Raw genomic sequence first — 56,399 nt, 5'->3', positions numbered from 1 at the left:
CCGTGTATTCGGCCAGCATGTACCAATCGGCTTTCTCTACCCAGAGCTGAAGTGTTTCTTTCGACATTAATTTTGGATTAACTGATAAACCAGCCAGGTACATGGCATCACTATTCCCGGTTTCGTATAAAGCGAGCGCCAATTCTGGATCCTTTTTTACATGTTTGACGAGCTTTTTTAAATCGCCGACTTTTACTCCAAATAAAGGCCCGCGCGCACCATGATTGATAAACGTCTTCTTCGTTTGTTCCGAACCGAGCACTTTGAGAGTCTGCATAATTTCTTCTAATTTCATTTTCTGCCTCCAGCCTTTTCTTCTATTTTACCATCATTATGGAAATTTTTCTGTTATCGCATTCATTCATCCTTTTTAGAAAATATTAAGATTAGCCAATTTTAAGAGAAAAGGGGATTCGGATGGGAGAACTATTTCAATTATTAAAGCGTGGAAGTAAATCGGCGATGCTTGCAGCAATTGTTAATACAGTCATTGCTATTATCAAAGGCGTGGCCTATATGTTTACTGGAAATGTAGCGATGTTCGCCGAAACCATGCATAGTTTAGGGGACGCGGCAAACCAGTTTTTTGTGTTTATCGGTTCGGCTTTAAGTAAAAAAGCCCCGACGGAAAAATTTCCAAACGGATTCGGACGGCTTGTCAATCTAGTTTTACTTGGCGCGGTGTTGATTGTCGGGATTATGGCATTTGAAACTATTAAAGAAGGCTACCACCACATAGTTCATCCAACAGCGTCAGGCGGTTTTATCATCAATATCATTGTTTTGGGTGTGGCGACCATCCTTGAGACATTTGTTCTTTACAAAGCGATGAATGAGGTCCTCCATGAAATTGGACTGGAAGCAAGCGGTCCGGGTGTATTTGCTAAGAGCTTTGCCAATCTGGGCAGAGCCAAGCCTGCGACGAAGCTTGTATTTATGGAGGACCTTGTTGCAACCTTGGGTGGTTTGCTGGCCATTATCGCAGTAGTTATTGCCCATTTTTCCAACCTCCATTGGCTCGAAGGATTAGCTTCTATTTTGATTGGAGCCATGATGTTTTTTGTGGTCGGCAGGGTCTTTTTGGACAATGCAGCAGGGGTAATTGGCCAAGCTGACGAAGAAATGGAGAACAAAATTGGCTCGCTTGTTATTTCAGATCCAGATGTCAAGGATATTCAGGGAATTACGGTTATTAAGGAAGGAGAAGACCTTCATGTTGAATTGGAAATTGAAGTCGATCCCCAGCTTACAGTTGCGGAGGCGGATGATATTAGAGACCGCTTAGCGGAAAAAATACTGGCTGAAAACGGAGTAGTCGACGTCAAGATTGAAATAGATGAAGAAGACGAGATTATGCACTGGGAAAACAAACCCCGGCCTACTGTATAGCAGGTTTATTTTCTAACACTTTGTTCTTTATAATGAAATTGTTTTTTTATGATGCATTTTATAATTGCCCTAACCATCCCCATGTTTCACTTTGTATAAAATGGATGGATTACAGGAATTCTATTCCTAGAGTACTTTTAGGGAGGCTTACGTATGTCTGAGCGCAGCATTAGGTTGACAAGTTCGGAAATTGCCGCATTATGGGCTACGTACATACAGGAAAACATGACTGTCTGTTTGCTCACCTATTTCCTGCATCACAATAAGGATGTAGAAATTAAGCCGATCCTTGAGCTGGCATTGCAGAATTCGGAAACAAACCTTCAACAGATTACTGACATTTTTGTAAAAGAAGGTATTCCGATACCTGATGGTTTTTCAGAAAAAGATTTGAATTTGGCGGCCCCTCCTTTATTTTATGATATGTTCGGACTCAGCTTCGTTTATTCCTTAACCCGACTACTAATGGTTAATGGGAGCTTCATGACGGCTAATGTTGCAAGGAAGGATGTTTTGGATTTTTTTATCACGATGAACTACGAATCAACTGAACTTTATAGGCAAGCAACTCAGTTAATGCTGTCAAAAGGGATTTACGACCGTCCGCCATACGTTCCTTATCCTGATAAGGTGGAATATGAAGACAAACTTTCCTATATAAGTGGTTTCGGCAAAAAAAGGCCACTGAATGTAGCTGAAATAATGGAGATTTTCTTTAATATCGAGAGAAATTATTTTTCAGTATTGCTATGTATGGGCCTTCTTCAAGTGATTAAGGATAAAGAAATTCATAGCTTTATTAAAGAAGGAAAAAAAATCTCCGAACAGCAAATCAGAACGTTTAATGATATTTTAATGAAAGAAGAGCTATATGGCCTTATTACAACCAATATTGAGGTGACGGATTCAACCGTCTCACCTTTTTCTGACCGATTGGTTGTCACCCTTTTCCATGCCTTAAACGGAATAGATATCGCTCTCCTTGGTCACGCGGTATCGTTATCGATGAGATCCGATTTAGTGGCCCACTATCAAAAATATATCGCTGAAATTCTTATTTACTCTGCTAAGGGAGTGGACCTTTTAATGGACCGTGGCTGGTTCCAAAAACCACCTCATGCTCCTAGCAGAAGAGACCTTCAGAAAATAGACTAGGTTCCAGCTGTGTGCAGTGAACTTAGTCTATTTTTTTAACCTTACTTAGAGTCTATGTTATTCCCACGGTTTCTGCGTTGTAAAGTATCCCGCCAGTTCTTTACTGTGTCTTCGGTGTTCTTTCCGTTTTTCGGCCCTTTCTTTCCCTGTTTCGAATAACTTTTTTTCTTCCTCTGTCTCAGGGATGATTTTAGGGACTTTAGTTGGCTTGCCATCGTCATCCAATGCCACAAATGTTAAAAAGGCAGTGGCAGCAATTTTTCGATCGCCGGAAATCAGGTTTTCGGCAATAATTTTCACAAAAACCTCCATTGAGGATGTACCAGTCCAAGTGACAAATGATTCGAAGCAGACCGAATCCTGCGGTGTAATTGGATGAAGGAAGTCGACGGAATCGGTTGAGGCAGTCACACATTCGCTGCGTGAATGCCTTGTTGCCGAAATCGATGCGAGCATATCAACATCGCTCATCAGTTTCCCGCCAAACAAGGTATTATGGTTGTTGGCATCGTTCGGGAACACCCGGCTGGTTCTGACTACTCGAGACTCATTGCATGTTTTAGCTTCCATATAATAAAAACCTCCATTTGCTTAATTATTTCTATTTTGCCCTAATTCCGTTCAATTTTTAGTGAAAAATCAGCGATTGTGGTACATTACAATATAATAGCACTTTCTAGGAGGTTTTTAATAAATGAGCATGCAGGCACAGATTATGAAGGAGTTAAACGTCTCCTCCAGCATACAGCCGAAAGAAGAAGTCCGGAAGAGAATCGATTTCTTAAAAATGTATTTAACCAAAACGAAGGCAAAAGGCTATGTGCTTGGAATCAGCGGAGGACAGGATTCCACGTTGGCAGGACGCCTGACCCAGCTTGCAGTCGAAGAGCTGCGAAATGAAGGGACGGATGCCTTATTTATTGCAGTCCGGCTGCCATATGGAGCTCAACACGATGAGGAAGACGCAAAGCGGGCGCTTGACTTTATCCAGGCCGACCGGGAAATGGTGTTTAATATTAAAGGAGCAGTTGATGAAGTTCAGAAGGAATACGACACAGCTGCACCAACACAGCCGTTGAGCGACTATCAGAAAGGAAATGTTAAGGCGAGAATGAGAATGATTGCTCAATATGCCATTGGCGGGATGGAAGGGCTGCTTGTAATTGGGACGGACCACGCAGCTGAGGCGGTCACCGGTTTTTATACAAAATACGGTGACGGAGGGGCTGATGTTCTGCCGCTAACCGGTTTATCCAAAAGGCAGGGCAGGGCACTTCTGAAGGAACTAGGCGCAGATGAACGCCTTTATTTGAAAATCCCGACTGCTGACCTGTTAGACCAAAAGCCTGGTCAGGCAGATGAAACAGAACTGGGCATTACCTACGACGAACTTGACGATTACCTCGAAGGCAAGCAGGTTTCCCGGGAGGTTGCGGAAAAAATCGAACAGCGCTATATCTTGACAGAACATAAACGGAGACTTCCCGCCAGCATGTTTGACGAATGGTGGAAGTAATTAGCTGTAAAGAGACTGCCTTAAAGCAATAGGCAGTCTCTATGCATAAGCGTTTATCCTACTTTTTGAAGCCTTAAATGATCAGCAATTAGTGCAATAAATTCACTGTTAGTAGGCTTTCCTTTTAAAGGGCTTACAGTGTTGCCAAAGACCAGATTTAAATGCTCGATACTGCCCCGGTTCCAGCCTACTTCAATCGAATGCCGGATAGCTCTTTCAACCCGGCTTGGGGTAGTATTGTACAATTTGGCGATGGCCGGATAAATCAATTTTGTAATCCCGCCTAATAATTCTACATTCCGGAACACCATTTGGATAGCTTCCCGTAAGAAAATATACCCTTTTAGGTTTGCTGGAATTCCCATCGAGCGGAGCACATCGGTGATTCTTATTTCTAAGCTCTCGCCGTTCATATTCTCATTTGACGGCTTAGATCCTCTCGAGGTTTTTATAGAATAACTTTCGTTTGAACAAATTGTTCTAATTGTATCGGATAACTGAGATAGCTCAAACGGTTTCAAAAGAAAATAGGAGACTCCTAACTCATTTGCCTTTTTTATGATGTCCTCTTTTCCAAAGGCTGTCAGCATTAAGACTTTGGTCGAAATATGATCGGCATAAAGCTTCTCGAGTAAAGAAAATCCGTCGGTATGAGGCATGATTAAATCCAGAATGACTACATCAGGATGTTCCCGTTTGATTAATTCCATTCCCTCCATACCGTTATGGGCGATTCCGACCACCTTCATATCGCCGAGTTTTGACAGGTATTCATTTAGTATTTCCGTTAATTGAAAATTATCATCTATAATTCCAATTTTTATCATGTTTAACCAATTCCTTCCTCAAAAGATCCTACTACTAAGTATTTTTCGATAATTTTCGTTAAGAAACAAGTAATATTTTCCAACAAAATACTTAGTAGCTATATAAAATCTCTGTGGTATTTGTTCAATCTTGTCGAACATTTGGCTTTGTTGTAAAAATAAAAAGGCTATTGACCTAGATTGTACTTTTCAATTTCGGTATTAATGTCTAATTCAAAGATAGTATAGATAGACGGACCCTTTACTACCTAAGTCCTATATTGAAAGCGATTGCTAAGTATTTATAAAAATGCAAAATTACAGATGCTGTGAGGGGTATTTCCCGTTATATTAAAATTACCTTCCTCCAAACTGAACGCTATATTTTAAGAAATTTTAACCTATCAGAACCACTCTGATAGGTTTTTAATTTTTATAAAAGGGCAAAATAAACCCATCACTTTAAGGGGTAAGCATAACTGAGACTTAGGAGGTAATCATCATGAAAAAACTATCCATCATTGGTGCCTTGCTGTTGAGCTTCGTGCTTGTATTGGGAGCCTGCAACAAGGATGACAAAGCAGACAATAATAAAAAGACTGACAATAAAACGGCTGAGAAAACGGACAATGACTTATTAGCCAAGGTTAAGGATGACGGGAAAATTTTAATCGGAACAGAAGGTACATACCCTCCGTTTACCTTCCATGATACAAACGGGAAATTAACCGGATTTGATGTAGAACTCTCCGAAGAGGTGGCCAAGCGGATCGGAGTGAAGGCTGAGTTCAAAGAAACTCAGTGGGATGCCATGTTTGCCGGCCTTGATGCAAAGCGATTTGACATGATTGCCAATGAGGTCGGAATTCGTCCTGACCGTCAGGAAAAATACAACTTCTCAGACCCATATATCACTTCTGCGGCTGTTTTAGTTACCAACAAGAGCAATACAAAGGTCAAATCATTTGAAGATATCAAAGGATTAAATTCCGCGCAATCATTGACAAGCAACTACGCAGATATGGCGAAAAAGTACGGAGCAAATCTTGTGGGTGTTGATGGATTCCAGCAGGCAGTGGAGCTGCTTGCGCAAAATCGCGTCGATGTGACGATTAATGACAAAATTGCTTATTTGGATTATACAAAGCAAAAGCCAGATGCACCGATTAAAATTGTGGCTACCGGTGAAGATGCATCATCAAGCGGATTTATGTTTAGAAAGAAAAGCGATACCCTTGTTGATGCCGTGAATAAGGCCTTAAAAGACATGGTCGATGACGGCACCTACAAAAAAATCTCCGAGAAATGGTTTGGTGTAGATGTTCTTAAATAGTGTTTTTGCTGACCCGGAACGAACAGCCAGGTTAATGGATATCGCCAAAACCTCCCTCCAGCCGATGCTGGAGGGTGCAATTATGAACACTATTCCTTTAACCATTATTTCGTTTATTGTCGGGATCATTTTAGCTGTATTGACAGCCCTAGCCCGAATTTCGCAGGGAAAAGTATGGCGGGGGATTGCAAGAGTTTATGTTTCCGCCATCCGCGGGACTCCCCTGTTGGTGCAATTATTTATCATCTTTTATGGGTTGCCGAATGTCGGGATTACGCTTGATCCGTTTATATCTGCTGTCATCGGCTTTTCGTTGAGCGTTGGGGCATATGCATCAGAAATTATCCGCGCGGCGATTCTGTCAATCCCCAAAGGCCAGTGGGAGGCTGGCTATTCCATTGGAATGACTTACGCGCAAGCTTTAAAAAGAATCATTTTGCCACAGGCTGCGAGAGTATCAGTTCCGCCATTATCGAATTCATTTATTAGTCTTGTAAAAGATACTTCACTCGCATCCCTGGTGCTAGTAACAGAAATGTTCCGCCGTGCCCAGGAAATCGCCTCCCGGAACTATGAATTTCTGTTGGTCTATACCGAGGCAGCACTCATTTATTGGGTTATTTGCTTTTTCTTGTCTGTGCTCCAGCAATATATGGAAAAGAGGATGGATCGGTATGTGTGATGAAATATTTTTTTCGCAGCATAAATACAATTTTTCGCACAGAATCAATAACAAAAGGACTGAAATAACTAAATATAATTGCATAAAAATGATTTCGTATTGGATTTTTTGCAATCGATAAGATTCTATTAGCGAATTTCACGGGTCTATTGGCGAATTTGGCCATTCTATCAGCGAATCGACTTTTAATGACCCTTTTTAGAAAAAACCCGAATGAAAAAGGGAGTATTACAATGATTTCCATTAAAGGATTACACAAGCAGTTCGATCAATTAGAGGTATTAAAGGGAATAGATCTTGACGTGGGGAAAGGAAAGGTTGTGGTTGTGATCGGTCCGTCCGGATCGGGGAAAACGACGATGCTCCGCTGCTTGAACATACTTGAGATTCCCACAAAAGGTGTCATTTCCATTGAAGGCCACAGTCTTGATTTTTCAAAAAACGTTTCGAAAAAAAGCATTGCCTCGTTCCGCCGTCTGACAGGAATGGTGTTTCAAAACTATAATCTCTTCCCGCATAAAACGGCTCTTGAAAATGTCATGGAGGGACCGGTTGTGGTAAAGGGGATGGATAAATCGAAAGCGCGTGAGAAGGCGGCTGCCCTTCTTCAAAAAGTAGGCCTCGGCGATAAAATGGACTACTATCCTTCGCAGCTATCGGGCGGCCAGCAGCAGCGGGTCGGAATTGCCCGTGCCTTGGCAATGGAGCCTGAGGTAATGCTATTTGATGAACCGACATCGGCGCTCGACCCTGAGTTAGTCGGCGAGGTGTTGAGGGTCATGAAAGACCTTGCCCAAGAGGGGATGACCATGATTGTCGTTACTCACGAAATGCGATTTGCCCGTGACGCAGCAGACGAAGTCATCTTCATGGACGGCGGCGTCGTTGTCGAGCGTAACAAGCCGGAAGAAATCTTCACCAACCCTAAAGAGGAACGAACTAGGAAGTTTTTGAATATGATTCAATAAGTGCTTCAGCTGAGGGCTGGGGCATTTTTTTGTTGTGCAGTCGGATTGCCTGTTCTAACTGTCGTAAATCCGGTTAACTTCGGATAAATCGGTCTTACCTTTGTCGTGTAATCCGCTTTTACTGCCGCTTAACATCTTTGTGAAAACTTCATAAAAAATCCCCAAAAAGTGAAACTTTTCCCTTTTTTATCCGTATTATTGACTATACATATGACAGAGGGAAGGGATGGATGCCCTATGTACAAATGAAAACAACTTTCCTTTGTACTTACAACTCACTATGAAGGAAAAGGATGATGCATATGGAACTTTTCGGCTTGCCAATAGCCACGATTTATTTGTACGGTCTCATCATTTCTGGAGTATTAACTGTTTTCTATGTGTTGTTTGCTGATGTGTTTCATTTTGACACAGGAGACGGCGGCTTGCACTTTCTCAATCCGGTCCTTGTCTTTGCCTTTGTCACGGTCCTATCGGCAAGCGGTTACCTATTTGAAAGGCTGACTGACCTTCATTACTTACTGATACTGGGAATATCAGTTGTTTTCGCATTTATAGTTGTTACTTTATTAAATGTTTTTATTCTTGTACCGTTATCCTCCGCTGAGGAATCACTCGTCTATAAAGAATCTGATCTGAGAGGACGGATTGGCACCGTCATCACGCCAATTCCTGCCGACGGCTTCGGAGAGGTCATCATTGAGAATGCAAGCGGCCGGATTGCCAAGCCTGCCACAAGCTTTGAAGGGGAGTCCATACCAAACGGTGTGAAAGTGCTTATTGTTCAGGTGAAGAATGGGGTCCTTGAAGTAACCATTCACCAGGAACTTGAAAGCTTCTTATAAAAATAGAGAGAAAGAGGAGGTTCACAATATGGAACTTGGATTTGTATGGGTAATTATTGGGATTGTTGCACTTATCTTAATCGCATTAATCGGAGTATTTATTACCAAGTACCGGACGGCCGGGCCGGATGAGGCACTGATTGTAACCGGTAGTTTCCTTGGAAACAAAAATGTCCACGTCGACGAATCGGGTAACAAAATTAAAATCATTCGCGGCGGCGGTACGTTTATTTTACCAGTTTTTCAACAAGCAGAACCATTAAGCTTGTTATCTAGCAAACTAGAAGTGACCACCCCGGAGGTTTATACAGAGCAGGGCGTACCGGTTATGGCTGATGGGGTATCCATTATCAAAATCGGTGGTTCCATTACGGAAATTGCCACAGCAGCTGAACAGTTCCTCGGCAAGCCGAAGGAAGAAAGGGAAAATGAGGCGAAAGAGGTTCTTGAGGGGCATCTGCGCTCCATTCTTGGCTCGATGACAGTTGAAGAAATCTATAAGAACCGTGACAAATTCTCGCAGGAAGTGCAGCGTGTGGCTTCGCAGGACCTTGCGAAAATGGGTCTAATCATTGTTTCCTTTACGATTAAAGATGTTCGTGACAAAAACGGCTATCTTGATGCCCTTGGTAAGCCGCGGATTGCGCAGGTGAAGCGCGATGCTGATATCGCCACTGCCGAAGCTGATAAAGAAACACGCATTAAAAAAGCTGAAGCCGATAAGGAAGCGAAAAGATCTGAACTTGAGCGCGCAACAGAGATTGCCGAGGCGGAAAAGATCAATCAATTAAAAATCGCGGAATTCCGCCGCGAGCAGGATATTGCCAAAGCCCGCGCTGATATGGCTTATGATCTTGAAAGTGCTAAAGCTAAGCAGGATGTAACCGAGCAGGAAATGCAGGTTAAAATCATCGAAAGACAGAAGCAAATTGAGCTGGAGGAAAAGGAAATTCTCCGCCGCGAGCGCCAATACGATTCTGAAGTGAAAAAGAAAGCAGATGCTGACCGCTATTCGATTGAACAGTCTGCTGCTGCAGAAAAAGCAAGGCAGATGGCTGATGCGGAAGCTAACAAATACCGGATTGAGGCGATGGCACAGGCCGAGGCTGAGCGCGTGCGCTTGGACGGTATTGCCAAAGCGGAATCGCAAAAGGCCCAAGGTTTATCTGAAGCCGAAATCATCCGTATGAAAGGTCTTGCCGAAGCTGAAGCAAAACAAAAAATTGCCGAAGCGTTTGAGCAATTCGGCCAGGCTGCCATTCTCGATATGATTATCAAAATGCTTCCGGAATACGCGAAGCAGGTGGCAAGCCCACTTTCCAATATTGAGAAAATTACGGTCGTGGATACAGGCGGCGGTTCTGGTCCAAATGGCGGTGCCAATAAAATTACCGGCTATGCCACCAACCTGATGGCTAGCCTTCAGGAGTCACTAAAGGCATCAAGCGGCTTAGACCTCAAAGAGCTGATTGAGAACTATTCTGGCAAATCGAACGTGAAAAGAAGCATTGAGGAATTAACAGACGAAATCAAAAAGAAAGATTAATAGAAAGGGGCTGACCTGCTTAAATGCGGTCGCCCCTTTTCCATGCGCACAGTATGGAAGAAGACCAAGAGTCACAGCAGGATCCTACCTGAAAACCACTGCTGACTCACCTTACCTCCCTGGTTTTTCAATTAGGTTGTCATCGCACCAATCATTCCAGCATCATTTTGATATTTGCAGCCTTTCCCAAATAAAAATGGGTGCCCCGTCGTCGGGACACCCTTTTATATTTAAGAGAGGTGTTTTGAGATGAGTAAGAGCCATAAGACCTGCTGTGACTCCGAAAAGGGGATTGCTTCGACAACTTGGGGGGGCCGTCGAGAATACCTTCTTCTTAGATGTTCTTATTTTAGCGGGAAAGATTGAAGATGTTATGAAGAACTTATGATGATTTTGTGAAGTTGCAAAAATCACAGCCCCAGGATGCTATAGTTATGATATGGGGAGTGATTATAATGAAAATATTATTAGTCGACGATGAACGTAGAATCATAGAAGTTCTCGAAGCTTACCTTGAAAGAGAAGGCTATGAAATTCATAGTGCAGATAATGGAATAGTTGCTCTGAAAAAGGCCAAAACCCTTCAGCCTGATTTAATAATATTAGACTTGATGCTTCCCGACATATCAGGTGAAGAGGTTTGCCGGCTTGTCCGCAAGGAATCCGATGTACCGATTTTGATGCTGACGGCCAAGTCAGCTGAAGACGACCGAATTAACGGCATCGTCATGGGCGCTGATGATTATTTAACGAAACCGTTCAGCCCGCGCGAGGTTGTTGTCCGGGTTCAGGCCATTTTACGACGCATCAAAAAGGCCGAAAAAGTGGACCGTCTTGAATTTAACAGAAGGAAACTTGCGATAGATTTAGATAAAAAGGAAGTAACCGTTAACGGACAATATATTACGCTTACCCCTATTGAATATAAGCTGTTAACCAATATGGCCGTGAATCCCGGCCGGGTTTACAGCCGCATGGATTTACTTGAAAAAATCCAGGATGTAGGCATGTATTATGAAGGATATGAGCGCAGCGTAGATACTCATATCAAAAACCTGCGCAAAAAAATCGAGAGCGACTCACGGCAGCCGGAGTTCATCATGACTGTTTTCGGCATGGGTTACAAATTTGGAGGGGTTCCCGATGCTGCAAACGCTCCGGTCTAAAATTCTTTTTTACCTTTTAGTGATTTCGATGATCGGCATTTTGATCGTCAGCTTTTTTATCCAATACGGATTTGAAGAGAGCTTTCATAGCTATCTGGACCGAAATCGTGAAAAAAAGATTGATAGAGTGATAACTGAAATTGAAAAGGGCTTTCGGCAAAACGGCCATTTTACACGGGACCCGGTGTTTGCGATGCTGCACGAATATGCGATGGGTGACCAGCTTTATTTTCAACTTTATGATCGCTACGGACAAATTCAGATGGACTCCTCAAATATTCGCAGCATGTTGAATAGCCTCGGTCTGAATGAACCGGAGCCAAGCGGTGAGGAATGGCACTCGAAAAATTATACACTTAGGGTCGACAACAAAATGATCGGAAAACTCGTCGCGATTTATCCTGAGGGCTTAATTGATGACGAGTACAAATTTATCCAAACCATCCAATTATACATATATGCCGCTGTATGCTTAACCGTTGTACTGGCAATTGTCTTCAGTATGCTTTTTTCAAAAAAATTAACCTCTGGTTTGAAAAAGCTTTCCTTTGCGGCCGATGAGTTGCAGCAACACAACCTGAATATTCGTATTCCATTAAAGGGGCTGCCAACTGAGGTTAAGCAGCTGGCCATTTCCTTCAATAACCTGGCGGAATCACTGGCAAAGGAGGAAATGCTTCGGAAACAGTTTACGGGGGATTTGGCTCACGAACTGCGTACCCCGCTTGCTACCTTAAGAAGTCAGATCGAGGCATTTCAGGACGGTATCTGGGAGCCAACTCCGCAGCGCCTTCAGGCCAGTCACGAGGAGCTGATGCGGTTGGTTAGGCTTGTGAACGAGCTGGAGAAATTGCTCGCTGCAGAAAACCCGCAAATGAAACTCGAAAAAATCGAGCTCGATGCTGGCAGTGTGCTGTCGGCATTATGGGAAATGTTTATGCCGATTTTCCAGGAGAAAGGGGTTCACCTGCATATTGTAGAGCCCGGGCAGGAGGAGATTTTTGATGCAGACAAGGATCGCCTCATGCAAATTCTCTCTAATGTTCTAAACAATGCTTTGAAGTACACGCCGGAAGGAAAAAATGTGACCATTTCAGTGGCAACGGACCGCGATGGCTACGTGGGCTTCAGAGTACAGGATCAAGGCACCGGCATGGCGGAGGAAGACATCCCGCACATTTTCGAACGATTCTATCGCGGAGATAAGTCCCGGGACCGAAAAACAGGCGGAGCGGGAATTGGACTTTCTGTGGTGAAGGCACTTATGGACGCTCATAAAGGAATTGTAAAGGTGAAAAGTAAGCTTGGAAAAGGAACAACTATGACGTTGTGGTTTCCGAGGGAATATTAGTGTAAAGACCGGGCCGCAGCAGGTTGCAGCGACCCGGTCTTTATTTAAGTAAATCGATAATATGGTAAACCTTTCCGCTTTCAACTGTTCCACTTAAGACGAGGTCTATTAATGCTCCGGCCACTACCTCCGCTTTTAATAAGATATTTTTTTCCTTGAACTCGATGAATTTTTCGAGATCATTAAAGGCATCTTGCGATGAAGAGCGGATCGTTTCTTGCATCTTTGTATCCATAACCCCGGGGCTGAATGCGAAAATTTTATGATTGGTTCCTAGCTCCCTCTGCTCGAGAGCCGCTGTTTGCGTAAACATGTTTAACCCTGCTTTTGAGCTGCAATACACACTCCAGCCTTCGATAGGGTGGACAGCAGCACCCGATGTCACATTGATGACCTGAATGGTAGTGTTTGTATGCTGGGCTTTACTTAAAAATAGATTGGTAATCAAGATTGGCGCAATTAAATTAACTTTGATGTTCCGAACAGTAGGCGTTTGGTCCAATCTGCCAACCGTATGTATGGGCTCAATCACACCAGCGTTGTTGAAAAGAAGAATCTCTTCAGGTTCCTCTTTAAAGATACTATGGGCAACCTCCATAAAAACTTCCTGAATTTCTTTATCCAGTGAAAGATTGCAGGGAAAATGTCTATAGTTTACGCCTTTTTCTGCAGCAAGATTTTTTAAATCCTCATTGCCAGTTCGGGACACCGATATGACAGCCATGTGTTCTTGGAAAAGGCGCTTTGCAATGGCTTCGCCCAATCCTTTCGAGGCACCGGTAACAATCGCATATTTCATGGGAAAATCCCCCTTATTAATCATCCTTTCATTATTTTATGTTTGTAATAGCTTTAATTCAAGGAAGAGGCTTGGGGGAAAATACGTTTTATCAGCAGTTCTAAGGAGGCAATCGGCGATTTGAAAGGTTTTATCGGTTGGTCAAGGACTTTTTTCGGCGAATTAACCTAGTCTATCGGCGATTTTTACTTCTTCTATTGGCGATTCTAAGCATTCTATTGGCGAATTAGAGCTCTCAATTGGCGAATAATAATTTTCCCACCCGAAAAATCAGATCATTTTCCGACAAATAAAAAAGGCAGCCTCCCCATAAAGGAAAGCTGCAAAAACTTAACGTGCAATCGGATAGAACTTCTTCCACTCGTTTAAGAAGGACTGGGTGGAAGAATTGGGATGTTCAAGGACCCGAGGGGTAGGTCCGGATTGCTTTACTTCGCCGCCAACGATAATTGCCAGCCGGTTTGTCAGATAATGAATTTCCATCAAATCATGGCTCACAAACACAGCGGTTGTCCCGGTTGTGGAAATAATCTCCTTGAAATCTTCCATGAGCTTGATTTTCGTTGGAAAATCTAATGCTGAAAATGGCTCATCAAGAAACAGGATTTCCGGCTCGACAATCATCGCTCGCGCCAAATTTACTCTTTGTGCTTCGCCGCCAGATAAATAGAGGGCATTTTTTTTCGCCAAATGGCTAATCCCAAACAACTCTAGCCAGCGTGTAACTTTTTCCTTAATTTCAGTTTTAGGAACCTTTCTTAATGTTAAACCAATCGCAATATTGTAAAAAACAGTACCATCTAATAGTAACGACTGCTGCAGGGCAATCGAAAATTTCCGCCGCAACTCAAGCGGAGCGCTGCCAGAGGGAATTGTCTCACCGCGGTAGAGAATTTCACCTCCCGAAGGCTTCTCTAAAAAAGCAATCAGCTTTAGCAAAGTGCTCTTTCCCGCACCGTTCGGGCCCATAACCCCCAGGAATTCGCCGCCTTCAATCTGAAATTCAGGAAGGTTAAGAATGCTGCGGTTTCCTGCACGATATGTGATATTTTTTAATTCAATTAACGGCGTCACGAGAAACGCCTCCTTTGCTGTAAAAAGGTTAATGCCGCCGTAATTAACAGGGCAAGGGATAACAGGATAAACGACAAAGCCAATGCAATATCGAAGTTACCTTTTGAAACTTCCATCACAATGGTGGTCGTTAGGATACGGGTATCTCCCTGAATATTCCCGCCGACCATCATTGCCGCTCCAACTTCGGCAATGACCCGGCCAAAGCCCGCCATAATTGCAGCAACAATCGCAATTTTCGATTGCTTGACGAGAATCATTAATGTCTGCAGCCTAGTGGCGCCAAGGGCTTTAATCTGTAACAGCATTTTTTCGTTGATTTGCTGGAATGACGAGCTTGTCAGGCTTGTCACGATCGGCAATGAAACTAACACTTGAGCCATAACAATGGCGGTCGGCGTATACAGCAATCTCCATTCACCAAGCGGACCGGACCGCCATAAAAACATCGTAATCCAAAGCCCGGCGACAACAGGGGGGAGGCCCATGCCCATATTGATGAATAACATAAGCAGCCGACGCCCGCGGAAACGCGTCAACCCAAGCAGGATCCCAAGCGGCAAGCCAATAAGGGTGCTAATCAAAATGGCAATGAGACAAACTTTTAGAGTCAGCCATGTAATCGCAAAAACCTCGGAATTACCGGTAAATATCATCTCTATTGCTTTCTTTAGTCCGTCGATTAGCAGTTCCATATGTACCTCCTGGTGCCGGGAAGGCCGTCCAATTTATGGGCGGCCTTTAGCTTAGTTAATGTTTTATTCTGTATAGCTAATAAATAATGATTGTCCGTATTCTTTCTTGCCAAAGTTTTCAATGACTTCTTGAGTCTTCTTATCTATCATGAATTTAACAAACTCTTCTGCGTCTTTGCTGTTAACCATATTATGTTTTTCAGGGTTAACCTGCATGACATGGTAAATGTTCATTAAGTCCTGTCCGCCTTCAACGGCGATTTTCAGGGTGTCTAAGTTTTTCTCTTGAGCTAACCATGTTGCGCGGTCCGTTAAAACATAGCCCTTTTTCTCAGCAGCAACCTGAAGGGTTTGTCCCATTCCTTGCCCAGTGGATACGTACCATTCACCTTCTGGCTTGATCGTATCCGCCTGCCAGATGCTTAGTTCTTTTTTGTGTGTACCAGAGTCGTCACCGCGTGAAATAAAAACACTTTTAGTATCAGCAATCTTTTTGAAGGCTGCTTTAATATCCTGTCCGCTTACACCGGCTGGGTTTTCCTTCGGGCCTACTAAAACAAAGTCATTGTACATAACACGTTTGTAGTTGATGGCATCGCCAGCGTCAACTACTGCTTTTTCAGCTGCAGGAGCGTGAACTAATAGGGCATCCGCTTCACCTTTTGTTCCCATTTCAAGAGCTTGTCCAGTACCAACGGCGATTGTTTTCACTTTTACGTTATTTTCTTTTTCAAACAATGGAATGAGGACATCCAGCAGGCCGCTGTCCTGTGTGCTTGTAGTGGTTGCTAAAATCATTTCCGTTTGAGCTGGTTTTTCTTCTGCCTTCTTTTCTTTAGGAGCAGCATTTGTTTTGGTATCGGAATTGCCGCACGCTGATAAAATTAAAAGCATAAAAGCAAATAGAGTAATCAATAAACGATTCTTCCTCATAAAATTAGTTCCTCCGATGTAGTTGTTTGATAGATGATTTTTCCTAAATCTGACACATCATAACCTTCGAGATTGGTTAAGCTGTTTTTGAAACTATCCGATTGCAGGAAGCGAATGATTTCCGCCAGGCTTCGTTTGTTCTCTTCTTTGAAGCGAAAAACAAGGTCGAAATTTTCCTTTGCAACCGGTATAAAATCAAGCCCTAACTGAATGGCAGCGGACTGAATGCCAAATGCGACATCGACGATTCCCCTGCTTATGTAGGCGGCGGCGGATAGATGGTTCCACTCTTCGTTGCCATAGCCAAAAATTTTACTAGGATCGATTCCATAGCTTGATAGTTTAGAATCTAGTAAAAAGCGCGTTCCTGCTCCTTTTTGCCGGTTAATAAAATGCACGTCTTTTCTGGTCAGGTCGTGGAAATCCTGTATCCCTTTTGGATTCCCTTTGGCAACAATAAATCCTTGTTCTCGTGCAGCCAATCTCATTACCAAAATCGATTCATAAATAAATAACTGATGGATAAATGGCAGATTATATTCTTGTGAGGCAGGGTCTAATAGATGGATGGCGGCAATATCAGATTGCCCACGATATAAGAGCATCAATCCTTCCAAACTTCCGATATAGGAAGGCTGGATTTGCAGGCTTAGAGAACCTGCTGCCTGTTTGGTAAAATGCTCGACCAGAAAGTCGTGGCTCCCGGAAAGACGAATTGATGCAGCATGATGATAAACTGGTGCTGAGTGATCTACCACAGGCTTTTTAGACGGCGCTTTCGTTTTTTCTTTAAATCTTTCCAGTTCGGCATGTTCAACTCTCATTTTGTTTCCTATTTTGAAGGCCTGGAGCTCTCCACGTTTGATGAGCTCGTAAACGGTGTGCTTGGAAATTTGAAAAATCTGCGCAACCTCATCGGGAGTATAGGCCTTTTCCTCCATATTAATCCCTCCTTTTCCATAATTTTAAAAAAATCATATCACATTCGATATGACTTTTGTTAAGTTTTGTAACGTTTTATTAAGTTTTGTTTAGGATTGTCACGAATTGTTCGGAGTTTTTTTATGCTAGGATGAGAATTCATAATAAGTTCACAAACTTGATCTATTGTTCAATAGTGAGCATATAAAGTTTGTTGTACTATTAATAGAAGAAATAATAATTTTTTTAAAGGGAAGGGATTTGAATGTCCAAGCTTTTATATATAACCGCCAATCCAAAAATAGATTCCAATTTTTCAAAGGGAGCGCAAATCGGGGAAGTTTTTCTCGAAGAATTTAAGAAAATACAACCAGATGTTGAAATTGAGCATATGCACCTTTACAGCATGGATATCCCAGAAATAGATATGGATTTATTATTTGGCCGCGCTAAGCTTTCTTTTATGGGGTATACGAAGGACCAGTTGTCTGAAGGCGAGCGGACGAAGCTTGAAAAAATGCATGGACTGGCTGAGCGATTTATCGCGGCCGATTACTATGTGTTCGTGACGCCAATTTGGAATCTTGGCGCACCACCGATTTTAAAATCGTTTATGGATTGTATGTTCCTTCATGGAAAAACCTTTACGAACACGGAAAACGGCCCGAAAGGATTGCTGACAGGAAGGAAGGCACTTCATATCCAAACCCGGGGCGGCATTTACTCAACCGGTCCAATGGCCGAATTTGAAATGGGGGACCGCTATTTAAGAAAGGCGCTTGAATTCCTTGGCTTTGAATTAATGGACACCGTCTACGCAGAAGGGCTGGACCATTACCCAAAACAAATCACAGAAATCATGGCAGCGGCAAAGGATAAAGCGGCAGATGCGGCAAGAGAAATGGCGAAAGCAACTGTTGCTATATAAACAACACGGCTCGCACCGGATTGCGAGCCGTGTTTTTTAAAATTTCCCCGTAAACTGAAAGAACAGTACAATTAATCCCAGCACCCAAACGTAAACCGCAAACGGCTTCAAGGAATGCTTTTTCAAATACCCAATCATCCATCTGACCGCAACATAGCCGAAGAACGCAGATGAGACAATTCCAACGAGTAAGGCGGAAAGTGAAATTTCCTCAGCGCTGCCGCCAAACAAATCCTTTGTTTGCAGAACAATCGCCCCGGCAATTGCTGGCGTTGACAAAAGGAACGAAAAATATGCGGCAGTTTCCCGGTCCAGCTTACGCCAAAGTGCAGCCACAATCGTCATTCCCGAACGCGAAATGGCCGGCATAATGGCTACCGCCTGGAACGTACCGATGATAAAGGCATCCTTATAACTGATGTCGTCCATTCTCTTATGGCCGTTTTTCGCCGAATCGGCCAGCCACAGGAATAAACCGGTAATTAAAAACTCCCAGCCAATCGTCACGCCTGTTTTCGAAATTTCATCAATATAATCCTTGAAAGCCAGTCCAAAGATCACCGCCGGTATTGTTCCGACAATAAGCAACAACATTAATTTACTAAACGGTTTCTTGATGATGTTAATAAATTCATCTTTATAAAAGACGAATACGGCCAGCAAGGTACCAACATGCAGCATCGTATCGAGCAGCAGGCCAGCTTCCTGCAGTCCAAACAAATTTCGTCCTAAATAAAGATGCCCGGTGCTCGAAATCGGCAGAAATTCCGTCAGCCCCTGAATAATCCCGAGGATGAGTGCTTCAAGTTTTGTTAACATATATTCCCTCTCAGTTCATATTTTTTTGGCTAAGCCTGTACATTCCATTCATATGCGTATTTTTACTTATTCATGAAAATCATCTGTGTTTTTACAGTTACCAAAAACAAATTATCTGTTAAAAAACAAAATAGGTGCAAAGGTGAAGCGTTCTCCCATAAAATAGAAGTATAGTAATCCTCGAGAGGAGAATCGGGTTGGAAAATAAACATCTTTATTTTAATACTTCCATTGGGGTCAAAAAGCCGGAAAATTACCGTAATAAAGAGCAGGCTTGTCCATTTTGCGCCAGAGAAGAGCTTACCGACCTGATTGAGGTCGATGGTCCGATTATTCTCTTGAAAAATAAATATCCCGTGCTGGAAAATGCCTATCAAACTGTGTTAATTGAAACAGACGACTGCCATGCGGAACTATCAACCTACTCAAAAGAGCATCTACATAGATTGATTAGGTTCGGATTGCGTCATTGGCTGGAGATGGAAGAAAGCGGGGGCTTTAAGTCGGTTATTTTTTTCAAAAATCATGGTCCGTTATCTGGAGGCACCCTGGCCCATCCGCATATGCAAATTATTGGACTGCATGATCTTGACTATAAAGAAAAAGTTGCGCCTGAAATGTTTGAGGGCATTGTGATTTCTGAGGAAAATGGGGTCCGATTTACGCTTTCCACCAAGCCGCGTGTTGGTTTTTACGAGTTTAATATGGAAATGCCGGAGTTCGGCTATCAAGAGCGCTTTGCCGAATATATGCAAATGGCTGTCCATTATATTCTTCATCATTTTCCCTTTAGGGCGACGAGCTATAATATTTTCTTCCATCATTTTGATGAAAAAATTTACGCCAAGGTTGTACCAAGATTTGTAACGACGCCGCTCTACATTGGTTACGGTCTTCCGCAGGTGCCGAATAATCTGAATTGGATGGCGGACGAACTGAAGCGGATTTACTTTTAGAATTATGTAAATTCACCCAAACACAGTTTGAAAGTTGTGATTTGTGTTCATTAAAAATATAATGGAGGAATGTACAAGTTCTTTTTTTAAGGTGGGACTTCTTCGTGACTTCAAAGAACACAAACTCCAAGATTGATTACAGTCTGGTTTTGATAGTATTATTGTTGTTTTTGGCGAGCTGTGTGTCGATTTATAGTGCGCAGGCAAGTGGTCAATATAAGGAAAACTTTTTGCTCAAGCAAATTGTCTGGTATGCGGTCGGCGGCGGGATTGTCGCGACAGTGATGACGCTGGATTCAGACCAGCTCCGTAAATTAACCTGGTACGCTTACGGCTTCGGGATCTTTTTGCTCGGCTTCTTAATTATTGCTCCGACCAGCATTGCTCCTGTGATCAACGGGGCGAAAAGCTGGTATAAGGTTCCTGGGATGGGGTCTTTGCAGCCATCTGAGTTTGTAAAGATTTTTATCATTTTGGCACTGGCGCGGGTGATTGATGACCATCACCATAAAAATTCTGTCAAAACATTGCAGACCGATTTTTGGCTGTTGGTGAAGCTTGGTCTTGTGACGATGGTGCCGCTGCTCTTAGTGATGCAACAGCCGGACTTAGGAACCTCGCTCGTATTTCTGGCCATTTTGTTAGGGATGATCTTTATCTCGGGTATTTCTTGGAAACTGCTTGTGCCCATTTTCTCAGCTGGAATTGTGCTTGCATCAACAATTCTCTATTTCGTTTTATGGAAGCCCGATTTGCTGGAAAAATATCTAGGTGTCAAACAGTATCAGTTCGGCCGGATTTATTCCTGGCTCGACCCTTATAATTTCCAAAGCTCGGCCGGTTACCAGTTAACCAAATCACTGATGGCGATTGGTTCAGGGCAAACTGGCGGGAAAGGCTATGGCCACCGTGAAGTATATTTGCCGGAAAGCCATACTGACTTTATTTTCAGTGTTGTCGGTGAGGAATTCGGCTTTATTGGCGCAAGCGTGCTGATTAGTTTGTTCTTTTTATTGATTTACCATATTACAAAGGTCGGAATGGAAACAAAAAATCATTTTTATACCTACATTTGTGTTGGAGTCATCAGTATGATTACCTTCCACGTTTTCCAAAACATCGGCATGACCATCGGGGTCCTGCCAATCACCGGTATTCCGCTCCCGTTCATTAGCTACGGGGGAAGCGCATTGATGGGGAATATGCTGGGACTGGGCTTGATTTTTTCAATCAGGTACCATTATAAAAAGTATATGTTTTCGACAACAGCATAATTTGTTTGAAAAAGAGCGACATTGTTTCGCTCTTTTTTTACTGTCAACATGGGATTGGCGGATAATATTTGGAAAACGGCGGAACTCTTTGAACTTAGCTTAGCGGATATCTCCTCCAATTCGGCGGATAAACTCTCCAAATATGTCCCCAAAGCAGAAAGAGCAGGGCCATGGCTTGCCCTGCTCTTTCAAAGTGAATTGTATATAGGGAGTTTTTTTAATAACTATTTCTTAAGCATCATTTTTTCAAGATCATCTAGCATCAAGTTTGCCGCAATAACCCCTCCTGCTGTATTCCAAACAGCATCACTAACCTCATGGGCATTGCCGTTTTTAACAACATTTAGGTTTTTCCAAAGCGGGTCCGTTGTCCATTCCTTAGCGGTATTTAAAGCAGTCTGGTCGCCATTAGGAGCGTAAGTGAAGTAGAAAAGAACGTCTGCGTCCATTTTCGGAATCACTTCCTTGCCAACTTCAACAGCCAGGTTGCCAAGTTTATTAGCAGGTGTGAATAGCTCTGCCTGCTGGGCGGCACGTTTAAATCCTAACTCGTTAAAAATCACCCCAGAGAAGGAATCTGTATAATAAATTCGGGATTTCCCCGCCATAAAGCGGACAACTGAAACCTCCTGATTTACTTTATCACCGAGTTTTTCCTTTAATGATGTCACTTTATTATCGAAATCGCTTAACACCTTGTTGCCTTTTTCCTCTTGATTGACAGCTTTTGCATATAATTTAAAGTTTTCCTTCCAGTCTCCCCGTAATGTTTCTGAAAAAACAGTTGGAGCGATAGCACTTAACTGATTATATACCGCTTCCTGACGCAGCTTGTTTCCGATAATTAAATCCGGTTTCAGAGCAGCGATTTTTTCAACATTAACTTCGCTTTCAGTTCCAACAACTTCTACGCCATTCATGTCTTTTTTAATATGATCATACCATGGGTCACCAAGCCAGGATTGAACAGCGCCGACTGGTTTAATACCTAAAGCTAATAATGCTTCAGTTCCTTCGTTTGTCAAAACCACCACGCGTTTAGGTGTGCCCTTAATTGTGGCAGAGCCCATTGCATGTTCAACGGAATACGATTTTTCAGCCGTTGAAGCTGCTTTTTCTTTTTTCTCAGTTGTATTTTCCGCATTCCCGCCACAAGCAGCTAATAAGAAAATAGCCATGACGGAAAAAAGAGTTAGAAATGATTTCAATGCTTTCATCTAACTATGTATCCCCCTTACTGGTTGTTAATGATAATCATTTTCATTTACACACCTATCATAAAGTGATCGCCACTCCCATGTCAACAGTTTTATTGAAAATGATTTTCAAAATCAATAACAAATTTGGACGGCCCAGCATTATAATTGAAAAACGCTTTCAATTCAATTGACAATCATTATCAATTAGCGGTAGACTAAAGTAGTGAGAGGATTTTAACTAAGGATAAAGAGAGAAAGGTTTTTCAACATGCTTTTAAAAAGTTCCTCCTTAAAATGGGCCGGCTTATTGGCGGCTATTATTCTAATGCTGCTACTTATGTGTGCCAGTGTCATCTTCGGATATACAGACACGAATCTGCAAATGGCGATTGACGCTTTTACAAACAATAATGGCTCAAATGAGCATATCATCATTCAAACTGTCCGGCTGCCGCGTGCACTGATTGCTTCTGTAGTCGGCGCAAGTCTCGCTATTGCTGGGGTGTTAATGCAAACCCTAACAAAAAATCCGCTTGCATCGCCTGGAATCTTTGGAATAAATGCTGGCGCTGGGTTCGCCGTAGTCGTTGCGATTACCTTATTCTCTATTGATAGTACCCAGGGATTTAATGCGTTAGCCTTTCTTGGGGCAGCGGTCGCGGCCATCAGCGTTTATGTCATTGGCTCCGTAGGACGCGGCGGTTTAACACCAATGAAACTCACATTAGCGGGTGCGGCAATGGCGGCTATGTTCTCGTCATTTACGCAAGGCTTGCTCGTTTTGAACGAAGCCCTCTTGGACCAAGTGCTGTTTTGGCTCGCTGGTTCGGTGTCCGGCCGAAAGCTGGAAACGCTAGTTTCAGTCTTGCCATACATAGGAGCAGGCTGGATTGGCTCCCTCATGATTTCTGGGAAAATGAATATTCTTGCTATGGGGGAAGATGTAGCGAAAGGTCTTGGGCTAAATACAGGATTCATTAAAATTGCCATCGGGGTGCTGGTTATCTTACTTGCAGGGGGATCTGTGGCTGTGGCCGGACCGATTGGTTTTGTAGGGATTGTCGTTCCTCATATCACGAGGTCGATTGTAGGCATTGACCATCGCTGGGTCATTCCAATGGCCGGGATTTTAGGTGCCATATTATTATTGGCAGCGGATATTGCTGCCCGATATTTGCTAATGCCGTCAGAGGTCCCTGTTGGTGTGATGACTGCCATCATTGGAACCCCGTTCTTCATTTACATTGCAAGAAAGGGGTTCAATGCACGATGAGCAAATATAAAAATTTCCGTCTGTTTAATGGGAGATTCTCCGTTTTAATGGACCGAAAAGCTGGAATTATTTTTACCGTCCTGCTGATCATCACATTTGCGGTTTTTGTCCTGAGCACGGGATCCGGGGAAATGAAAATTAATCCCCTGACAGTTTTAAAGGTTTTATTTGGCTCCGGGCCTGATATGGAGACACTGGTTATCACCTCCTTCCGCCTGCCGCGCATTATTGTTGCCCTCATTGTTGGTATGTGTTTAGCGACAGCCGGCAGTATTTTGCAAGGGATGATCCGTAATCCGCTGGCTTCTCCTGATGTTTTGGGTATTACCGGAGGGGCAGCAGTTGCCGTCGTTGGTTTTTTGGCAATGTTCAGCGATAAGAACCACTCGCTGACAGTCAGCATTGCTTGGCTTCCGTTAGCCGCTTTTATCGGCGCTGGAGTTGTGGCTTTTTTAGTTTATTTCCTTGCTTGGAAAAACGGCGTCTCGCCTATAAGGCTTGTATTAATTGGAATCGGGATTTCCACGCTGATGCAGGCATTAACGACCCTTCTGATGGTGATGGGGCCAATTTATCAGGCGAGTCAGGCCAATATTTGGATTACCGGAACAGTTTATGGTTCCAATTGGAAAAACGTCGCCATTCTTGCGCCGTGGGCGGTCATTTTCTTGATTATTGCTTTTGTGTCAGCACGGACACTTAATATTCAGGAACTTGGCGATGACGTAGCGACTGGCTTGGGTGAAAAGGTACAGAAACATCGCTTTCTATTATTAATGATCAGTACGGCACTAATCGGAGGTTCCGTAGCATTTGCCGGAGGGATTGGTTTTGTCGGGCTAATGGCACCGCATATGGCGCGCAGGCTTGTCGGATCGTCGTTTGGTGCGTTGCTGCCGGTTTCAGCCTTGCTTGGCGGAATCCTTGTGATGCTGGCAGACCTGATCGGCCGGACAGTATTTTCTCCGTTGGAGGTGCCTGCTGGAGTATTTACAGCAGGAATCGGTGCCCCTTATTTTATTTACTTACTTTTTAAAACTAGAAATTCCTAAATATTGCTGAAGGAGCTGGCTTTATATGACGAGTTCGATTGAAACAAAGGAGTTGTCCATTTCCTACGGGGAAACTCTCATCATAAAGGAATTAGATTTAAAAATTCCCAAGGGTGAAATTACTGTCTTTATAGGTGCAAATGGCTGCGGAAAATCGACTTTGCTTCGTTCAATTGCCCGTCTTCTAAAGCCGAAGAGCGGCTCCGTTCTTCTTGATGGTAAAGCAATCTCCAAGTTATCGACAAAGGAGATTGCAAAAAAAATGGCCATTTTGCCACAGTCACCGACTGCACCTGAAGGCTTAACCGTCCTGCAGCTTGTCAAACAGGGCCGCTATCCGCACCAAACTTGGCTGCGGCAGTGGTCAGAAGAGGATGAGAAAAAGGTAAACGATGCTCTTAAAGCAACAAGGCTAGAAGATTTAAAGGACAGACCTGTAGATTCCCTTTCCGGCGGCCAAAGGCAACGGGCTTGGATTGCCATGACCCTGGCTCAGGATACGGAAATTATTTTACTTGATGAGCCGACAACGTATTTAGATATGACCCACCAAATCGAGATTCTTGATTTGCTTTTTGAATTGAATGAAAAGAAAAAAAGAACGGTGGTCATGGTACTGCATGACCTAAACCTTGCCTGCCGGTATGCCCATAATATTGTTGCAATTAAGAATCAAAATGTCTATGCCCAGGGAAAGCCGGAACATGTGATCAACTGCAGCATGGTGAAAAACGTATTTGAAATGGATTGCGAGGTCTCAATGGACCCGCTGTTCGGAACTCCATTATGTATTCCTTATGGGAAGGGAAGATGTATAATAGATAAGGCGGCGGCTGCCAATGGATAATGGTATGACAGACATAGAAATTATTACGTTAAGTAAGTATAGGCTCAAAGCTGCTCTAGATCACTCCTTTGATGCAGCACAATTACTTGATGAAGCCTTTTTGAAAAAATTTATGGCTGATCTTTCTAACAAGATTGGTGCCCCGTCTGAAAAAATAGCGGCCTCCATTTTTATCAAAAGATATGCGTTTTTAGCTGTAATTTCGCTTTATGCGATGACAGCTTGGAATAAAAAAATCAAGGTTTCTTTAGATGATGTTAAAATGGAAACTGCTTTAGGGGGAAGAGACTGGCTCCCGGCTTTTTCTCTCAAGGATTTAACAGTTGACGAATGGGACATCGGGGAAGAACGTTCTGAATGGCGCAAAAGTGTGATCAAAGAGCTTTTTGCAAAAAATATTTACCCGCTGATATCACTGTTGGAAAAAACATTTGGTATTTCAAGATTGATCCTGTGGGAGAATATTGCTGTTTATTTATTTTGGTTGTACGAATCGCAATTAAATGAACACAAAAATGCAGTAGAGGATTTTACGTTTTTAATTTTTGAAGCAGAAGGATCTTTATTTGGCCGCTATAGTCTTAACCCGCTGAAGAAATATTACGTAGAAAAAATTTATTTAGAAGAGCATGCAGAAGAGGTACGTATCAGAAAAACGTGCTGCTTTACATACCAGCTTGACGGGAGCAACAAACGCTGTAAAACCTGCCCGTGCAGTCTAAATGTCAAGAATGGAAGGTGTCAGGAAGATGGAGAAGGATTTTGCTCAGCAGTTCGAGGCCTTGCTTGAGAAATACAGTGAGCTATTAGTTGGAGAAGCTGGGGAAGAGACGAAGGAAAAAGTTAAGGCTTGGGCTCTGTACTCGCATATCGCCAAGTCGATGCCAGCGTTAATCGGCCACTGGAGTGCGCTTTATCCAGAGGCTCGGGCGGAAATGAAAGAAATCATAAATGAAATTAAAGTATTAAATGAGCAACACCGGAAATCGACTCAAAAGTAATTTAATCGATTCTCTGATAGAACTGCGGAATTCGCCGATAGAGGATTGAAAATCGCCGATATAAGTCCAGACTAGCCGATAGAATCGAAAAAATCGCAGATAGACACCTCGGAATACAAAATTACAGAAAAAAGGTGCTCCCGGAGCACCTTTTTTCTAACAATTATCGTTTATATTGACTATTCTGGCTGTTTTGCTTGTCAACGCCGCTTGCTTCGCGGCCCGGTCCGGCGTTTCCTTGCACACTTGCTGCGCTAACGCCTGCCTTAGACGGGTTTTTCTTCATTTTCGCCATCATTTATCACCTCAAAATATAGGTTTCCCAGTCCCCAAAATATATATTGAGGCGAGAAGAAGTACCATTATTCAAAAAAATTTCAATTTTCCACGTTTATCGATTGCACAATTTTTTGAAATATCTTATAGTAATTAGTAGGAAAACTCATTCAGTTGTTTGAAATTTTTTTTACCCAAAAAATGAATGAACATTCATTCAAAGTTTGAAGGGGGAGACAATGTTGAACCAATTAATCAAAAAAGCAGCCGTTCTAGGGTCCGGAGTTATGGGTTCGGGTATTGCGGCACATCTAGCAAACATCGGTATTCCAACACTATTATTGGATATCGTGCCACGTGAATTGACAAAAGAAGAAGCAGCCAAAGGACTTACACTTGAAGATAAACAGGTACGTAACCGCATCGCAGCCACAAACATTCAAAAATTACTTAAGCAAAAGCCAGCACCACTTTCAGCAAAGAAGAATATCGCCCTAATCGAAGCAGGTAACCTTGAGGATGACCTTGAGAAACTGAAAGATGTTGACTGGGTGATTGAAGTAGTCGTTGAAAACCTAAATGTTAAGAAGCAAGTTTTTGAAAAGGTTGACCAATACCGCAAACTAGGCAGCATCATTAGCTCCAATACTTCTGGTATCTCTGTTGAAGCAATGGTGGAAGGCCGGTCAGAAGATTTCCAAAAGCACTTTCTTGGAACACACTTTTTTAACCCGCCGCGTTACCTGAAATTATTGGAGATTATCCCTACACAATATACTGACCCAGAAGTGCTTTCATTCATGAAAACTTTTGGAGAGGATGTCTTAGGTAAAGGTGTCGTTGTAGCGAAAGATACACCAAACTTTATCGCAAACCGTATCGGAACTTACGGCTTGCTCGTAACTGTCCGCGAAATGTTAAAAGGCGGATACAGTGTCGGTGAAGTTGATTCCCTCACTGGTCCACTAATTGGCCGTGCAAAAAGTGCTACTTTCCGAACCCTTGATGTAGTTGGCTTAGATACTTTCTATCACGTTGCTGGAAATGTGTATGAAAAAGTCGAAGGACATGAGAAGGAAGTTTTTGAAGTACCTGCTTTCCTTAAGCAAATGATTGAAAACGGCTGGTTAGGAAGCAAGTCTGGGCAAGGTTTCTTCAAGAAACAAGGGAAGGAAATTCTTGAATTAGATCCAAATACACTTGAATACGGCCCGCGCAAAAAACTGTCCACCCCTTCTATGGAGCTGGCAAAGCAGGAAAAGGGTACTGGCAATAAATTGAAAGCGCTTGTTTATGCGAATGACCGCGCCGGACAATTCTTGTGGAATACAAACTCACAAAACTTAGTTTATTCAGCTAAGCTTTTAGGTGAAATTGCTGACGATATCGTGTCCATCGACCGTGCCATGAAATGGGGCTTTGGCTGGGAGCATGGACCGTTCGAAGCATGGGATGCCATCGGTGTTGAAAAATCGGTAGCGAAGATGAAGGAACAAGGCATGGAAGTCCCAATTTGGGTAACCGAAATGCTTGATAAAGGTTTTACCTCCTTCTATAAAGAAGAAAACAACGAGCTTTACTATTACGATAAGGGTGAATATAAGCTTGTTGAGTTCAATCCCAAAGTGATTAATCTTAACAAAATTAAGAAACAAAAAGGTGTTATTAAAAAGAACAGCGGTGCGAGCCTAATTGATATCGGTGATGGAGTAGCACTTTTAGAGTTCCATTCTCCTAACAATGCACTTGGCATGGATACGATCCAAATGATTAACTTTGCTGTTGACGAAGTGGAGAAAAACTACAAGGGTCTTGTCATCGGTAATCAGGGCAAGAACTTCTGCGTAGGTGCAAACTTGGCGATGATGCTGATGGAAGCTCAGGATGACAACTATTGGGAGCTTGACATGGTGGTTCGTCAGCTTCATAAAGCATTATTAAAAGTAAAATACAGTGCTAAGCCGGTTGTCACGGCACCATTCGGTATGACACTTGGAGGCGGTGCTGAGGTTTGCTTGCCATCAACACATATTCAAGCTTCTGCTGAAACCTATATGGGTCTTGTGGAAGTCGGTGTCGGCCTGTTGCCTGGCGGAGGCGGAAACAAAGAGCTTTACATCAAGCACTTGGAGAATATTCCAAACGGCGTACAGTTTGACCTGCAGCAGGTTGCCAACAAAGTATTTGAAGCAATAGCCACTGCTAAGGTTTCCACTTCTGGTGAGGAAGCACGCGAAAACAATTTCTTAAGCAAAGCCGACGGCATCAGCGTGAACGGCGACCATCTATTATACGATGCGAAGCAGGCTGTTCTTGCACTGCATGAGAAAGGCTTCAAAGCACGAGTGAAGAAAAAAGTTCCAGTTGTTGGTGAAACAGGCTATGCCACGCTTTTACTAGGCGCAGAAGCGATGAAGCTATCCGGCTACATTTCCGAGCATGATCTTAAAATTGCGAAGAAAATAGCCTACGTTATTGCCGGCGGTAAAGTACCATATGGTACTGAAGTGGATGAGGAATATCTATTAGACCTTGAAAGAGAAGCATTCTTAAGCTTGATTAAGGAACCAAAAACACAGCAGCGCATGCAGCACATGCTTGTGAAAGGGAAGCCGTTAAGAAACTAGGAATAACCCGGCCTGAAAGCACATACTCTGAAAGGTCAACTGTAAAAATAAATTAATAGATTGCTAAGGGCTCACCAAAAGCCCTTGGCAGAAACCATAGATTCGTACATTCCTAAAATGGAAGAAAGAGAGGGAACTTGCATGAGAGAAGCGGTAATCGTTGCCGGGGCAAGAACACCGGTCGGCAAATCGAAAAAAGGAACGCTTGCCCAGGTTCGTCCTGATGATTTGGGAGCATTAGTTGTTAAAGAAACTTTAAAGCGTGCTGGAAATTATGAAGGAAATATCGATGATTTAGTCATTGGTTGTGCGACACCTGAAGCAGAGCAGGGGATGAACGTGGCAAGAAACATCGGGGCATTGGCAGGACTTCCGCACACGGTTCCAGCCATCACTGTCAATCGTTTCTGTTCATCTGGATTGCAGGCAGTTGCCTATGCGGCACAATCTATTATGCTTGGCCATACGGACACAGCAATCGCGGGCGGTGTGGAATCGATGAGCTTACTGCCAATGGGCGGACACGTCATCCGTCCGAATGCAAAACTAGTCGAAAGTGCGCCGGAATATTACATGGGAATGGGTCATACAGCTGAAGAGGTAGCGAAAAAATATGGCATTACCCGTGAAGAGCAGGATGCGTTTGCGGTACGCAGTCATCAACGCGCTTTCAAGGCTATTCAGGAAGGCAAATTTGTTGATGAAATCGTTCCAGTTGATGTTACTTTCCGCTCTGTCGGCAATGACAATAAACTGGTAGAAAAAACAATCAAGTTTTCTCAAGACGAAGGGGTTCGTCCGGAAACAAATCTTGAAACACTGGCAAAGCTTCGCCCTGCATTCTCTATAACAGGTTCAGTTACAGCCGGTAATGCATCACAAACAAGTGATGGTGCGGCTGCAGTAATGATTATGGACCGTGAAAAGGCTGAAGCACTTGGCCTTAAGCCACTGGCAAAATTCCGCTCCTTCGCTGTTGGCGGCGTACCGCCGGAAATTATGGGTGTTGGACCGGTTGTCGCTGTTCCAAAGGCTCTTAAGCTTGCTGGCCTTGAGGTTTCCGATATCAACTTGTTTGAATTAAACGAAGCATTCGCTTCTCAATCTATCCAGGTCATCCGAGAGCTTGGCCTAGATGAAGAAAAAGTGAACGTAAACGGCGGTGCGATTGCTTTAGGCCACCCGCTTGGCTGCACAGGTGCAAAATTAACCTTAACGCTAATCAATGAATTAAGACGCAGACAGGAACAATTCGGTGTCGTGACCATGTGTATCGGCGGCGGAATGGGTGCTGCAGGCGTATTCGAATTACTTTAATTTATTTGGCGGCCCTGCCCTCGGGCTAGGCGCCCCCATCCTACCAAATTAAATTTAGGAGGCATTTTCGATGACTGAAACTAAAAAAATTGTTAAAGGCGGAGCCTTTTTAATTGAAGATCTTACTTGTGATCAAATCTTTACCCCGGAGGATTTTACTGAAGAGCACTTAATGATTGCCAAGACAGCTGAAGACTTTGTGGAAAAAGAAGTTCAACCGGTTCTTGAACGCCTAGAAAACCATGAATTCGATATCACAGTCAAGCTTTTAAAGGAAGCTGGCGAACTGGGTCTACTAGCTGCTGACGTACCCGAAGAGTATGAAGGTTTAGGCTTGGACAAAATCACTTCTTCTTTAATTACTGAAAAAATGGCAGGCGGCGGCGGTTTCGCTCTTTCCCACGGTGCGCACGTTGGTATTGGTTCATTGCCAATCGTATTATTCGGTAACGAAGACCAAAAGAAACGCTATTTGCCGGCATTAGCATCTGGTGAAAAACTAGCTGCTTACGCATTAACTGAGCCAGGTTCAGGTTCTGACGCTCTTGGCGCAAGAACGACTGCCAAATTAAATGCAGATGGTACTCACTATATCCTAAACGGTGAAAAGCAATGGATTACGAACGCCGGATTCGCAGATGTATTTGTTGTTTACGCTAAAATTGACGGTGAAAAGTTCTCAGCATTTATCGTAGAACGCAGCTTTCCGGGCGTTTCTACCGGCGCTGAAGAAAAGAAAATGGGGATCAAGAGCTCATCCACTCGTACCCTTATTTTAGAGGATGTCCCAGTTCCAGTTGAAAACCTATTAGGTGAAATCGGAAAAGGCCACGTGATCGCGTTCAACATCTTAAACATCGGCCGTTACAAGCTTGCAGTCGGTGCTGTCGGCGGTTCCAAGAAAGCATTTGAAATGACTGTTAAGTATGCAAACGGCCGTCAACAGTTCAAAACGCCAATTGCTCAATTCAATTTAACAAAAGAAAAATTCGGTACATTAGCTTCTGAAATTTATGCGGCAGAAAGCTCTGTATGGCGTACAATCGGTCTATATGAAGACAACCAAGGCAAACTTTCTGATGAAGAAACAAAAGACATTAAGAAACTTGCAGATTCTATCGCAGAATACGCAATCGAGTGTTCTTTAAACAAATTCTTCGGCAGTGAAGTACTTGCCCATGTGGTTGACGAAGGTGTGCAAATCCATGGTGGTTACGGCTTCATGCAGGAGTACCCAATTGAAAGAGCGTACCGTGATGCCCGTATCCAGCGTATTTTCGAAGGAACAAACGAAATCAACCGACTTCTTGTTCCTGGTACTCTTGTGAAAAAAGCGATCAAAGGTGAGCTTCCTTTATTCCAAAAAGCAATGGCCCTTCAAGAAGAATTAATGATGTTAATGCCTGAAGAGCCTGGCGATGAGCCTTTGGCACAGGAAAAATATTTAGTAAAGCAAGCTAAGAAACTTGCGCTAGTTGCCGCTGGTTTATCAGCTCAAAAATTTGGCAAAGCGCTTGAAAAAGAGCAAGAAATCCTTGCAAATATCGCTGATATCATTTCAGACGTATATTCAATGGAATCTGTTGTGTTACGAACTGAAAAAGCAATTGCCAAAGACGGTGCAGAAAAGAATCAACAAAAGCTTCTTTACACTCAAATCTTCTGCCAAGAAGCGTTCAACCGTATCGAAGCTATTGCCAAAGAAACACTTGTGGCTGTTGAACAAGGCGACATGCTGCGCATGATGCTTTCCACACTAAGAAAGCTGACTCGCCACACTCCAATCAACGTAATCGCAAAAAAACGCGAAGCTGCTGATGTCATCATCGAAGCAGAACGTTATCTAGTTTAATACTTTTTAGAGGGTCCTCTCATTCGTGAGGGGGTCTTTTTTTATTTTTGAATTTTTTCGAAACTTGGCAGGATTTTCACGAAATTAGTCGAATTGTTTGGATGGATATTTTTCCTTTTGAAAATAGTTATGGTAATATTCAATTATGACTGAATTTTAGTAAAAGGCGGTGAAAAGGATGTCTTTGACTTTTTACTGGTATCCGAAGTGCGGAACATGTCGAAACGCAAAAAAGTGGCTTGACCAACATGAAGTTAATTATGAGCCTGTACATATTGTGGAAAACCCTCCATCCCGTGAGAAAATTCGAGATTTTTATCAAAAAAGCGGCTTGGAATTAAAGAAGTTTTTCAACACTAGCGGAATGAAATATCGTGAATTGGGAGTTAAAGACAAATTAAAGACAGCTTCCGAAGATGAACTGTTAAACTTGCTTGCATCTGACGGCATGTTGCTGAAACGGCCGATTTTAACAGACGGTGAACATGTCACTGTCGGCTTTAAAGAAGATGAGTTTGAGAAAGTATGGACGAAATAGTCCGTCATTAAAATGGCAATCGATATATTTCGATGATAGATATTTTTAGAAAAATGATGGAGGGATTTAGACAATGAGCACACCAAAAGAATTGCGTTATACTGAAGAACATGAATGGGTAAAAACCGAAGGTAACCGCGTGCGTGTTGGAATTACCGACTTTGCGCAGCATGAATTAGGAGACATTGTTTTCGTTGAACTTCCTGAAGTTGGCGATGAGATCAATGCCGGACAGCCATTCGGCAGTGTCGAGTCTGTTAAGACGGTTTCCGAACTTTATTCTCCGGTAAGCGGCAAGGTTGTGGAAATTAACGAAGATTTGAATGATAGCCCTGAATATGTGAACGAATCTCCATATGAAAAAGCATGGATGATCGTGGTTGAAGTCTCAAACAATGGCGAGCTGGATGAACTAATGACAGCCGAGCAATACGAAGAAATGATTAAAGAAAATTAATATTTTGAGCGAAAAAGCACCAATATGGGTGCTTTTTCTTTTTATTACCACTTTTTCTTCTGCGTTAATGGGGAAACTATAAATAAAATTTTATGGCAGGTGGAAAAAATGGCATTGAATCAACATAAGATAGACGTAACAGACAGGGTTGTGGGCAAGCTCAAAAATGGAGAATTAGAGCTGTTTTTGGAAAATCAGTCAATCGGCATCTGTAAGCTTCCAGAGAATATTCAAATAAAGCTCGAGCATCATTTTGAAGCCGAAGGCCAAAAAATATATCAGCATGTCACCACAACAGATGGAAAAGATGCCAAGTATACCGACTGTGATGATGGCGGATGGTGCTGACAAATAAAAGAATTCCATCATCTTATAAGCAAATTCCTATTTTTAAAATAACAATAATGGTATAGTTGACATACAAAGATGTGTACACGTATTAGTGATTCTGGAATATGTTAACAGTAAACCACTTCATATCAGGTGATGGATGATGAATGATTCGTTTGTTGACAAAGTTCTTATTGTGGAAGGAAAATCGGACAAAAACAAGGTCAAGAATATTTTAAAAGAGCCTGTTGAGATCATTTGTACCAACGGGACCATTAGCCACACAAAGTTGGATGAATGGATTGATATTCTTGAGGACAAAGACGTCTACATTCTTGTTGACGCTGACGCAGCTGGCGAAAAGCTTCGCAAGCTTTTTAAAAGGGAATTTCCAAATGCAGAGCATTTATATATAGACCGAATGTATCGCGAAGTGGCAACTGCCCCAGAGCACCACTTAGCAACCGTTTTGCTGGGGGCAAACATTGACGTGCATAAAGAGTTTTTAGAGATGGGCTGAAGTTACAGATGATCGAATGGAATCGAGATGAATTTTCCACGTTTTGGGAGAGCGGTGAACGCGGTGTAGTTTACTTTTATACACCCATGTGCGGGACCTGCCAAGTGGCCGGGAAAATGCTTGTAGTCGCGGAAGCAGCACTTGGGGATGTTAGTATTGGAAAAATGAACCTAAACTACTACCCTGATCTGGCTCGGTCTTTTGAGATTAAAAGTGTTCCGTGCCTGTTGTTTGTTGATAATGGGCGTGTCGTGGAGACACTTTACGCATTTCATTCGGTTCCGTATTTGTTGGAGAAGATAAAGGGGTATTTGAAGGGATGAGCAGACGCCGGGTGAGGCGTCTGCTTTTTATTAAATAAGTTGTATCATACATAATAATGTCCCAAAGTTGCCAAAGGGGTATTGGCTACTAAGATTAAGATAAAGTTGAGATTATGGTAGCTAATTAAGGATATAGGCTACCGAAACTCAGACAAAAGAGGAAACAGGGTAGCCAATCAGAGCTATAGGCTACCGAAATTCAACCAAAAGTGGAAACAGGGTAGCCAATTAGAGCTATAGGCTACTGAAATTCAACCAAAAGTGGAAACAGGGTAGCCAATCAGAGCTATTGGCTACCGAAACTCAGACAAAAGAGGAAACAGGGTAGCCAATCAGAGCTATAGGCTACCGAAACTTAGGCAAAAGTGGAAACAGGGTAGCCAATCAGAGCTATTGGCTACCGAAACTCAGACAAAAGAGGAAACAGGGTAGCCAATCAGAGCTATTGGCTACCGAAATTCAACCAAAAGAGGAAACAGGGTAGCCAATCAGAGCTATAGGCTACCGAAACTCAGACAAAAGAGGAAACAGGGTAGCCAATCAGAGCTATAGGCTACCGAAACTTAGGCAAAAGAGGAAACAGGGTAGCCAATCAGAGCTATTGGCTACCGAAACTTAGGCAAAAGAGGAAACAGGGTAGCCAATCAGAGCTATAGGCTACTGAAATTCAACCAAAAGTGGAAATAGGGTAGCCAATCAGAGCTATTGGCTACCGAAACTCAGACAAAAGAGGAAACAGGGTAGCCAATCAGAGCTATAGGCTACCGAAACTTAGGCAAAAGAGGAAACAGGGTAGCCAATCAGAGCTATTGGCTACCGAAACTCAGACAAAAGAGGAAACAGGGTAGCCAATCAGAGCTATTGGCTACCGAAATTCAACCAAAAGTGGAAACAGGGTAGCCAATCAGAGCTATAGGCAACCGAAACTTAGGCAAAAGAGGAAACAGGGTAGCCAATCAGAGCTATAGGCTACTGAAATTCAACCAAAAGTGGAAACAGGGTAGCCAATCAGAGCTCTAGGCTACTGAAATTCAACCAAAAGTGGAAACAGGGTAGCCAATCAGAGCTATACGCTACCGAAATTCAACCAAAAGAGGAAACGGGGTAGCCAATCAGAGCTATAGGCAACCGAAACTCAGACAAAAGAGGAAACAGGGTAGCCAATCAGAGCTATTGGCTACTGAAATTCACCCAAAAGAGGAAACAGGGTAGCCAATCAGAGCTATAGGCAACCGAAACTCAACCAAAAGAGGAAACAGGGTAGCCAATCAGAGCTATTGGCTACCGAAACTCAGACAAAAGAGGAAACAGGGGAGCCAATCAGAGCTATAGGCTACCGAAATTCACCCAAAAGTGGAAACGGGGTAGCCAATCAGAGCTATAGGCTACTGAAATTCAACCAAAAGAGGAAACAGGGTAGCCAATCAGAGCTATTGGCTACCGAAATTCAACCAAAAGTGGAAACAGGGTAGCCAAAGGATCTATTGACTCCAAAACAGCCAGAAAATATTACTCATAATAAGTCCATTGACCATATCCCATTAATGTGTAGTGTTCCTTTAGGATTCTTCCAATCATCTTTTTAGAGCCGCTCCCTCCACACCACTCAAACACCAAATTAGTCGTAATCTTAAACTCCGGAAAAAGCAATCTTAACTCCCCAACACTCCGTAGCACTACCGACTCTAGTCTCTCCTCACACCCACAAGTATTACAAACCATTTTCCTCTCCCCAACAGAAACCGAAAATGAGTGGCACTTCGAACAATAAGGACCCTTTTTCAGCTCCTCATAACTATAAGTCGGCTTTGTAGCATTTGGATAATCACCCTGATCCAGTGAAATTAACAGGTCAGCCAATCTTTCATGGCCTCCGTTCAGGTTTGATGGGATATTTTCTAATTTTCTGATGAAGCGATTGATTTGTGTTGGGAAAATAACATGATTGTTTTGGGGTGCATTGTATAAAGTGAAGGTGGGGCTAATATGAACAACGTAGGATTCAACCGGTAGATTAAATTTGTACTCTTCGAGAAGCTGCCGCAGCTTGGATTCGGCCTTCAACAATTGAAGGAAAGGGTCGTCAATTTCGGTATCATTTTTACAAAAGCGGTCGGGATCAGACTTATAAATATAGTCTCCTTCAAAATTTTTAACATCAATGGGGTAAATCGTTTTTTGAAAAATAATCACAGTATCGATTTGAAAGTACTTTTCTTTCAATTTAAAGAGCAAGCCATTTAATACGATGCAGTTATTCCCCAATCGTTCGGTAATTGAATCAAACATTACTTCTCCTTGATAGCCTTTTTCAAGAGCGTAGTACTTTCTCCCGTCTTTGTCAGAAAGCTTCATCCGCGGGTTTAAGGCCCTTAATTCAAGTAACTCCTTTGGTTCATGGCGTGATTTTTTTGGTGTAGGCATAGTCCACATCCTTTCAAACTATTAAAATACCCATATCCAATTTTACTCCAACTTACTTAAATGCAAATTAGAATGTATGAATATTTTGTTAACATTACCAGCATCCCTCATCTTCCGACATATTTCTCGGGAAATGCTAATATTTCCCCACTCGTCCGAAGATAATGTCGACCAATTCATAGAGGAATAGACCAATTACTGCTGAATAGTAATGGTTATAGACGAGAATTTCGGAGTGATTAAAATGATAGAAGATGTAAATAGCTTTTTAAAAACCTTCAAAGACCAAAAGCATATTCTTCCGCTAATTCAGCACGCAGAACTAAAGGTAAGCCTAAGCACTACCGAACAGCAATTGCTTCAACTAGTTATTAAAAACGGGGAAATTTTCGCTCTCTATGACAGACAAGTGGAGCAGGTGCATTGTCAAATCCACGGTGAATCACATCAAATCAAGCAGCTACTTGAAGGGCAAGAGAGGTTAAGAGTGCTAGATCGAAACGGGGCCTTGAACATAACAGGTTCATTAAGAAATATATTATTACTTGAGTCCCTTTTTTATTTAACAAAACCCCAACACAATCTAGCCAAAATAATTTAATCAAAGGTATTGACTCGGAATTAAACTTCAGGTATTATTTTTTTAGAATATTCAATCAACGTTCGGCGAACTAAATAAACATTCTTATCAAGAGCGGCGGAGGGACTGGCCCGTTGAAGCCCGGCAACCGGTAGACCACACACGGTGCTAAATCCAGCAGAGCAAACAGGCTCTGAAAGATAAGAAGAGCGGAGAACCCCCATCTTCTTATAGGAAGCATGGGTTTTATTTTTATAATGGGAGGGAATTAGAACTATGTCAGAAAAACAAAAGAAGTTAAGGTTTGAAACATTAAGTGTTCACGGTGGTCTTACACCAGACCCGGTAACAGGAGCACGGGCGGTTCCAATCTATCAAAATAACGCATATCAATTCAAAAGCACAGAGCATGCTGCCAACCTGTTCGCATTAGCAGAACCTGGGTACATATACACAAGGATTCACAATCCAACTACAACCGTTTTCGAAGAAAGAGTATCGCTCCTAGAAGGTGGAGTTGGCGCTCTGGCAGTGGCCAGCGGCATGGCAGCCATTACGCTGGCCATCTTAAACATTGCTGAAGCGGGAGATGAGATTGTTGCTGCATCCAACCTTTACGGTGGAACCTATAATTTATTTGCTGTGACCCTTCCAAAATACGGGATTAATGTGAAGTTTGTAGATCCAGAGATTCCGGAAAACTTCCGTGCTGCCATTACGGACAAAACAAAAGCCGTATTCGCTGAAACGATCGGCAATCCGAGCTTAAGAATTCTAGATATTGAAAAGGTAGCTAATATTGCTCATGAAGCAGGTGTCCCTCTCATTGTAGACAACACCTTTGCGACTCCATATCTGTGCCGTCCGATTGAGCACGGGGCAGATATCGTCGTTCACTCCGCAACCAAGTGGCTGTTGGGTAATGGAACAACGACTGGAGGCATCATCGTCGACGGCGGAAAGTTTGATTGGAATTCGCCGAAATTCCCTGGCTTCACCACACCAGATGCAAGCTATCATGACCTTGTGTATGCAGAGGCACTTGGACCGGTAGCATATATTATTAAGGCGCGCGTCCAGCTTCTTCGTGACATGGGGCCGGCTTTAAGCCCGCAAAACGCATTCCAGTTCGTGTTAGGATTGGAAACCTTACACGTACGGATGAAAGAACATGTTGCCAATACCCAGAAGGTCGTGGAGTACCTTCACAACCATCCAGCGGTGGAGTGGGTTTCTTATCCGGGGCATCCAACACATCCTGACTATGACTTGGCACAAAAATATTTGCCTAAGGGCGCTGGCTCCATGGTTGTATTTGGCATTAAAGGCGGAAGAGAAGCCGGTGCGAAATTAATCGATGCCATCACTTTATGGGCGCACGTGGCCAATGTTGGCGATGCCAAGAGCTTAATTATTCACCCGGCAAGCACCACCCATCAGCAGCTGGATGCGGAAGGTTTAAAGGCGGCGGGTGTTTCCGAGGACTTGATCCGTCTTTCCATCGGAATTGAAAATGTCGAGGATTTGGTAGAAGATTTGGAAGACGCAATCGAAGCTGCAACTGGCCTAACCTCTTTAACAACAAATGCCTAAATTTTCTTGAAAAAGTTATTTGAATATGTAGAATTTTGTCGTTGACACTACTTTCTAACCGTGATACGATTACTTTCATAATAATAGTATTAAAGAATGACTAATTTTATATAGGATAGCTTTTGCTCTTATCGAGAGAGGTGGAGGGATGTGCCCTATGAAGCCCGGCAACCGTCAATTTTATTGAAATGGTGCCAATTCACACAAAGCTTACGGCTTTGAGAGATGGGAGAAAGGATTCATTTGATAATGATGCCTTTCTGCCTGCGCAGAGAGGCTATTTATTTTACTAAAATAGAATCCTTTCATAAAAATTATCAAATCCTATAATAAGGATAAGAAGTAGGTGATTCAATGATTTCAATTAAAAATGTACGAAAGCTTTTCTCTACTAAGCAGGGACAGTTAAAAGCAGTTGATGAAGTAAACCTGGATATAAAAGAGGGAGAAATCTTCGGTGTGATCGGATATAGCGGGGCTGGTAAAAGTACCTTAATCCGTATGTTAAATGGTCTCGAGCTGCCTACGGAAGGAACAGTTAACGTGGCGGGTAAGGAGATTTCAAAAGTAAAGGGTGCAGAACTTAGAAAAGCTCGTCAGGAAATCAGCATGATTTTTCAGCACTTCAATTTGCTTTGGTCAAGAACAGTCAGCGAAAACATTGCTTTTCCATTGGAGATTGCAGGTGTAAGCGCACCGGAAAGAAAAAAACGAGTTGATGAGTTAATCAAGTTAGTAGGTCTTGAAGGCAGAGGAGACGCTTACCCTTCGCAGCTAAGCGGCGGGCAGAAGCAGCGCGTCGGAATTGCGAGAGCCCTTGCCAATAACCCAAAGGTATTGTTATGTGACGAGGCGACTTCTGCACTCGATCCACAAACAACAGACTCCATTCTCGACCTTTTAGTAGATATTAATAAAAAATTTGGTCTAACAATCGTTCTGATCACCCATGAAATGCATGTCATCCGGAAAATATGCCATCGGGTTGCAGTTATGGAAAGCGGACGGATTGTGGAACTTGGTCAGGTACTTGATGTCTTTAAAAATCCGCAACAACCGATTACGAAGCGATTCGTTCAGCAGGTAACTGAACCGGAAGAAACGAAGGAAACAGTGGAACTTTTGCTCGAGCGGTACCACTCCGGGCGTATTGTCCAGCTAACCTTTATTGGAGAATCAGCTGAGCATCCGGTCATTACCAATTTAATCCGTCACCACAATGTAACGGTAAATATTCTCCAAGGGAAAATTTCTCAGACACAAAGTGGTTCGTATGGGACCCTGTTCATTCATGTTGATGGGAGCGAAGAGGACGTCAATGGCGCGATTGATTTTATTCGTTCACAACAGGTAGGAGTGGAGGTGATCGAGAATGCTTGATTCGTGGTTCTATAATGTCGATTGGGCAAGCATTTGGGAAGCAACAAAAGAAACCCTTTATATGACGGCCATTTCAGTCATCTTTACCTTCATTCTCGGGTTAATTCTAGGACTTATATTATTTTTAACAGGCAAAGGGAACCTTTGGGAAAATCGCATTATTAATCAAATAGTCGCAGCTGTCGTAAACATCTTTCGGTCCATCCCATTTATCATTTTGATCATTTTACTGCTTCCTTTTACTGTTATCTTAATGGGCACAATGCTAGGGGCAAATGCTGCCTTACCAGCATTAATTATCGGGGCAGCACCATTTTACGCAAGAATGGTGGAAATTGCACTAAGGGAAATCGATAAAGGGGTTATCGAAGCAGCCAAATCGATGGGAGCAACTGATTGGCAAATTATCTACAAAGTATTAATTCCTGAATCGCTGCCTGCCTTAATATCAGGGATTACCGTAACAGGAATTGCCTTAGTAGGCTATACCGCCATGGCCGGTGTTATTGGTGCTGGGGGACTTGGAAACCTAGCCTATTTACAAGGCTTCCAAAGCTACAATACACAAATAATGGTATACTCTACCATATTTATATTAATCATCGTTTTTATCATCCAATTTATCGGGGATAAAATCACGGGATTGATTGATAAAAGATAAACAACATAAACAGGAGGAACAAAAATGAAAAAATTATTCATCTTCGTATCAGCATTACTCGTTATTTTTTCACTAGCAGCTTGCGGAAAAGACAATGCTTCTAAAGATAACGAAAGTAAAGGAAGCAAAGAAACAAAATTGGTAGTAGGGGCATCCCAGGTTCCCCATTCAGAAATCTTGAAAAAAGCTCAGCCTCTTTTAAAGGAAAAAGGCATTGATCTTGAAGTTAAAGTAATTAATGACTATGTGACTCCAAATAAAGCATTAGCATCTGGTGACCTTGATGCGAACTTTTTCCAGCACGTTCCATATTTAAAAGATCAAATGGCGAAAAACAAAGACTTTGATTTTGTCAATGCTGGCGGCATTCATATTGAACCAATCGGTGTATATTCAAAACGATACAAAAAATTATCAGAGCTGCCAGATGGAGCAACCATTATCATGAGTAACTCCGTTGCTGACCATGGACGTATGCTCTCCCTTCTTGACCATGAAGGATTAATTACCTTAAAAGAAGGCATTGATAAAACTACTGCTAAAGTAGAAGATATTGCGAAAAATCCTAAAAACTTAAAGTTCAAAACGGATGTAGAAGCGGCAATGCTGCCAAAAGTATATGAAAATGACGAAGCAGATGCAGTTCTGATCAACACAAACTATGCGCTGCAGGCCGGACTAAATCCAATGAAAGACGCTATTGCACTTGAGGGCAAAGAATCACCTTATGTAAACATCATTACAGTTCGCAAAGGTGATGAAAATAAGAAAGCCATTAAAGCTCTTGTGGATGTCCTTCATTCAAAAGAAATTCAAGATTTCATCCTTGAAAAATACAAAGGTGCCGTTGTACCAGTTTCTGAATAATATATAAATAGGTAAGTACACCAGAAGGAAAGTCAGTGAGGAATCACTGGCTTTTCTGCATTCAGTACATGAAAGCACATTGTTCAGTAAAAAATAGATGTCATAACCAACCATGGCAATTTCGCAAAAAATAAGGTATCATTTTATTCGGGCTTGTATTACATAAAAAGTCTTTATCTGAATTTTCTTTAAAAGCTTCCTGCTATTCTCATTTAGCATGTTCTGACTGAAAATACATGCTAGTTATTACTATTAAAAAGTTGCTAACAAATTCTATTTGTTATAAGATTGTAATGAGAATAAAGTGAGAATGAATGCGGAAGATCTTAAAAAAATCTGTCTGCAAAGATACAATACATTTTCGGAGGTATGAATATGGCTGGATCAACTTTAACAATCAAAGATCTGCATGTAGCAATTGATGGGAAAGAAATTTTAAAGGGTGTCAACCTTGAAATAAAAGGCGGCGAAATTCACGCCATTATGGGTCCTAACGGAACGGGTAAATCTACATTATCCTCTGCTATCATGGGTCACCCTAAATATGAAGTAACAAGCGGAAGCATTACGCTTGATGGTCAAGATGTTTTAGAAATGGAAGTAGATGAGCGCGCTCGTGCTGGACTATTTTTAGCCATGCAATATCCAAGCGAAATTAATGGTGTAACCAATGCTGACTTCTTGCGTTCAGCGATTAACGCCCGTCTTGGCGAAGGAAACGAAATTTCTTTAATGAAATTCATTCGTAAAATGGATAAGCAAATGGAATACCTGGAAATGGATCTGGATATGGCGCAGCGTTACCTTAATGAAGGCTTCTCCGGCGGTGAGAAAAAGCGCAATGAAATCCTGCAATTAATGATGTTAGAGCCAAAGATTGCGATTCTCGATGAAATCGACTCCGGACTTGATATCGATGCCTTGAAGGTAGTATCGAAAGGTGTCAACGAAATGCGCGGTGAAGATTTCGGCTGCTTAATTATTACTCACTATCAACGTCTGTTAAACTATATCACTCCTGACCATGTGCATGTGATGATGCAAGGCCGTGTTGTAAAATCCGGCGGGCCAGAGCTTGCACAGCGCTTAGAAGCAGAAGGATATGACTGGATCAAGCAAGAGCTTGGTATTGAAGATGAAACAGTTGAGCAAGAAGCTTAAAAGCTTTTGTTAGGAGGGTTAGCAATGACAACAGAAATAACATTACCGTTTGATAAGGGTTTTGTGAGCTCTTTTTCAAAAGAAAAGAGCGAGCCTGCTTGGTTTGAAGAGCTTCGACTGAAGGCACTTGAGCATTTTCACGAACTGCCAATGCCTCGGCCAGATAAAACAAAAATAGATAAATGGAATTTTACCCAGTTTGAGCAGCATACAGTTAAAAGTGCTCCATATACATCTTTGGCAGAACTGCCGGCAGAGGTTAAAGCATTAGTTGATTTGGATGCGGCAAATCAAAATTTATATATTCAGCGGAACCAAACGCCAGCCTTTATTTCCTTATCAGAAGACCTAAAGGCAAAGGGTGTTGTGTTTACTGATATTTTCACTGCTGCCAGAGAACACGGCGATTTATTGAAAAAATATTATATGACACAGGCGATCAATGCAGATGAGCACCGTTTGACTGCTCTTCATGCAGCATTTGTCAATGGCGGAGCCTTCCTATATGTTCCAAAGAACGTTGAAATTGCGGAACCGATTCAAGCAGTGTTCGTGCATGACAATACGGAAGCAAACTTATTTAACCATGTTCTCGTCGTCGCAGAAGATAACAGCTCTTTAACTTACGTGGAAAACTATATTTCCACAGTGGAAGAGTCTAAAACCTTGGCGAATATTCTGACAGAGGTAATTGCCAATACAAATGCAAAGGTTCAATACGGTGCTGTTGATACTTTGGCAAAAGGCATCACAACCTATGTGAACCGCCGCGGTGTCACCGGCCGCGATTCCCGAATCGAGTGGGCACTTGGCATGATGAATGAAGGCAATACCATTTCTGAAAATACGACCAATCTGCTTGGTGACGGCTCCAATGGTGATACGAAAACTGTTGTGGTCGGACGTGGTGAGCAGACCCAGAACTTTACGACAAAGGTTGTTCACTTTGGCAGACATACAATAGGAAATATCTTAAATCATGGCGTTGTTAAGGATAACGCTACTTCTATCTTCAATGGAATTGGCAAAATTGAGCACGGCGCCTCCAAGTCTGACGCTGAGCAAACATCCCGTGTGTTAATGCTTAGTGAAAAAGCTCGCGGCGATGCGAATCCAATTTTATTAATCGATGAAGATGATGTTATGGCTGGCCACGCTGCTTCTGTAGGACGCGTTGACCCAGTGCAACTATACTACTTGATGAGCCGCGGTATTCCAAAGAAGGAAGCGGAGCGTTTAGTCATTCATGGCTTCCTTGCACCGGTGGTAAATCAGCTTCCAATTGAAAAAGTAAAACAGCAATTAGTGGAAGTTATTGAAAGGAAAGTAAGATAATGAATATCCAGGATATTCGCAAACAATTTCCTATTTTAGACCAGGAAGTCAACGGCAAACCGTTAGTATATTTGGATAGCTCTGCGACCTCGCAGAAGCCCGTACAAGTTATTGAAACACTTGACAGATACTACCGGGGGTACAATTCAAATGTCCACCGCGGTGTGCATACACTAGGAACAAAAGCAACTGATGCATACGAAGGCTCACGAGAAAAGGTTCGTAAGTTTATCAATGCCAAGTCTATTCAGGAAGTTATTTTTACAAGAGGTACGACAACGTCCCTTAACACGGTGGCGGCAAGCTACGGTGCCGCCAACCTGAAGGAAGGCGACGAAATCGTCATTACCTATATGGAGCACCACAGCAATATCATCCCTTGGCAGCAGGTAGCAAAACGGACTGGTGCTCAGCTGAAATACATCCCGCTCCAAGAGGATGGCACGATTTCACTAGACGATGTTCGCACGACCATCACACCTAACACAAAAATTGTGTCGGTGATGCAGGTCTCCAACGTGCTTGGCGTCATCAATCCAGTTAAAGAAATCGCCAAGATTGCCCATGAAAATGGCGCCATCATGGTAGTCGACGGTGCACAGAGTGCTCCTCATATGAAAATCGATGTTCAAGATTTAGATTGTGATTTTCTTGCATTTTCCGGCCATAAAATGTGCGGACCGACCGGCATCGGTGTACTTTACGGCAAGAAGCATTTGCTTGAAAAAATGGAGCCGATTGAATTCGGCGGTGAAATGATTGATTTCGTGGAATTATATGAATCAACCTGGAAAGAGCTGCCTTGGAAGTTTGAGGGCGGTACGCCTATCATTGCCGGTGCCATCGGTCTTGGTGCGGCGATTGACTTTTTAAATGAAGTCGGTTTAGACAATATTGCGGAGTATGAACATAAATTATCTGCTTATGCGCTTGAAAAAATGTCAACTGTTGAAGGCATCACCATCTATGGACCGCATGATCCCGCTAAACGTGCTGGTCTAGTGACTTTCAATTTAAGTGATGTTCACCCGCATGATGTAGCGACGGTTCTAGATGCCGAAGGAATTGCAGTACGTGCCGGCCATCACTGCGCCCAGCCTTTGATGAAATGGTTGAAGGCATCGGCAACAGCTCGTGCCAGTTTTTACCTATACAACACAGAAGAAGATATTGATAAACTCGTAGAAGGGCTTGTCAAAACGAAGGAGTATTTTAGCGATGTCTTCTAACTTAGATGCACTTTACCGAAGAGTTATTATGGACCATTACAAAAACCCACGCAATCGCGGGGTTTTGGAGGATGGAAGCCATACGATCAATATGAATAACCCGACCTGCGGTGACCGTATTCAATTAACCTTGAAGGTGGAGGACGGCATTGTCGTTGACGCCAAGCAGGAAGGGGAAGGCTGTTCCATTTCCATGTCATCTGCTTCGATGATGACGCAGGCGATTAAAGGGAAGAAAATCGAAGACGCATTAAAGCTGTCGAAGATTTTTTCTGACATGATGCAAGGGAAAGAAGTAGATGAGGATATTGATTTAGGCGATATCGAAGCACTTCAAGGTGTTTCTAAATTCCCGGCACGCATTAAATGTGCAACATTGGCGTGGAAGGCGATGGAAAAAAGCTTGAAAGAAGAGAATCAAGATTAAAACGGTTCTGAAAGTATCCGGACTTTTGCCTGGAGCTTTCACCTCTCGTAAAAAAAGGAGGAATACTTGCGATGGCGAAGAAAATGCCGGAGATCGGCGAATATAAATATGGTTTTGCCGATAAAGACGTTTCCATATTCCGATCAAAACGTGGTTTAACTCGTGAGATTGTTGAAGAGATTTCAAAAATGAAGGGTGAACCTCAGTGGATGCTTGACTTCCGCTTGAAATCACTTGAAATTTTCTACAGTAAACCAATGCCGCAATGGGGCGGTGACTTAAACTCATTGAATTTCGATGAAATTACGTACTATGTAAAACCATCGGAGAAATCAGAAAAGTCATGGGATGAAGTACCGGAAGAAATTAAAGCGACATTTGACAAACTTGGAATTCCAGAAGCCGAGCAAAAATATCTTGCGGGGGTTTCTGCGCAATATGAATCCGAGGTTGTTTACCATAACATGAAGGAAGACCTTGAGGAATTAGGAATCATCTTTAAAGATACCGATTCTGCTTTAAGGGAAAACGAAGATATTTTCCGCAAACACTGGGCAACAGTTATTCCGCCAACTGATAACAAGTTTGCTGCATTAAACTCAGCTGTATGGTCCGGCGGCTCTTTCATTTATGTACCACCAGGTATTAAAGTGGATACACCATTGCAGGCCTATTTCCGGATTAACTCGGAAAACATGGGGCAGTTTGAAAGAACGCTGATCATTGTCGATGAAGGTGCACATGTCCACTATGTTGAAGGTTGTACAGCACCTGTTTATACAACGAACTCCCTGCACAGCGCAGTTGTAGAAATCATCGTTAAAAAAGGCGGCTATTGCCGTTATACAACGATTCAAAACTGGGCAAACAACGTATACAACCTTGTAACCAAGCGGACTGTCTGCGAAGAAAATGCGACAATGGAATGGATAGATGGTAACATTGGTTCAAAATTAACGATGAAATATCCAGCTGTTATTTTAAAAGGTGAAGGTGCCCGCGGTATGACATTATCCATTGCGATTGCTGGCAGAGGTCAAGTGCAGGATACAGGTTCTAAAATGATACATCTTGCGCCAAATACATCTTCAACGATTGTTTCTAAGTCTATTTCTAAGCACGGTGGAAGTGTAAACTATCGCGGCATGGTCCATTTTGGCCGTAAAGCAGACGGTGCTCGCTCAAATATCGAATGCGATACGTTGATAATGGATAATCAATCTACTTCAGATACGATTCCATACAACGAAGTGTTAAATAATAATATCTCACTTGAGCACGAAGCAAAGGTTTCTAAGGTTTCTGAAGAGCAGCTCTTCTACTTGATGAGCCGTGGTATTTCGGAGCAGGAAGCAACTGAGATGATTGTTATGGGCTTCATTGAGCCATTTACAAAAGAACTTCCAATGGAATATGCCGTTGAGATGAACCGCTTGATCAAGTTCGAAATGGAAGGTTCTATCGGTTAATATTTTGATATGAGTGACCCGCTTGCTGGAATTGGCAGGCGGGTTTTTTGCATTGAATATTGAATAGTCTCTAATATAGAGGGCCAACTTGCGGATAAGGTGATCCAACCTGCGGATAATCATCACCCACTTGCGGATAAGATAACCCAATTTGCGGATAAACCTCTCCAACTTGCGAAAGGGATTCCAACTTGCGGATAAAAGTCCCCTACTTGCATATAGACACTTCCAACTTGCGGTTAAGCATCTTTAATTTGCTAATTAACGTTTGCTAATACTATTATAAAATGGAGGTGAATTCATTGATATATATAGGTCTAACAGGCTGGGGCGACCACGATAGTTTGTATACAGGTCCAATCACCCCTAAAGACAAATTAAAGGAATACGCAGGCCATTTTCCAATCGTGGAAGTGGACACCGCTTTTTATGCAATCCAGCCCCAAAGGAACGCCTTAAAATGGGTTAATGAAACACCGTCCAACTTTCAATTTATCGTTAAAGCCTATCAAGGCATGACAGGTCATCTTCGCGGCGAAGTGCCATTTGAAAATAAACAAGCCATGTTTCAAGCATTTATAGAATCATTGGACCCCTATATTGAGAAAAATAAACTTGCCATGGTTTTATTTCAATTTCCGCCGTGGTTTGATTGCAAACGGGAAAATGTCAATTACTTACGATGGTGCAAACAGCAAATGGGGGAAATCCCCTGTGCACTCGAATTTAGGCACCAATCCTGGTTTGCGCCGCAATATCGCAAACAGACATTGGAGTTTATGAAAGAGGAAAATTGGATTCACAGCATATGTGATGAACCGCAATCTGGAGAAGGCTCCGTTCCGACTGTTCTTGTAACCACAAACCAACATAAGGCTCTCGTAAGATTCCACGGCCGCAATGTCCACGGTTGGCAAAAGAAAAACGCCGACAATTGGCGGGATGTCCGCTACCTTTACCGCTATAATGAACAAGAACTCCTAGAATGGGCCGGACATATCCAAACGCTTACAAAGGAATGTGACGATTTGTACCTTCTTTTTAATAACAATTCCGGCGGCGACGCAGCAGATAACGCCAAGCAGATGATGGACATATTAAATATTGAATATCAAGGATTGGCTCCGAGACAACTGGACTTGTTTTAAAAGCAGACATAGAAAGAAAGTGACACAATGGAATGGATTATTCTTTTGATCATCGGTATTTGTGCAAGCTCATTGGGATCGTTGATTGGCCTTGGCGGCGGGATTATCGTTGTGCCGGCCCTGCTCTATTTGGCTACAGTAAACGGGTTTGCCCACATCACTCCGCAGGTTGCCGTCGGGACATCGCTTTTTACAATGATTTTCACGGGGCTTTCCTCAGTGCTGGCATATACAAAACATAAAGTGGTTGATTATAAAAGCGGGCTTATTTTTCTAATTGGAAGCGGCCCAGGGAGCATTCTGGGGGCATGGGTAACAGAAAGAATGAACCTCCATGCTTTTAATTTATATTTTGGATTATTTATTATTTTCGTCTCGATTATCCTGTTTATTAAAGATCAATTAAAGCCAATACCATATAGGAAGGACAGGGGCATTACCCGTACCTTTACGGACAACAGGGGTAAAACCTTTGAATATGGCTACAGCCCTGTTGTAGCAATAATTGTTTCATTTATTGTCGGGTTTTTATCAGGTATTTTTGGTGTTGGCGGCGGCTCACTGATGGTTCCAACGATGATTCTCGTTTTTTTCTTCCCGCCGCATGTGGCTACGGCAACATCGATGTTTATGATTTTACCAACCTCAATCTTAAGCTCGATTACGCACATCTCATTAGGAAACGTCAATTGGCTTTATGCTTTGGCACTTGTGCCGGGGGCATTTATTGGTGCGAATATTGGCGTGTTTTTAAATACTAGGCTAAAGAGCAAAACGATAGTCTGGATATTAAGAACGGTTCTTGTTATTGTAGGGGTTCGACTAATCTATGAAGGAATAACAGGGTAGGTAGATACAAGTGGAAAAAATACATATATACCATACGAACGACATCCACAGCCACTTGGAAAATTGGCCGCGCATCAAGCAATTTTTGAAGGAGAAAAGGGAGCAGCACCGAGATCAAGACGAGGTTTTCCTATTTGATATTGGCGATTTCATTGACCGCTGGCATCCGTTGACAGAGGCGACGATGGGGAAATCGAGTATTGATCTCTTAAACGAAAGCCAATATACTGCAGTTACAATTGGCAATAACGAAGGAATCAACCTGCCGCATGATGGGTTGGAGCAGCTTTATGGCGACTCAAAGTTTGATGTGCTGGCAGCGAATCTTTTTCAAAAAAATAACCAGCATCCAAGCTGGGTGAAGCCTTATCAAATTTATCAAACCAAATCCGGTACCCGGCTCGGAGTTATCGGCCTAACGGCCAACTTCGCGCATCTATACGAATTACTAGACTGGAAGCTGACCGAGCCGATTAGCGAGCTTAGAAAATGGATAAAAGCCGTAAAGGAGCAATCTGACATGGTTATTTTGCTTTCCCATCTCGGCCTTCGTGATGATGAACGGATTGCTGCAGAATTTCCTGGGATTGACGTGATTCTGGGTGCTCATACTCATCATTTTTTGGAAACTGGAAAGCTTGTAGACGATTCTCTTTTGGCGGCCGCCGGAAAATTCGGCCATTATGTAGGCCATGTTACGATTACGTTGGACAGCCAGAAAACCATTCAAGACAAACAAGCCATTCTTTATGATACAAAGGAACTTCCGGCGGCTCGAAATGAAGTTGAAATAGCGGAGGCTTATTTCGATAAAGGGAAGGAACTACTTAATAGAAAAATCACTACCCTAACGAAGCCATACTTAAGCGATCCGTTTAAAGAAACAGATTTCTCGCTTTTCCTATGTAAAGCTTTACGGGAATGGTGCCAAACTGATTGTGCGATGATCAATGCCGGACTCCTTCTTGGTCCGTTATCCGGCGATGTGACAGAATTTGATCTTTTAAACATCTGCCCACACCCAATTAATCCGTGTGTTGTCGAGGTTAACGGCAAAGAATTAAAAGAGATATTAATCGAAACGATGAACGAAAGCCTTCATCAACGGCAAATTAAAGGGCTTGGTTTTAGAGGAAACATGCTGGGAATCTTTGTTTATGACGGAATCACGTTTCATTCCGGAGAAATTTTTATAAATGGAGAAAAGCGGGAGCAACAAAAAATCTACACACTGGCACTGCCGGATATGTTTACGTTTGGGCATTTTTTTAAAGGAGTTCTGCCTCATAAGGATAAGCAATATTTTTTGCCGGAATTTTTGCGCGATATCCTAAAATGGAAACTAAAGACCCAGTCTTAATTCTGGGACACACGCTTTTTCCTTTTCCTACATAATGTGATAGTAGGGAAAGGAGTGTGGAATCCTGATGATTGATCTTTCACCAATTGAAATTGACGGCCATACGTTCCTGGCGGTTTCCGTGTTACTTCCGAAAACGACCTTGCTTGCTGTGACAAGCGATAAAGGATATATAATGTGCGGTGCGTTGGATGTCGGCTTATTAAATGATAAACTAAAAGACCGAAACATTATTGCAGGGAGAGCTGTCGGAGTAAGAACCATCGACCAGCTGTTGAACGCGCCGCTGGAATCCGTCACAATTGGAGCGGAGGAGTTAGGAATCACAAAAGGCATGATCGGCAAGGATGCCTTGCTGAAAATGATATAATAGCCTGCTATCGCAGCAGGCTTTTTACCATTTATTTATTGGGCTAGTTCACCCCTTTTTCGCATACACATACGATGAAGGGGTGATTTTTGTTGGCAAAATTTCGCATGTACCGGCGGCGAAGAGGTCCGTTGCCTTTCCGATATGTCATGCTTTTGACTTTTGTCTTTTTCCTGTTGACATCCGCAATAAGTGTGTTGCTCGTGAACAAAGGGATTGAGCCTACCTTAATGAGATATGCCGAAACCGAAACTAGGAATATTGCTTCCCTTGTGATAAATAGAGCTATTACTAAAAGGACCACCAATGTCGGAGAAAATAATCAAGTCGTGCAAATCATCCCAGGCGGCGATGGAGAGAAACAAAACTTTCAGTTAAATACGGATTTAATTAATAGGGTATTGGCTGAAACAACGGCACAAATTCAAAAGAATTTGAAGGCGGCAAAACAAGGTAATCTTGCCCAGCTGGAACAGATTACAGATGTGGAAATTGAGACAAAGAACACGAAGGATGAGAACTCGATAACTTGGTATGTTCCATTAGGGCAGGCAACCAATATTGCTTTGCTTGGGAACCTTGGTCCGAAAATTCCTGTCAAATTTCAAGCCATTGGGGAAGTTGAACCAGATGTGCGGATCCAAACGAAAGAAATGGGAATCAATAATACATGGGTGGAGGTCTCAATTGAGATTGAGGTATCCGTTCAAATCATTACTCCATTTGCTACGAAAATTACTAAACTGAAACAAAGTATTCCAGTCGGCAGTGCCCTTGTAGAGGGGACGGTTCCTCAGTTCTATAATGGCGGAGGAGGTACTATTCCATCCATTCAGATTCCGGAGAAAAAGCAGGATACCAAAAAATCTGGAAATTAACAAATGGACTATCCATAATCGGATAGTCCCTTATTTTTTTCGTGTGTTCATTTTTTCAAGACGTTTCCACTTTGCCAAATACGGATAGGGGTCAAATGACCATTCGGTTATTCCATTATCTTTATACATGCCATAATGGAGATGCGGAGGAAATTTTCCTGATGTGCCTGGAGGGCCGTAGCCGGAGCTCCCTACCCCGCCAATCACCATCCCGGGTTCAACAATTTGTCCAACCTTTAAGTCTTTGGCAAACCCGCTGAGATGGGCAAAGTAATGATAGGTGTTATTGATATCCCGGATGCCTATTCTCCAACCGCCAAATTTGTTCCAGCCCTTCATTTCCACAATCCCGTAACAAGTGGCCCTTACAGGTATACCATAGCCTGCAAATATGTCGGTCCCCTCGTGAATTCTTCGGCCGCCCCAGCCCCGGGCATCTCCCCAGGTGCTGCGATAGCTATGGTTGCTTCTTAAAGGAACTGGGAAAACATTTGTATCCAAATTTAGCCGTCCAAAATGACGGTACATTTTTGCATAGCTGACGATACTGCCAACCGTTCGGTCACGGTGGTAATAATCCCATAAACCGATTTTAATATTATCTTCATCTACTCCGTAAGAAAGCAGAAAATGAGCAAAGGAATACAATACATCTTCATCATTTTTCAGGCTGGCCTTTCCATCTCCATCCCCATCAACTCCGACTCCATTAAAAAACTCGATAATTGCAGGATTCTCTTCTGAAGGATTAGGATTAGTCAACCCGGCCCATTGTTCAGGGCGAAAATAAATGCCAATCAGACTTTCTGATTTTGGCAAATCGCGGCGTGCCAAGCGGACATTTCGTTCATATTGGTCAACCGCAGCTAAATAATACCAAGGAATTTGTGTGATGGTTTCAACCTTCTTATAAAGCTTCATTCGTTCCTGGTATGGATCGGCTTCCGCAGCTTTTGCCTCAAAACTTGAGGTAAATAACAATAGGAAAGCTGCTATTATCAGCACAGCCCGCATAGGAATTCTCCCTTCCCATTTATAGTACAAAGTTAGTTTATGAATTCTAGAACATTTCATTATCGTCAATAATTGGAAATCGGAAAAATCTTTGCGGCAGGTGCTGACTTCTTGTCGTTGTCGACCCAGTATGTTAAAGTGACAACAGGAATGTTTATACTTAGTCGGGGGTGCATGATGAGCAAGAAAGAGGAAGTCCTGAGAAAACCTGATTGGTTAAAAATAAAGCTTAATACAAATGAATCATATACAGGATTAAAAAAATTGATGAGGGAAAAGAATCTCCACACGGTTTGTGAAGAGGCGCGCTGCCCGAATATTCATGAATGCTGGGCAGTACGCAGAACGGCAACCTTTATGATACTCGGAGATACGTGTACCCGGGCCTGCCGTTTCTGTGCTGTAAAAACGGGTTTGCCGACAGAACTTGATTGGCAAGAACCAGAAAGAGTCGCTGATTCTGTTCAACTAATGAACCTAAAGCATGTCGTCGTAACTGCAGTTGCCAGGGACGATTTAAAGGATGGCGGTGCCGCTGTTTTTGCGGAAACGGTCCGGGCTATTCGCCGGAAAAACCCGTTTACCAGCATTGAGGTCCTTCCGTCTGATATGGGCGGAAAGGAAGAAAACCTGCAAACATTAATGGATGCTAAGCCAGATATTTTAAACCATAATATTGAAACGGTCAGACGCCTTACACCGAGAGTCAGGGCTCGAGCAAAATATGACCGCTCACTAGAGTTCCTGCGCCGGGCTAAGGAAATGAATCCAAGTATTCCTACGAAATCAAGCTTAATGATCGGCCTTGGCGAAACAAAGGAAGAAATTATTGAGGTTATGGATGATTTGCGGTCAAATCATGTTGATATCATGACGATCGGCCAGTATTTGCAGCCGACGAAAAGCCACCTAAAGGTTGTAAAATACTATAGCCCTGATGAGTTTAATGAATTACGTGAAATTGCCATAAGTAAAGGGTTCAGCCATTGCGAAGCGGGACCGCTTGTTCGTTCTTCATACCACGCTGACGAACAAGTAAATGCGGCTGCAAAGCATAAGCAATTACTTGGCGAACAAAGTGCGCAGGAAGCCAAATAAAAAAAAGAGTTCAGCCCTAATTTAGTTCGGGTCTGAACTCTTTTTATTAGCGTTTGTGATTATAGTCTAAATCGTCCTTAGTTAGTCCGTTTTCATCTTCATTATCGTTCAATCTTGTTCCCTGTGGAGATGTTTTCATTTGCTTGATAACATAATTTACCTGGTCACGTGATTTTTCGCTAAGGGAATCCAAATTAGCCAAGTTTTGAATATCTTGGATATGGACCTTATTATCACTGACGTATACATGGTAATACCTAGGGACAACAGATAATGCTGTTTTCTTCACTTGGTCCGCTGTTAAATTTCGGTTTTTCGAATCAGTACGATACGCCACTAGAACTTCTCTGTCTGTTACCAATGCAGCCACATCATGGACGTTTGGAATATTGGCACTTAAGCGACTGATGACATGGGCTACTTGTTCACGGTCAAGGGCCGTGTAGCTATCATTTGTGTTATTATCGTTCATCAGTGGGCTTTTCTGGTGACGTACAAAGCCAAAGTCATTGTTAACGTTACGGATATCCTTGCTCGCACCTTCACGGTAGAGCTCATGCCGTTTATTGTTTACATTAATGGTATTGCCGGATTCTTCATATATATCGTTTTTACCCATATCCTTGGAACAGCCTGTGACTGCAGTTAATGCACATAACCCAATGATTATGCCTAATTTTTTCAACATTAACACCTCCTTTTATTAGATTTTCCAAAGCGCTTATTTTTTTTCTTAGTAATTGATGGTGAATCGGTTATAATGGGATAAAGAATAGCTGGCAAAATTTGAGGTGAAAACCATGGTTCTTATTAATAACACTACTTATGAACTTGTACAGGAATTTCGGAATGGTTTTAATGAGGAAGCTCTAAAGGCTAGATATAGTGACATTTTATCCAGATATGATTATATTGTGGGGGATTGGGGCTATAACCAGCTCCGATTAAAAGGCTTCTTTGAAGACCAAAATCAAAAAGCAACCTTTGATACAAAAATCAGCACATTAAGTGAGTATCTGTATGAATACTGCAATTTTGGCTGCGCTTATTTTGTATTGAAAAAGGTGAAAAAATAAACGAAGGGGCGATTAATCCCCTTCGTTTTTAAATTTTCAAGAATTTATACATTCTTAACGCACAAATTCAACTACGCCTCTTTTCGTCCTTCTGACTCGCCAATCGGCGATTTTGCATTTATGTTTATGCCTCGTTATTGTTATACGGGGCCTGTTCATCGGTTTCTTTATCATCATGCGGGGGATGTGCTCCCGGGTATTCTCTTGGCAAATCCTGATGCAAGGCTTTAAACTCATAGTTAAAATTGCTGTACCTGCGCTGTCCCTCTTTCCAAGGTGTGCTCTTCAATTCAACTGGTTCATCTTGTCGAATCGGCGACCCGAACGGGCCATCTGGAAATTCTTCGGCGGTTAAATAGTTCCGCTGTACTTCCACGCTGGATAAGTCACCGTATTTTTTGGAATCCTTTTCAGCCATGTTCCTCACTCCTTTTCTTTTATTATTTCTTCCGAAGTGAAAAACATGAGTAAACCTTTAGATAATCTCCTGTAAGAAGGATTTTAGCTCTTCTGCCTCTGATTCATTTATGTTAAAAGCATATTCTAAATAACCTTCTTCCTCGAGGTCATCATGTCCAATGATGGCAAATCGATTTCCTTGCATATTCATTACAAGGGATTTGCCGTAGTGCCGGTCCGTTTTTACGACGGCCAAATCATAACGCTGATTTTCCCCGACAAAGCTGACAAACCTTGTTTTGGTATTTTCGGT

General features: G+C 42.6%; 59 protein-coding genes and 2 riboswitches (2 of these 61 only partly in view). Of the genes, 43 read left to right on the top strand and 16 right to left on the bottom strand.

Annotated elements, in window-relative coordinates; genetic code table 11:
* Positions 1-295: the 5' portion of a DNA alkylation repair protein gene (locus ACZ5AE_RS24510; protein WP_464567103.1), read on the bottom strand. It extends 413 nt beyond the left edge of the window; only the first 295 of its 708 coding nucleotides appear in the window; its start codon is at positions 293-295; the stop codon falls past the left edge of the window.
* A gap of 122 nt (positions 296-417) precedes the next feature.
* Between ACZ5AE_RS24510 and ACZ5AE_RS24505 the strand changes: the two genes are divergently transcribed.
* Both ACZ5AE_RS24505 and ACZ5AE_RS24500 read left to right on the top strand, forming a co-directional pair.
* Positions 418-1,389 carry a cation diffusion facilitator family transporter gene (locus ACZ5AE_RS24505; protein WP_464567102.1) on the top strand — a complete coding sequence of 324 codons (972 nt, stop codon included), beginning with the start codon at positions 418-420 and terminating at the stop codon, positions 1,387-1,389.
* Positions 1,390-1,542: 153 nt separating this feature from the next.
* Positions 1,543-2,544, top strand: a complete 1,002-nt coding sequence (locus ACZ5AE_RS24500; protein ID WP_464567101.1) for a DUF3231 family protein — start codon at positions 1,543-1,545, stop codon at positions 2,542-2,544.
* A 57-nt stretch (positions 2,545-2,601) separates the two neighbouring features.
* Here the strand turns inward: ACZ5AE_RS24500 and ACZ5AE_RS24495 are convergent, their stop codons facing one another.
* Positions 2,602-3,114, bottom strand: coding sequence for an acyl-CoA thioesterase (locus ACZ5AE_RS24495; RefSeq protein WP_464567100.1), 513 nt, complete (start codon positions 3,112-3,114; stop codon positions 2,602-2,604).
* Between the two features lie 124 nt (positions 3,115-3,238).
* Here ACZ5AE_RS24495 and nadE point away from each other — a divergent pair, with 124 nt between their 5' ends.
* A complete protein-coding gene (gene nadE / locus ACZ5AE_RS24490; protein ID WP_464567099.1) occupies positions 3,239-4,060 on the top strand; it encodes an ammonia-dependent NAD(+) synthetase in 822 nt (273 codons plus the stop codon).
* A gap of 53 nt (positions 4,061-4,113) precedes the next feature.
* Here the strand turns inward: nadE and spo0A are convergent, their stop codons facing one another.
* Positions 4,114-4,887 carry a sporulation transcription factor Spo0A gene (gene spo0A / locus ACZ5AE_RS24485; RefSeq protein WP_464567098.1) on the bottom strand — a complete coding sequence of 258 codons (774 nt, stop codon included), beginning with the start codon at positions 4,885-4,887 and terminating at the stop codon, positions 4,114-4,116.
* A 481-nt stretch (positions 4,888-5,368) separates the two neighbouring features.
* Between spo0A and ACZ5AE_RS24480 the strand changes: the two genes are divergently transcribed.
* The 7 genes from ACZ5AE_RS24480 (at position 5,369) to ACZ5AE_RS24450 (ending at position 12,757) form a co-directional block, all read left to right on the top strand.
* Positions 5,369-6,199 (top strand): amino acid ABC transporter substrate-binding protein, encoded by an 831-nt coding sequence (locus ACZ5AE_RS24480; protein WP_464567097.1) that lies wholly within the window; start codon positions 5,369-5,371, stop codon positions 6,197-6,199.
* The gene (locus ACZ5AE_RS24475; RefSeq protein WP_464567096.1) at positions 6,186-6,881 is read left to right on the top strand and encodes an amino acid ABC transporter permease; all 696 of its coding nucleotides are present in this window, start codon (positions 6,186-6,188) and stop codon (positions 6,879-6,881) included. The genes ACZ5AE_RS24480 and ACZ5AE_RS24475 overlap by 14 nt, the downstream gene beginning before the upstream one ends.
* Positions 6,882-7,114: 233 nt before the next feature.
* On the top strand, positions 7,115-7,849 hold the full coding sequence (locus ACZ5AE_RS24470) for an amino acid ABC transporter ATP-binding protein (protein WP_464567095.1): 735 nt from the start codon (positions 7,115-7,117) through the stop codon (positions 7,847-7,849).
* A 302-nt stretch (positions 7,850-8,151) separates the two neighbouring features.
* Positions 8,152-8,694 carry an NfeD family protein gene (locus ACZ5AE_RS24465; RefSeq protein WP_464573731.1) on the top strand — a complete coding sequence of 181 codons (543 nt, stop codon included), beginning with the start codon at positions 8,152-8,154 and terminating at the stop codon, positions 8,692-8,694.
* A 28-nt stretch (positions 8,695-8,722) separates the two neighbouring features.
* Positions 8,723-10,240 (top strand): flotillin family protein, encoded by a 1,518-nt coding sequence (locus tag ACZ5AE_RS24460; protein ID WP_464567094.1) that lies wholly within the window; start codon positions 8,723-8,725, stop codon positions 10,238-10,240.
* Positions 10,241-10,695: 455 nt separating this feature from the next.
* Complete coding sequence (locus ACZ5AE_RS24455; RefSeq protein WP_464567093.1) at positions 10,696-11,406, top strand: response regulator transcription factor; 711 nt, start codon at positions 10,696-10,698, stop codon at positions 11,404-11,406.
* Positions 11,384-12,757 carry a HAMP domain-containing sensor histidine kinase gene (locus ACZ5AE_RS24450; RefSeq protein WP_464567092.1) on the top strand — a complete coding sequence of 458 codons (1,374 nt, stop codon included), beginning with the start codon at positions 11,384-11,386 and terminating at the stop codon, positions 12,755-12,757. Before ACZ5AE_RS24455 ends, ACZ5AE_RS24450 begins: the two co-directional genes overlap by 23 nt.
* A 40-nt stretch (positions 12,758-12,797) precedes the next feature.
* Here ACZ5AE_RS24450 and ACZ5AE_RS24445 read toward each other — a convergent pair whose 3' ends face one another.
* The 5 genes from ACZ5AE_RS24445 to ACZ5AE_RS24425 form a co-directional block, all read right to left on the bottom strand.
* Positions 12,798-13,556, bottom strand: coding sequence for a (S)-benzoin forming benzil reductase (locus ACZ5AE_RS24445; protein WP_464567091.1), 759 nt, complete (start codon positions 13,554-13,556; stop codon positions 12,798-12,800).
* A gap of 330 nt (positions 13,557-13,886) precedes the next feature.
* The gene (locus tag ACZ5AE_RS24440) at positions 13,887-14,630 is read right to left on the bottom strand and encodes an ABC transporter ATP-binding protein (RefSeq protein ID WP_464567090.1); all 744 of its coding nucleotides are present in this window, start codon (positions 14,628-14,630) and stop codon (positions 13,887-13,889) included.
* Positions 14,627-15,325 carry an ABC transporter permease gene (locus ACZ5AE_RS24435; RefSeq protein ID WP_464567089.1) on the bottom strand — a complete coding sequence of 233 codons (699 nt, stop codon included), beginning with the start codon at positions 15,323-15,325 and terminating at the stop codon, positions 14,627-14,629. Before ACZ5AE_RS24435 ends, ACZ5AE_RS24440 begins: the two co-directional genes overlap by 4 nt.
* Positions 15,326-15,388: 63 nt before the next feature.
* Complete coding sequence (locus tag ACZ5AE_RS24430) at positions 15,389-16,258, bottom strand: ABC transporter substrate-binding protein (protein ID WP_464567088.1); 870 nt, start codon at positions 16,256-16,258, stop codon at positions 15,389-15,391.
* Positions 16,255-17,199: a substrate-binding domain-containing protein gene (locus ACZ5AE_RS24425; RefSeq protein WP_464567087.1), complete on the bottom strand. Its 945-nt coding sequence runs from the start codon at positions 17,197-17,199 to the stop codon at positions 16,255-16,257. The genes ACZ5AE_RS24430 and ACZ5AE_RS24425 overlap by 4 nt, the downstream gene beginning before the upstream one ends.
* A 245-nt stretch (positions 17,200-17,444) precedes the next feature.
* Between ACZ5AE_RS24425 and ACZ5AE_RS24420 the strand changes: the two genes are divergently transcribed.
* On the top strand, positions 17,445-18,107 hold the full coding sequence (locus tag ACZ5AE_RS24420) for an FMN-dependent NADH-azoreductase (protein ID WP_464567086.1): 663 nt from the start codon (positions 17,445-17,447) through the stop codon (positions 18,105-18,107).
* Between the two features lie 36 nt (positions 18,108-18,143).
* On the opposite strand, the gene ACZ5AE_RS24415 is transcribed toward ACZ5AE_RS24420, so the two are convergent.
* On the bottom strand, positions 18,144-18,926 hold the full coding sequence (locus tag ACZ5AE_RS24415; RefSeq protein ID WP_464567085.1) for an undecaprenyl-diphosphate phosphatase: 783 nt from the start codon (positions 18,924-18,926) through the stop codon (positions 18,144-18,146).
* A gap of 197 nt (positions 18,927-19,123) precedes the next feature.
* Here ACZ5AE_RS24415 and ACZ5AE_RS24410 point away from each other — a divergent pair, with 197 nt between their 5' ends.
* Positions 19,124-19,882, top strand: coding sequence for a DUF4931 domain-containing protein (locus ACZ5AE_RS24410; RefSeq protein WP_464567084.1), 759 nt, complete (start codon positions 19,124-19,126; stop codon positions 19,880-19,882).
* A gap of 104 nt (positions 19,883-19,986) precedes the next feature.
* Positions 19,987-21,156 (top strand): rod shape-determining protein RodA, encoded by a 1,170-nt coding sequence (gene rodA / locus ACZ5AE_RS24405; protein WP_464567083.1) that lies wholly within the window; start codon positions 19,987-19,989, stop codon positions 21,154-21,156.
* A 224-nt stretch (positions 21,157-21,380) separates the two neighbouring features.
* On the opposite strand, the gene ACZ5AE_RS24400 is transcribed toward rodA, so the two are convergent.
* Positions 21,381-22,373 carry an ABC transporter substrate-binding protein gene (locus ACZ5AE_RS24400; protein WP_464567082.1) on the bottom strand — a complete coding sequence of 331 codons (993 nt, stop codon included), beginning with the start codon at positions 22,371-22,373 and terminating at the stop codon, positions 21,381-21,383.
* Between the two features lie 250 nt (positions 22,374-22,623).
* On the opposite strand from ACZ5AE_RS24400, the gene ACZ5AE_RS24395 reads away from it, so the two are divergent.
* The 5 genes from ACZ5AE_RS24395 to ACZ5AE_RS24375 are packed head-to-tail and all read left to right on the top strand — an operon-like array spanning position 22,624 to position 26,528.
* Positions 22,624-23,628, top strand: a complete 1,005-nt coding sequence (locus ACZ5AE_RS24395) for a FecCD family ABC transporter permease (RefSeq protein ID WP_464567081.1) — start codon at positions 22,624-22,626, stop codon at positions 23,626-23,628.
* Positions 23,625-24,680, top strand: coding sequence for a FecCD family ABC transporter permease (locus ACZ5AE_RS24390; RefSeq protein ID WP_464567080.1), 1,056 nt, complete (start codon positions 23,625-23,627; stop codon positions 24,678-24,680). The genes ACZ5AE_RS24395 and ACZ5AE_RS24390 overlap by 4 nt, the downstream gene beginning before the upstream one ends.
* A 25-nt stretch (positions 24,681-24,705) precedes the next feature.
* Positions 24,706-25,527, top strand: a complete 822-nt coding sequence (locus ACZ5AE_RS24385; protein WP_464567079.1) for an ABC transporter ATP-binding protein — start codon at positions 24,706-24,708, stop codon at positions 25,525-25,527.
* Positions 25,520-26,317, top strand: coding sequence for an IucA/IucC family C-terminal-domain containing protein (locus tag ACZ5AE_RS24380; protein WP_464567078.1), 798 nt, complete (start codon positions 25,520-25,522; stop codon positions 26,315-26,317). Before ACZ5AE_RS24385 ends, ACZ5AE_RS24380 begins: the two co-directional genes overlap by 8 nt.
* On the top strand, positions 26,277-26,528 hold the full coding sequence (locus ACZ5AE_RS24375; protein ID WP_464567077.1) for a DUF2573 family protein: 252 nt from the start codon (positions 26,277-26,279) through the stop codon (positions 26,526-26,528). The genes ACZ5AE_RS24380 and ACZ5AE_RS24375 overlap by 41 nt, the downstream gene beginning before the upstream one ends.
* Before the next feature lie 163 nt (positions 26,529-26,691).
* Here the strand turns inward: ACZ5AE_RS24375 and ACZ5AE_RS24370 are convergent, their stop codons facing one another.
* On the bottom strand, positions 26,692-26,823 hold the full coding sequence (locus ACZ5AE_RS24370) for a YuzL family protein (RefSeq protein ID WP_464573730.1): 132 nt from the start codon (positions 26,821-26,823) through the stop codon (positions 26,692-26,694).
* A 220-nt stretch (positions 26,824-27,043) separates the two neighbouring features.
* On the opposite strand from ACZ5AE_RS24370, the gene ACZ5AE_RS24365 reads away from it, so the two are divergent.
* The 8 genes from ACZ5AE_RS24365 (at position 27,044) to ACZ5AE_RS24330 (ending at position 34,768) form a co-directional block, all read left to right on the top strand.
* Positions 27,044-29,431, top strand: a complete 2,388-nt coding sequence (locus ACZ5AE_RS24365) for a 3-hydroxyacyl-CoA dehydrogenase/enoyl-CoA hydratase family protein (RefSeq protein WP_464567076.1) — start codon at positions 27,044-27,046, stop codon at positions 29,429-29,431.
* 141 nt (positions 29,432-29,572) lie between these two features.
* On the top strand, positions 29,573-30,748 hold the full coding sequence (locus ACZ5AE_RS24360; protein ID WP_464567075.1) for an acetyl-CoA C-acetyltransferase: 1,176 nt from the start codon (positions 29,573-29,575) through the stop codon (positions 30,746-30,748).
* 70 nt (positions 30,749-30,818) lie between these two features.
* Complete coding sequence (locus ACZ5AE_RS24355; protein WP_464567074.1) at positions 30,819-32,600, top strand: acyl-CoA dehydrogenase family protein; 1,782 nt, start codon at positions 30,819-30,821, stop codon at positions 32,598-32,600.
* A 178-nt stretch (positions 32,601-32,778) separates the two neighbouring features.
* A complete protein-coding gene (locus tag ACZ5AE_RS24350; protein WP_464567073.1) occupies positions 32,779-33,138 on the top strand; it encodes an arsenate reductase family protein in 360 nt (119 codons plus the stop codon).
* Positions 33,139-33,211: 73 nt separating this feature from the next.
* Complete coding sequence (gcvH, locus tag ACZ5AE_RS24345) at positions 33,212-33,595, top strand: glycine cleavage system protein GcvH (protein ID WP_464567072.1); 384 nt, start codon at positions 33,212-33,214, stop codon at positions 33,593-33,595.
* A gap of 108 nt (positions 33,596-33,703) precedes the next feature.
* Positions 33,704-33,943, top strand: coding sequence for a YusG family protein (locus ACZ5AE_RS24340; protein ID WP_464567071.1), 240 nt, complete (start codon positions 33,704-33,706; stop codon positions 33,941-33,943).
* A 145-nt stretch (positions 33,944-34,088) separates the two neighbouring features.
* Positions 34,089-34,445, top strand: a complete 357-nt coding sequence (locus ACZ5AE_RS24335) for a toprim domain-containing protein (RefSeq protein WP_464573729.1) — start codon at positions 34,089-34,091, stop codon at positions 34,443-34,445.
* An 8-nt stretch (positions 34,446-34,453) separates the two neighbouring features.
* Positions 34,454-34,768 carry a thioredoxin family protein gene (locus ACZ5AE_RS24330; protein ID WP_464567070.1) on the top strand — a complete coding sequence of 105 codons (315 nt, stop codon included), beginning with the start codon at positions 34,454-34,456 and terminating at the stop codon, positions 34,766-34,768.
* A gap of 1,509 nt (positions 34,769-36,277) precedes the next feature.
* On the opposite strand, the gene ACZ5AE_RS24325 is transcribed toward ACZ5AE_RS24330, so the two are convergent.
* Positions 36,278-37,192: a nuclease-related domain-containing protein gene (locus tag ACZ5AE_RS24325; protein WP_464567069.1), complete on the bottom strand. Its 915-nt coding sequence runs from the start codon at positions 37,190-37,192 to the stop codon at positions 36,278-36,280.
* Between the two features lie 244 nt (positions 37,193-37,436).
* Here ACZ5AE_RS24325 and ACZ5AE_RS24320 point away from each other — a divergent pair, with 244 nt between their 5' ends.
* From ACZ5AE_RS24320 to yunB, 15 genes are all read left to right on the top strand, one after another.
* A complete protein-coding gene (locus ACZ5AE_RS24320) occupies positions 37,437-37,793 on the top strand; it encodes an SCP2 sterol-binding domain-containing protein (protein ID WP_464567068.1) in 357 nt (118 codons plus the stop codon).
* An 81-nt stretch (positions 37,794-37,874) separates the two neighbouring features.
* Positions 37,875-37,979: riboswitch (SAM riboswitch) on the top strand.
* A gap of 69 nt (positions 37,980-38,048) precedes the next feature.
* Positions 38,049-39,365: an O-acetylhomoserine aminocarboxypropyltransferase/cysteine synthase family protein gene (locus ACZ5AE_RS24315; RefSeq protein WP_464567067.1), complete on the top strand. Its 1,317-nt coding sequence runs from the start codon at positions 38,049-38,051 to the stop codon at positions 39,363-39,365.
* Positions 39,366-39,490: 125 nt separating this feature from the next.
* Positions 39,491-39,597, top strand: a riboswitch (SAM riboswitch).
* A 122-nt stretch (positions 39,598-39,719) separates the two neighbouring features.
* Positions 39,720-40,745, top strand: a complete 1,026-nt coding sequence (locus tag ACZ5AE_RS24310; RefSeq protein WP_464567066.1) for a methionine ABC transporter ATP-binding protein — start codon at positions 39,720-39,722, stop codon at positions 40,743-40,745.
* Positions 40,738-41,406 carry a methionine ABC transporter permease gene (locus ACZ5AE_RS24305; RefSeq protein WP_464567065.1) on the top strand — a complete coding sequence of 223 codons (669 nt, stop codon included), beginning with the start codon at positions 40,738-40,740 and terminating at the stop codon, positions 41,404-41,406. The genes ACZ5AE_RS24310 and ACZ5AE_RS24305 overlap by 8 nt, the downstream gene beginning before the upstream one ends.
* A 24-nt stretch (positions 41,407-41,430) precedes the next feature.
* Positions 41,431-42,273 (top strand): MetQ/NlpA family ABC transporter substrate-binding protein, encoded by an 843-nt coding sequence (locus tag ACZ5AE_RS24300; protein WP_464567064.1) that lies wholly within the window; start codon positions 41,431-41,433, stop codon positions 42,271-42,273.
* 375 nt (positions 42,274-42,648) lie between these two features.
* Positions 42,649-43,434 carry a Fe-S cluster assembly ATPase SufC gene (sufC, locus tag ACZ5AE_RS24295; protein ID WP_464491409.1) on the top strand — a complete coding sequence of 262 codons (786 nt, stop codon included), beginning with the start codon at positions 42,649-42,651 and terminating at the stop codon, positions 43,432-43,434.
* A gap of 24 nt (positions 43,435-43,458) precedes the next feature.
* Positions 43,459-44,769 carry a Fe-S cluster assembly protein SufD gene (sufD, locus tag ACZ5AE_RS24290; protein WP_464567063.1) on the top strand — a complete coding sequence of 437 codons (1,311 nt, stop codon included), beginning with the start codon at positions 43,459-43,461 and terminating at the stop codon, positions 44,767-44,769.
* A complete protein-coding gene (locus tag ACZ5AE_RS24285) occupies positions 44,769-45,998 on the top strand; it encodes a cysteine desulfurase (RefSeq protein WP_464567062.1) in 1,230 nt (409 codons plus the stop codon). Before sufD ends, ACZ5AE_RS24285 begins: the two co-directional genes overlap by 1 nt.
* Positions 45,988-46,425: a Fe-S cluster assembly sulfur transfer protein SufU gene (gene sufU, locus ACZ5AE_RS24280; RefSeq protein ID WP_464567061.1), complete on the top strand. Its 438-nt coding sequence runs from the start codon at positions 45,988-45,990 to the stop codon at positions 46,423-46,425. The genes ACZ5AE_RS24285 and sufU overlap by 11 nt, the downstream gene beginning before the upstream one ends.
* A 71-nt stretch (positions 46,426-46,496) precedes the next feature.
* Positions 46,497-47,894 (top strand): Fe-S cluster assembly protein SufB, encoded by a 1,398-nt coding sequence (gene sufB / locus ACZ5AE_RS24275; RefSeq protein ID WP_464567060.1) that lies wholly within the window; start codon positions 46,497-46,499, stop codon positions 47,892-47,894.
* Between the two features lie 302 nt (positions 47,895-48,196).
* Entirely contained in the window at positions 48,197-49,042 is an 846-nt protein-coding gene (locus ACZ5AE_RS24270; protein WP_464567059.1) for a DUF72 domain-containing protein, read from the top strand.
* A 27-nt stretch (positions 49,043-49,069) separates the two neighbouring features.
* A complete protein-coding gene (locus tag ACZ5AE_RS24265; protein ID WP_464567058.1) occupies positions 49,070-49,891 on the top strand; it encodes a sulfite exporter TauE/SafE family protein in 822 nt (273 codons plus the stop codon).
* A 10-nt stretch (positions 49,892-49,901) separates the two neighbouring features.
* Positions 49,902-51,251, top strand: coding sequence for a bifunctional metallophosphatase/5'-nucleotidase (locus tag ACZ5AE_RS24260; protein WP_464567057.1), 1,350 nt, complete (start codon positions 49,902-49,904; stop codon positions 51,249-51,251).
* A gap of 67 nt (positions 51,252-51,318) precedes the next feature.
* Positions 51,319-51,621, top strand: coding sequence for a YunC family protein (locus ACZ5AE_RS24255; RefSeq protein WP_464567056.1), 303 nt, complete (start codon positions 51,319-51,321; stop codon positions 51,619-51,621).
* 92 nt (positions 51,622-51,713) lie between these two features.
* On the top strand, positions 51,714-52,499 hold the full coding sequence (yunB, locus tag ACZ5AE_RS24250) for a sporulation protein YunB (protein WP_464567055.1): 786 nt from the start codon (positions 51,714-51,716) through the stop codon (positions 52,497-52,499).
* 30 nt (positions 52,500-52,529) lie between these two features.
* Here the strand turns inward: yunB and ACZ5AE_RS24245 are convergent, their stop codons facing one another.
* A complete protein-coding gene (locus tag ACZ5AE_RS24245) occupies positions 52,530-53,513 on the bottom strand; it encodes a M23 family metallopeptidase (RefSeq protein ID WP_464567054.1) in 984 nt (327 codons plus the stop codon).
* Between the two features lie 177 nt (positions 53,514-53,690).
* Here ACZ5AE_RS24245 and lipA point away from each other — a divergent pair, with 177 nt between their 5' ends.
* Entirely contained in the window at positions 53,691-54,611 is a 921-nt protein-coding gene (gene lipA, locus ACZ5AE_RS24240; protein ID WP_464573728.1) for a lipoyl synthase, read from the top strand.
* 46 nt (positions 54,612-54,657) lie between these two features.
* On the opposite strand, the gene ACZ5AE_RS24235 is transcribed toward lipA, so the two are convergent.
* Positions 54,658-55,299, bottom strand: coding sequence for a YhcN/YlaJ family sporulation lipoprotein (locus ACZ5AE_RS24235; RefSeq protein WP_464567053.1), 642 nt, complete (start codon positions 55,297-55,299; stop codon positions 54,658-54,660).
* Between the two features lie 112 nt (positions 55,300-55,411).
* On the opposite strand from ACZ5AE_RS24235, the gene ACZ5AE_RS24230 reads away from it, so the two are divergent.
* Positions 55,412-55,687, top strand: coding sequence for a YutD family protein (locus ACZ5AE_RS24230; protein ID WP_464567052.1), 276 nt, complete (start codon positions 55,412-55,414; stop codon positions 55,685-55,687).
* Positions 55,688-55,811: 124 nt separating this feature from the next.
* Here ACZ5AE_RS24230 and ACZ5AE_RS24225 read toward each other — a convergent pair whose 3' ends face one another.
* Together ACZ5AE_RS24225 and ACZ5AE_RS24220 are read right to left on the bottom strand one after the other, a co-directional pair.
* Positions 55,812-56,105 carry a cytosolic protein gene (locus ACZ5AE_RS24225; RefSeq protein WP_464567051.1) on the bottom strand — a complete coding sequence of 98 codons (294 nt, stop codon included), beginning with the start codon at positions 56,103-56,105 and terminating at the stop codon, positions 55,812-55,814.
* Positions 56,106-56,162: 57 nt separating this feature from the next.
* A protein-coding gene (locus ACZ5AE_RS24220) for a DUF3055 domain-containing protein (protein ID WP_464567050.1) crosses the window boundary here: on the bottom strand, positions 56,163-56,399 show its 3' portion. The gene runs 30 nt beyond the window's last position; only the last 237 of its 267 coding nucleotides appear in the window; the start codon falls outside the window, past its right edge; it ends in the stop codon at positions 56,163-56,165.

It is taken from the genome of Neobacillus sp. S1227, assembly GCF_055385255.1.
Note: the sequence above shows the minus strand (reverse complement) of the source record. Positions and strands in the feature narration are given on the sequence as shown.

Coding starts and splice junctions, on each gene's coding strand:
- ACZ5AE_RS24435 (WP_464567089.1), bottom strand. CDS start 15,325: ATGGAACTGCTAATCGACGGACTAAAGAAAGCAATAGAGATGATATTT.
- ACZ5AE_RS24350 (WP_464567073.1), top strand. CDS start 32,779: ATGTCTTTGACTTTTTACTGGTATCCGAAGTGCGGAACATGTCGAAAC.
- ACZ5AE_RS24455 (WP_464567093.1), top strand. CDS start 10,696: ATGAAAATATTATTAGTCGACGATGAACGTAGAATCATAGAAGTTCTC.
- ACZ5AE_RS24300 (WP_464567064.1), top strand. CDS start 41,431: ATGAAAAAATTATTCATCTTCGTATCAGCATTACTCGTTATTTTTTCA.
- gcvH (WP_464567072.1), top strand. CDS start 33,212: ATGAGCACACCAAAAGAATTGCGTTATACTGAAGAACATGAATGGGTA.
- ACZ5AE_RS24470 (WP_464567095.1), top strand. CDS start 7,115: ATGATTTCCATTAAAGGATTACACAAGCAGTTCGATCAATTAGAGGTA.
- ACZ5AE_RS24230 (WP_464567052.1), top strand. CDS start 55,412: ATGGTTCTTATTAATAACACTACTTATGAACTTGTACAGGAATTTCGG.
- sufC (WP_464491409.1), top strand. CDS start 42,649: ATGGCTGGATCAACTTTAACAATCAAAGATCTGCATGTAGCAATTGAT.
- ACZ5AE_RS24310 (WP_464567066.1), top strand. CDS start 39,720: ATGATTTCAATTAAAAATGTACGAAAGCTTTTCTCTACTAAGCAGGGA.
- ACZ5AE_RS24500 (WP_464567101.1), top strand. CDS start 1,543: ATGTCTGAGCGCAGCATTAGGTTGACAAGTTCGGAAATTGCCGCATTA.
- ACZ5AE_RS24460 (WP_464567094.1), top strand. CDS start 8,723: ATGGAACTTGGATTTGTATGGGTAATTATTGGGATTGTTGCACTTATC.
- ACZ5AE_RS24285 (WP_464567062.1), top strand. CDS start 44,769: ATGAATATCCAGGATATTCGCAAACAATTTCCTATTTTAGACCAGGAA.
- spo0A (WP_464567098.1), bottom strand. CDS start 4,887: ATGATAAAAATTGGAATTATAGATGATAATTTTCAATTAACGGAAATA.
- ACZ5AE_RS24400 (WP_464567082.1), bottom strand. CDS start 22,373: ATGAAAGCATTGAAATCATTTCTAACTCTTTTTTCCGTCATGGCTATT.
- ACZ5AE_RS24255 (WP_464567056.1), top strand. CDS start 51,319: ATGATTGATCTTTCACCAATTGAAATTGACGGCCATACGTTCCTGGCG.
- ACZ5AE_RS24390 (WP_464567080.1), top strand. CDS start 23,625: ATGAGCAAATATAAAAATTTCCGTCTGTTTAATGGGAGATTCTCCGTT.
- ACZ5AE_RS24365 (WP_464567076.1), top strand. CDS start 27,044: ATGTTGAACCAATTAATCAAAAAAGCAGCCGTTCTAGGGTCCGGAGTT.
- ACZ5AE_RS24265 (WP_464567058.1), top strand. CDS start 49,070: ATGGAATGGATTATTCTTTTGATCATCGGTATTTGTGCAAGCTCATTG.
- ACZ5AE_RS24430 (WP_464567088.1), bottom strand. CDS start 16,258: ATGAGGAAGAATCGTTTATTGATTACTCTATTTGCTTTTATGCTTTTA.
- ACZ5AE_RS24305 (WP_464567065.1), top strand. CDS start 40,738: ATGCTTGATTCGTGGTTCTATAATGTCGATTGGGCAAGCATTTGGGAA.
- ACZ5AE_RS24385 (WP_464567079.1), top strand. CDS start 24,706: ATGACGAGTTCGATTGAAACAAAGGAGTTGTCCATTTCCTACGGGGAA.
- ACZ5AE_RS24335 (WP_464573729.1), top strand. CDS start 34,089: ATGAATGATTCGTTTGTTGACAAAGTTCTTATTGTGGAAGGAAAATCG.
- ACZ5AE_RS24480 (WP_464567097.1), top strand. CDS start 5,369: ATGAAAAAACTATCCATCATTGGTGCCTTGCTGTTGAGCTTCGTGCTT.
- ACZ5AE_RS24355 (WP_464567074.1), top strand. CDS start 30,819: ATGACTGAAACTAAAAAAATTGTTAAAGGCGGAGCCTTTTTAATTGAA.
- nadE (WP_464567099.1), top strand. CDS start 3,239: ATGAGCATGCAGGCACAGATTATGAAGGAGTTAAACGTCTCCTCCAGC.
- ACZ5AE_RS24225 (WP_464567051.1), bottom strand. CDS start 56,105: ATGGCTGAAAAGGATTCCAAAAAATACGGTGACTTATCCAGCGTGGAA.
- ACZ5AE_RS24245 (WP_464567054.1), bottom strand. CDS start 53,513: ATGCGGGCTGTGCTGATAATAGCAGCTTTCCTATTGTTATTTACCTCA.
- ACZ5AE_RS24420 (WP_464567086.1), top strand. CDS start 17,445: ATGTCCAAGCTTTTATATATAACCGCCAATCCAAAAATAGATTCCAAT.
- ACZ5AE_RS24380 (WP_464567078.1), top strand. CDS start 25,520: ATGGATAATGGTATGACAGACATAGAAATTATTACGTTAAGTAAGTAT.
- ACZ5AE_RS24325 (WP_464567069.1), bottom strand. CDS start 37,192: ATGCCTACACCAAAAAAATCACGCCATGAACCAAAGGAGTTACTTGAA.
- ACZ5AE_RS24475 (WP_464567096.1), top strand. CDS start 6,186: ATGTTCTTAAATAGTGTTTTTGCTGACCCGGAACGAACAGCCAGGTTA.
- lipA (WP_464573728.1), top strand. CDS start 53,691: ATGAGCAAGAAAGAGGAAGTCCTGAGAAAACCTGATTGGTTAAAAATA.
- ACZ5AE_RS24445 (WP_464567091.1), bottom strand. CDS start 13,556: ATGAAATATGCGATTGTTACCGGTGCCTCGAAAGGATTGGGCGAAGCC.
- ACZ5AE_RS24450 (WP_464567092.1), top strand. CDS start 11,384: ATGCTGCAAACGCTCCGGTCTAAAATTCTTTTTTACCTTTTAGTGATT.
- ACZ5AE_RS24360 (WP_464567075.1), top strand. CDS start 29,573: ATGAGAGAAGCGGTAATCGTTGCCGGGGCAAGAACACCGGTCGGCAAA.
- sufU (WP_464567061.1), top strand. CDS start 45,988: ATGTCTTCTAACTTAGATGCACTTTACCGAAGAGTTATTATGGACCAT.
- ACZ5AE_RS24315 (WP_464567067.1), top strand. CDS start 38,049: ATGTCAGAAAAACAAAAGAAGTTAAGGTTTGAAACATTAAGTGTTCAC.
- ACZ5AE_RS24415 (WP_464567085.1), bottom strand. CDS start 18,926: ATGTTAACAAAACTTGAAGCACTCATCCTCGGGATTATTCAGGGGCTG.
- ACZ5AE_RS24375 (WP_464567077.1), top strand. CDS start 26,277: ATGGAGAAGGATTTTGCTCAGCAGTTCGAGGCCTTGCTTGAGAAATAC.
- ACZ5AE_RS24395 (WP_464567081.1), top strand. CDS start 22,624: ATGCTTTTAAAAAGTTCCTCCTTAAAATGGGCCGGCTTATTGGCGGCT.
- ACZ5AE_RS24495 (WP_464567100.1), bottom strand. CDS start 3,114: ATGGAAGCTAAAACATGCAATGAGTCTCGAGTAGTCAGAACCAGCCGG.
- ACZ5AE_RS24425 (WP_464567087.1), bottom strand. CDS start 17,199: ATGGAGGAAAAGGCCTATACTCCCGATGAGGTTGCGCAGATTTTTCAA.
- ACZ5AE_RS24370 (WP_464573730.1), bottom strand. CDS start 26,823: ATGGCGAAAATGAAGAAAAACCCGTCTAAGGCAGGCGTTAGCGCAGCA.
- ACZ5AE_RS24505 (WP_464567102.1), top strand. CDS start 418: ATGGGAGAACTATTTCAATTATTAAAGCGTGGAAGTAAATCGGCGATG.
- ACZ5AE_RS24465 (WP_464573731.1), top strand. CDS start 8,152: ATGGAACTTTTCGGCTTGCCAATAGCCACGATTTATTTGTACGGTCTC.
- ACZ5AE_RS24235 (WP_464567053.1), bottom strand. CDS start 55,299: ATGTTGAAAAAATTAGGCATAATCATTGGGTTATGTGCATTAACTGCA.
- ACZ5AE_RS24340 (WP_464567071.1), top strand. CDS start 33,704: ATGGCATTGAATCAACATAAGATAGACGTAACAGACAGGGTTGTGGGC.
- ACZ5AE_RS24330 (WP_464567070.1), top strand. CDS start 34,454: ATGATCGAATGGAATCGAGATGAATTTTCCACGTTTTGGGAGAGCGGT.
- sufD (WP_464567063.1), top strand. CDS start 43,459: ATGACAACAGAAATAACATTACCGTTTGATAAGGGTTTTGTGAGCTCT.
- ACZ5AE_RS24320 (WP_464567068.1), top strand. CDS start 37,437: ATGATAGAAGATGTAAATAGCTTTTTAAAAACCTTCAAAGACCAAAAG.
- sufB (WP_464567060.1), top strand. CDS start 46,497: ATGGCGAAGAAAATGCCGGAGATCGGCGAATATAAATATGGTTTTGCC.